Below are 53920 nucleotides of genomic sequence, written 5' to 3' on the forward strand. Positions count from 1 at the left end.
CGGGGGCGGCCTTGGGCTCGGACGGGGCCTCGGCCAGCTTGGTGGGCTCGGGGGCCGGGGCCAGGGCCTGCTTGCCGGCCAGGACGGCGGCGTTCTGGGTGAAGCGCTTGGCCAGCTGTTCGGTGACTTGCTTGGCCTCGGTCGGAGGCATCTGGGCCAGGATGGCGGCCAGGGTGCGTTCCTTCATCTTCGAGGCGATGGGCAGGCGGACACTGTCGTCGAGGACGCGGAACTGGGCGGCGGCGTCCTTGGCCTTCATGGCGGTGAAGACGGCGACCAGGCGGTTGACCTCCTGCTCCTGCTGGGCGTCGGCCTGGCCGAGCAGGGCCTTGATGTCGGCCCTCAGGGCGTCCAGCGACTTGAACTTGGCGTCCAGCTTGGTCTCGGCGGCGACCATCAGCTGCAGCTGGGTGTCGAAGCCTTCCTCGCGGGAGTCGAGCTGTTCGCGGCGGACACCGAGGTCCTGCAGCATGCGCAGCTCCGACGGCGACAGGCCGGCTTCCTTGGCCAGTTCAGCGGCCGTGGGGGCGCAGACGGCCGGCTTGGCGGCGGCGATCCTGGCGATGTCGCTCTGGCCTTCGGGGGCCTTGGCCGGGGCGCCTTCGGCCCAGGCTTTGGCGCCGCTCAGCATCTTGGGCAGGGTGTCGGCCCCGGCCATGAAGTTGACAGCCAGGACGCCGGCGATGGCGACCCCGGCGAGCGGGAGAATGCGGGGAATGCGGCTCACAGGCGGCCTCCGGGAATGGCGCGCAGGCGGCCCGAGGTTTGCTCGGGCTCGAACAGGTCGTCGTCGATACGGGCCCGGGAACGGGCGGTGGTCTGGGGCTCGAAGCGGGCCGGGGCGAGGCGCTCGCGGACCGGCGGCAGCGGGCGGTCGAGCCAGTCGTCGTCGCGGGCCGGCTCGGCGACAACGCCAGAGCGGCGGGGACGCTCGGTGACGGCGCGTTCCAGGACGGCAGTCAGCTCGTGAGCCTCGGCGATGCGGCCGGCCAGGCCCTCTTCGGCCTCCTGGCTGGCGTGGCGCAGGGCGACGAGGGCGCCTTGCGCGCGCAGGGCGGCGTTGTCGAGGTCGGCCACGGCCCTGGCGAAGTCGTCGTGGCCGCTGCGCAGGGTCTTGAGACGGCGCTCCAGGCGCCAGCCCATGATCAGGGCGCCGACCAGCAGGACGCCGAGCAGGATGTTCATGGAAAGCGCGACGATGCTCATCTCAGCCTCTTCTGGACCGCCTGTTTGGCGGCCGGGTCGAGCGGCGCCTCGCAGCGAATGGCGATGTGGTGGTTGCGGCGGCCCATGCGGCCACGGGTCAGCGGGATCTGGCCGGCCCTAAGCTCGACCAGGCTGTCGGCCGTGGCGTTGAGCATGAGGGTGTCGCCGACCTTGAGGTTCAGGACCTTGCTGAGCGGCGTCTGCTGCTCGTCGAGGACGGCGCGGACCTCCATCTGGGTGGTCCACAGCTCGGTGGCCAGGTGGCTTTCCCAGATGTTGTCGCGGCCGAACTTCTCACCCATGAACTGCTGCAGCAGCATCTTCCGGATGGGTTCGAGGGTGGCGTAGGGCAGCAGGAGCTCGATACGGCCGCCGCGGTCTTCCATGTCGATGCGCAGCTTGACCAGGATCGCCGCATTGGCGGGACGGGCGATGGCGGCGAAGCGCGGATTGGTTTCGAGGCGGTCGAGGACGAAGTTGACCGGGGTCAGGGGCTCGAAGGCGGCCTTGGCGTCGGCGAGGACGACCTCGACCATGCGCTGGACCAGCACCCGCTCGATGGTAGTGTAGGGGCGGCCCTCAATGCGCATGGCGGCGGTGCCGCGGCGCCCGCCGAGCAGCACGTCGACGATCGAGTAGATGAGGTTGGAGTCGACCGTCAGCAGGCCGTAGTTGTCCAGTTCCTCGGCCCGGAACACCGACAGGATGGCCGGCAGCGGGATGGAGTTGAGGTAGTCGCCGAAGCGGATGGACGAGATGTTGTCGAGGCTGACCTCGACGTTGTCGCTGGTGAAGTTGCGCAGGGAGGTGGTCATCAACCGCACCAGGCGGTCGAAGACGATCTCCAGCATCGGCAGGCGTTCGTAGGAGACCAGGGCCGAGTTGATGATGGCCCGGATGCCGGTCCGCTCGCTGCTCTCGTCGTCGGAGAGGTCGAAGCCCAGCAGGCTGTCGATTTCGTCCTGGTTGAGGATCCGCTCCGAGCCGATCAGCCCGTCGGTCTCGTTCTGCTCGACGTCCCAGTCAGGGGTCGCCGCGCCAGCGGCGCCATCGCCGTTGGTCGCGGCCCACTGGGCCAGGGCGTCCTGATCTTCGGTTTCGTCAGCCATGGGGTACGCGCAACTCAGCCTTGCGGCCTAGTTGATCAGCATCTCCTCGATCAGGACGGCGTTCACCTTTTGCGGGGCGACCAGCAGGTTGACCCGGCGCAGGATCTCCATGCGCAGCTGGTAGCTGCCCTGGCTGCCCGAGAGATCCTCGGGGCGCATCTCGCGCAGGAAGGTCTGGAACATGTCGTTCATGCGCGGCATGTCGGGAGTCAGTTCGTCGGCCATCTCCTCGTTGGGCAGTTCGAGGGTCAGCTTGAGCTTGAGGAAGGTCGGGCGGCCGTCGGCCGTCTGCATGTTCACGACGATGTCGGGCAGGGTGTAGAAGACCACGCCGTCGGGGCCTTCCTTGACGACCGGGGAGCCGGGCTCGGCCTTGCCGTCCTTGCCGCTGTGGCCGCCCTTGTCCTTCTTGGGCTTCTTCTCGGCCTTCTCGGCATGCTCGCCGGCCGGCTTGGGCTTGAGGAACATGAACCAGGCGCCGGCCCCGCCGCCGCCCAGCACCGCGAGCGCCGCGACGCCGGCGATGACCAGCACCATCAGCTTCGGCTTTTTCCTGGCCGGCGCCTCGCCGTCCTCGCCTTCAACGCCCTCCGGGGGCGCCTCAGCTTCCTTGGCCTTGTCCTTGGACACCGTGTCTCGAGCTCACATTTGCACCGCGCGTGAGTCCTTACTGGGGCCAGTTGGTTAAGGATGGGTTCTTAAGACCTGTGAACGGCGCCCGGCAGAATTCGCCGAGGCAGCGCCGTTAACCTTCTTATTTGCTGTTTTTATTGAACTTTTTGAGTTGGCACGAGGGTTGCAGGCATTCCGTCGATGGCGACGCTCGGTCGCGGCGGTTAACGGGAGCCTCAGTTGGACAACACGCTGTACGTCAGCCTGTCGCGCCAGATGACGCTGCGCCGCGAGATGGACATCATCGCCAACAACATCGCGAACGCCGACACCACCGGATACAAGTTCGAGAACCTGCTGGTCCGCACCGAACCGGCAAAGCCGGCCCGCATGGCCGACGGTCCCAACCCGGTGAAATTCGTCCTCGACGACGGCATCGCCCGCGATTTCACGCAAGGCTCGATGCGCACCACGGGCGCCACGTTCGACCTGGCCATCGAGGGCAAGGGCTTCTTCAAGGTCGACACCGCCGCCGGCGAGCGGTTCACCCGCGACGGCCGCTTCACCCTGTCGCCGGAAGGCAAGCTGACCACCCAGGAGGGTGACGCCGTGCAGGGCGAGGGCGGCGACATCATCCTCGATCCGGCCAAGGGCCCTGTGGCCATTGCCAAGGACGGCACGGTCAGCCAGGCCGGCGAGAAGGTCGGCAAGATCGGGGTCTTCCTGTTCGACGACCGCTCGGTCCTGGCCAAGGACCGCGGCAACCTGTTCACCAACACCTCCAACGCCCAGCCCGGCGCCGACACCGCCAGCCGCCTGCACCAGGGCATGCTGGAGGGCAGCAACGTCAATCCGATCCTCCAGATCACCCGGATGATCGAGGTCAGCCGCGCCTACGAGAGCGTGGTCAAGACCATGGAAAACACCGCCGATCTCTCGCGCCGCGCCGTCGAACGGCTCGGTCGCGTCGCTTAAGGAGTCCCCGTAGATGCAAGCCCTCCGCACCGCCGCCACCGGGATGTCGGCCCAGCAGCTGAACGTCGAGGTCATCTCGAACAACATCGCCAACATGAACACCGTTGGCTTCAAGCGTCAGCGGGCGGAGTTCCAGGACCTGCTCTACCAGTCGCTGGAGCGCGCCGGGACGCAGTCGTCGGACCAGGGCACGGTGGTGCCGACCGGCGTGCAGATCGGCGGCGGCGTCAAGGCCGGCAGCACCTACCGCATCACGACGCAGGGCACGGCGACGCGGACCGACAACCGCTACGACGTCGCCATCCAGGGCCGCGGCTTCCTGCAGGTGCTGATGCCCAGCGGCGAGACGGCCTACACCCGGGCCGGCAATCTGGCGCTCAACGACCAGGGCCAACTGGTCACCGAGGACGGCTACCTGGTGCAGCCGCAGGTGACCGTGCCGCAGGACGCCATCGACATCACGATCTCCAAGACCGGCCAGGTCCAGGCGACCAAGGAAGGCGTCGCGGCGCCCGAGGTCATCGGCCAGCTGGAACTGGCGACCTTCATCAACGAGGCCGGCCTCGAGGCCATGGGCGACAACCTGTTCATGCAGTCGGGCAGCTCGGGCGAGCCGATCACCGGCAACCCCGGCGCGACCGGCTTCGGCACCCTGCTGCAGGGCTACACCGAGGCTTCGAACGTCGACGCGGTCAGCGAAATCACCGCCCTGATCATCGCCCAGCGGGCCTATGAGATGAACTCCAAGGTCATCACCACGGCCGACGAGATGCTCCAGGCCGCCAACCAGGTGAAGTCGTAAAATGAGTGTCTTGGGCATGCGCGCTCTCCTCCTCGCGGCCGTAGCCGCGCTGGCCTTTGGCGCTCCGGCCCTAGCGGGTCAGGTTTCCCTGCGGGCGGACGTCTCGGACGCCGACGGCAAGGTGACCCTCGGCGACCTGTTCGACGGGGCGGGGAACGCTTCCAATATCCTGATCGCCAATCGCACCGGGCCCAGCGTCGTGCTCGACGCCCAGGCCGTGCAGGTCATGGCCCGCCGCGCCGGACTGCAGTGGGACAACCCGCAGGGCTTCCGCCGCATCGTCGTGCGCGGCGGTGGCGGTCCCGCCGTGGCCGGCCCGGTGGCGGCGCGCGGAAATGTCGATGTCCTGACCTATTCCCGCTCCCTGAGCGCCGGCGAGATCGTCCAGCCGACCGATCTGGTCTGGGCCAAGGCCGCCAGCGCCCCGGCCGACGCGCCGCGCGACGCCGACATGATCATCGGCCTGGCCGCCAAACGGCCGCTGCGCGAAGGCGCCGTGGTCAGCGGCCGCGATGTCTCCGCCCCGCAGGTCATCAAGGCCGGCGAGACGGTCACCGTCACCTGGTCCGACGGCATGGTCACCCTGACCATGCAGGCCAAGGCCATGAAGGCCGCCGCCACCGGCGAGACCTTCACCCTGCAGAACCCGACCTCGAAGAAGATCATCGAGGCCATCGCTACCGGCCCCGGCGAAGCCGCCGCCGGTCCGCAGGCACAGGCGCTGAAAGCGGCCTCCGCCAACCAGTTCGCCGCTCGCTAGAGGCACACCCACATGCGTAAGACCCTGCTGATCATCACCGCCCTCGTCCCGCTGGCCGCCTGCGCCTCGACGATCAACGACACCAAGGACGCGATTCTGGGCCCGCAGCTGGCGCCCGTCGGCTATCCTAGCCAGCTGGCGCCCTCGACCCAGACCTTCGTGGACGTGCGCCAGGAGCCGCCGCAGGCCGCGTCCGCCAACAGCCTGTGGCGCACCGGCGCCCGGGCCTTCTTCAACGACCAGCGGGCCGGCCGCATCGGCGACATCCTGACCGTCAACATCGACATCGACGACAGCGCCCAGACCCAGAACACCACCAGCGCGAGCCGCACCACCGGCATGAAGGCGGGCCTGCCCCACTTCTTCGGCCTGGAAGGCAGCCTCGGCCAGCTGTTCCCGGGTGGCTTTGACCCGGCCAACGCCATCGAGACCAACGTCAACACCGGCAGCACCGGCAACGGCGCCGTGGCCCGGGCCGAGAAGATCAACCTGACCATCGCCGCCGTCGTCACCGGCATCCTGCCCAACGGCAACCTGGTCATCCAGGGCGTGCAGGAGGTGAAGACCAACAACGAGGTCCGCCGCCTGACCATCTCGGGCATCGTGCGGCCGGCCGACATCAGCGCCGCCAACACGATCAAGCACACCCAGATCGCCGAAGCCCGCATCAGCTACGGCGGCCGCGGCGACCAGAGCCGGGTCCAGAAGACCCCGGCCGGCCAGGCGCTGATCGAGACCTTCACGCCGTTCTGACCATGGAAGACTGAATGATCGCCGGGGGGCGAAGAACAATCGGGACAAATTTGCCACGGCGGGATCCAACCCGCCGGGCGCCCGGCAAATTCTGCCGCCGGGGTGAACCGATCGCGCCCTCCCTGCGTTGGGGAAACTGAAGGGAGGCGCTCATCATGAACCGCATCGCCGCCATCACCGCTCTGACCACCTCGGTCCTGCTGCTGGGCAGCTGCATGCACGGCCAACCCTACGTGGCCGGCGACATGGGATGGTCGCTTCATGAAACGCCGGAGGAAGGCGCAAAGCTGGCCTATGGCTCGCCCAATTCCGACAACGTCGCCCTGATGATGAGCTGCCAGCCGGCGTCCGGCGATGTCCGGGTTTCGACCAGTTCGGTCCAAGCGGCCCCGGCCATCGTGCTGAAGTCGGGCAAGACCGAAACCGCCCTGCCCGCCACGGCCACGCCGAGCATGGGCGAAGGCCACTTCCTGGAAGCCGGCGCCAAGGCCAACGATCCGGTCCTGGCCAGCTTCGCCCGCACCGGAGACATCACCCTGATCCAGGGCAAGGACAGCATGAAGCTGTCGGCCAAGGGTGACCGGGCGCAGATCAACAGGTTCTTCGCTGCCTGCAAGGCGTGATAATCTGGGCGGCATGAAAGCCGCCCTGCCCCTGTTCGCCGCCCTCCTTCTGGCTACGCCTGTCGCCGCCCAGGACGAGCGCCGATGGACCTTCAGCGAGAGTGAGGAGGGCGTCCACCTGCAGTACGGCACGCCGGACAGCGACGATGTCCTGGCCACCTTCACCTGCCAGAAGGGCACGGACCAGGCCGAACTCTACCTGACCTTCGAACACCGCATCGCCACCGAAAGTCCGACCGCCGATGGCGACTGGCTGGATGCGCAGGGCAACAAGGCCCCCTGGCCCGTCCGCCTCAACCTCTCAGGCGCCGCCGTGAAGGCCGAGGCTTCGGCCGACGAGATGAACGGCGGCAGCTGGGTGACGTGGCTGGGCGACACCGCCGGCCTTCAGAGCATCGCCGTCGCCGGACAACTGAAGGCCGAGGCGTTCGGCGAGACCATCGCCCCGCCACCCTTCAAGAAGGCCGAGTTCCAGCGCTTCCTGAAGGGTTGCAAGGGCTAGACCCTTTCAGGTTTTGATGTACGCATCAAAACCTGATCAAAAGGGTCTAGAATCAAGCATTTAGAGCATGTCCGGGCGGGCGAACCGCATACACTTCGCCCTGACATGCTCTAGACGCCTACTGCCCTTGAGGCACCAGCCCCCAGGCCCCCTGACCCAGGATGCAGGTCGTGGCCTTGGGCGGGCACAGGCCCTGTGAGCGTTCGGCGTAGATCTGCTCGATGATCTCCGGGTTGGCCCGCAGGGCCTCGCCGCGCAGGCGGGTCGACTCGGCGATGCCGCGGGCCGTCTCGATGGCGGCCTCGGCGTTGGCCCGGGCCTCGGCGGCCTTCTGCTGGGCGGCAAGCGTGCGCTGCTCGGTCTGGGTGCGGGCCTCGACGGCGGCGGTGACGCTGGCCGGGTAGCGGATGGTGCCGACCCATTCCATCTGGCTGATCTCGACGCCCTCGGCCGCCCATTTGTTGCGCACGCGCTGGAAGGCCTTCTGGATGACGATCTGGCGGCCGGCGCCCATCAGTGAGCCCGTGCAGGGCGGCGCATTGGCGGCCGGCGTCGGGGTCACGCCCGAGCCCGTCGCCACCGGGTTGAGGTTGCAGGACACCGGCACCTGCTCGGTCTCCTTGGCGATGGCCGAGCGCACGTCGTTGCGGATCTGGCCGTCGAGCAGGTCGTCGAACGGTTGCCTCCAACGGGCGTAGAGATCGGCGGCCTTGTCGTCACGCACCCGGATGGTCAGGTTGACGTCGGCGGTCATCGGCAGGCCGGTCTGATCGGCGAAGGCGATCTCCTCGTTCTCCTTGCCGTCAGTGTTGGGCTCGCGGGTGTAGCTGTAGGTCCGCTGGCGGGTCGGATAGACGATGATGTCCTCGCCCAGCCCCTTCCAGTGCCAGCCGGGGCGCAGCTCGGTCAGCTGGACGCCGGGGTTCTCGCCGAACCTGGTGGTCTTGATGCCGGCCTCGCCGCTCTCGACCGTGGTGCTGCAGGCAGTCACCGTGCAGCCGGCCCCGGCCAGCAGGATGACCAGCGCCCCAATCATCAGAATGGTGCGGCCGATATTGCCGGCCCCGCCGCCGAACCTGTCACTGATCGCCATGGAAAATCCCCTCCAGAAAAGACTGGAGGTCAGGCTGACGGTTCAACAGCCGCCCGGCAAGCTTAGTTCTTGAAGGCTTCGCGCGCCTTGAAGTCGACCATGGCGTCGCGCACCCATTTGCAGGCGCGCGGTCCGCCGACCAGGGTCGATTCCTCGACCAGGCCCGCCAAGTCGGTCTGGACCAGCACGTCGCAGCGGGTCTTGTTCCAGACGAACATCATCTTCTTGCCGACGGTTTCCTTGCGGTCCGGCAGGCCGAGCGTGCGGTAGACCACCGCCACGTCCTGACCCTTCATGGAATCGAGCCCCTCGCGGATCGGCTCATAGACGCGGTTGCGGTGCAGGACGCAGCCGCTCATCGCCAGGCCGATGGCCACCACCGCCACCGCTCGCATTACCACAGACGTCTTCACGCTATTCCCCCTCAGGCCCGGCGACCGGCCGTGGCCACATTGTCCAGGCCAAGAGCGCTGAGCGCGCCGCCGGCGATGCCGGCCGCGTCGAGGCCGGCCTGGGCGTACATCAGATCGGGCTTGTCCTGGTCCTGGAAGACATCGGGCAGCGCCAGGGTGCGCACCTTCAGTCCCCGGTCCAACGCCCCGTGCGCCGCCAGCGCCTGCAGGACAAAGGCGCCAAAGCCCCCCATGGCGCCTTCCTCGATGGTGACCAAGGCCTCATGCTCGCGGGCCAGCCGCAGCATCAGGTCGACGTCCAGCGGCTTGGCGAAGCGCGCATCGACGACGGTGGCCGAGAGGCCACGGGCGGCCAACAGATCGGCGGCCTTCAGGGTCTCGGAGAGGCGAGTGCCGAACGACACCAGCGCCACGGCCGTGCCCTCGCGGATCACCCGGCCCTTGCCGATTTCCAGCGGTTCGTTGACCAGTGGCATTTCCAGGCCAAGGCCCTCGCCGCGCGGATAGCGGAAGGCGCTGGGCCTATCGTCGATGGCCGCCGCCGTGGCGACCATGCGGGCCAGCTCGACCTCGTCCGCCGCCGCCATCAGCACCATGCCGGGCAGCGCCCCCATGAAGCCGACGTCGAAGCTGCCGGCGTGGGTCGGCCCATCGGCGCCGACGAGACCGGCGCGGTCCATGGCGAAGCGCACGGGCAGCCGCTGGATGGCGACGTCATGCACCACCTGGTCGTAGCCGCGCTGCAGGAAGGTCGAATAGATGGCCGCGAAGGGTTTCATGCCATCGGCGGCGAGGCCGGCGGCGAAGGTCACCGCATGCTGCTCGGCGATGCCGACGTCGAAGCAGCGCTTGGGGAAGGCCTTCTGGAAGATATCGAGCCCGGTGCCGGACGGCATGGCGGCGGTCACCGCCATGATCCGGTCGTCCTTCTCGGCCTCCTTCACCAGGGCCTGGGCGAAGACCTTGGTGTAGCCGGGCGGGCCGCCGGCGGCCTTGGCCTGCTCACCCGTGACGACGTTGAACTTGACCACGCCATGGTACTTGTCGTCGGCGCTCTCGGCGGGGGCGTAGCCCTTGCCCTTCTGCGTCACGATGTGGACCAGCACCGGCCGGTTGATCTCCTTTACGTTCTGCAGGACGGGGATCAGCGCATCCAGGTCATGGCCGTCGATCGGCCCGACGTACTGGAAGCCCAGCTCCTCGAAGAAGGTGCCGCCGGTAACCATGCCGCGGGCGTATTCCTCGGCCTTGCGGGCCGCTTCCTGCAGGCTCTTGGGGAACACTCGGCTCATCGACTTGCCGAGGTTGCGCAGCTGCTGATAGCCGCCCGACGAGACCACCCGGGCCAGATAGGCGCTCATGCCGCCGACCGGCGGGGCGATGGACATGTCGTTGTCGTTGAGCACGACGATGATCTGGCCGGTGGTCTCGGCGGCGTTGTTCATCGCCTCATAGGCCATGCCGGCGCTCATCGAGCCGTCGCCGATCACGGCGACGACCTTGTTGTTGTCGCCCTTGGCGTCCCGCGCCGCGCAGAAGCCGAGCGCCGCCGAGATCGAGGTGGCGGCATGGGCCGCGCCGAAGGGGTCGTATTCGCTCTCGGCCCGCTTGGTGAAGCCCGACAGGCCGCCGCCCTGGCGCAGGGTGCGCATGCGGTCGCGGCGGCCGGTGAGGATCTTGTGCGGATAGGCCTGGTGGCCGACGTCCCAGATGACGATGTCGCGCGGCGTCTCGAACACATGATGCAACGCCACGGTCAGCTCGACCACGCCCAGCCCGGCCCCCAGATGTCCGCCCGTGACGGAGACTGAATCGATGGTCTCGGCCCGGACCTCATCGGCCAACTGTTTAAGCTGAGGGATGGTGAAGGAACGCGTGTCCGCCGGCGAGGCGACGGTGTCGAGCAACGGGGTGACAGGGGGCATTTACGAGCGCAGTCCATGACGGCGCGGTCTGTCGCGCGCCTCTAGGGAAACAAACTAGCGCCCGCGGCGTGCGCTGCAAACCAAAGGCTGATGGAATCTGGAGAATTCCGCGTGCAGACGGTGGCTAGAGCAGCCAGCCACCGGTGTCGGCCCGTACATCGCCGTTGATTGTCATCTGGTAGTCGGCCTTGCCGTCGCCGTTGACGTCGAGCCGCAGGGTCGAGGTGTCGTTGGCCGCCGTGTAGAACAGATAGAGCTGCCCCGCCGTCTTGGTCAGGCCGGTGAAGCTGACGCTGAAGGCCTGGTCGCCGGCCAGACTGCTGTTGGCGTCTATGGCGCTGAAGTCCATGCGGTCCGCGCCAATTTCGAAGTCGAGGACGGTGTCGATCTCGAGCACCGCCTGGCCGACGCTTTCCTGCAGCACACGGAAGGTGTCGACGCCGCCGCCACCGGTCAGTTGGTCGCGCCCGATGCCGCCGATCAGCGTATCGTCGCCCAGACCGCCGAACAGTTTGTCGGCGCCGGCCAGGCCGCTGAGCACATTGGCCCCGTCATTGCCCTTCAGCGTGTTGCCGTCGACGCTGCCGGTCCCGTTGAAGTCGCCGACGCCCTGCAGTTCCAGGGTCTCGAAGTTCTCCGGCAGGACGAAGCTCAGCGAAGCGCGGACCGTATCGATCCCCTGCCCCACCGCCTCGGAGACGATGTCGCCGCTGGTCCGCACGTAATAGACGTCGTTGCCCGCGCCGCCGGCCAGCGAATTGGTCCCGGTCCCACCGTCCAGGGTGTCGTTGCCGCCATTGCCGGTCAGGGTGTCGTCACCCGAACCGCCGTCCATCTGGTCCGCGCCGGAGCCGCCGGTCAGGGCGTCGGCGCCATCGCCGCCATAGAACTTGTTGGAACCGAGCGCGTCGAACAGCACGTCATTGGCGTCGCCGCCGTCGAGGGTGTCGTTGCCGGCTCCGCCGCTCAGCGAATCGTCGCCCGCCCCGCCGTATAGCTGGTCATTGCCGTCGCCGCCGACGATCTCATCGTTGCCGCCCAGCCCGCGCAGGACGTCCTTGCCGCCCAAGCCGACGATCAGGTCGGCCAGGGCGCCGCCGTTGAAGGTCTCGTTTGCGCCGGTGCCGAAGAAGTTCCGCACGTCGGCCTGGCCGAAGACGATGTAGCCCGCACCGGCGTTGCTGCCGTTGGTGTCGGCATAGGGGGCCCCGACGAAGAAGTCGTCCAGACCGTCGCCGTTGATGTCGCCCAGGGCGGCGAGGGCGAGCCCGCTGCGGTCGGTGGTCGCCTCGCCATTCAGCCGGAAGCCATTGGTCCCGTTGATGGACGCCAGGTTGAAGACCGCGCCGAAGCCCGAGGCCTTGCCGAAAATGACGTAGGAGGTCCCAGACTCACTTCCGTTCGGGTCGGCTCGTGAGGCCCCGATGATCAGGTCGTCGTAGCCGTCGCCATTGATGTCACCCGCGTACTGCAGTTCGCGACCACTGCTATCGCTGGCAGCAACGCCGCTTATGCGGAAGCCGTTTGTGCCGTCCAGCGCCGAGATATTGATCGAGGCCGTGAAGCCCGAGACCTTGCCGAACACGACGTAGGTATCGCCGGCCCCGCTCGCGTTGATGTCGGAGGCATAGGCTCCGACCACGATGTCGGCGTAGCCGTCGCCATTGATGTCGCCGGCGGTGGTGACCGAGCTGCCCAGCCGGTCGAAGGCAGCGCCGCCGACAAGGGCGAATCCATTGCTGCCATTCAAGCCCGTGACGCCGACGCTCGCCGGCATGCCGGCGCCGGTTCCGAAGAGAACATAGGCCGCGTTTGGCCCCGGTGCGCCGATCAACAGGTCGTCGTAGCCATCGCCGTTGACGTCTCCGACCATCGAGGCGTCGAAGCCGAGGTTTTCGCTGGCCGCGGGGCCGACCACGCGGAAGCCGTTGCTGCCGTTCAGATCGGCCAGATTGACGTCCGTGGGGAAGTTCGAGCCGCGGCCATACACAACCCAGACGGCGCCGGAGTTTGTCCCGTTGATATCGGCCGCATAGGCGGTCACGACGAGGTCGTCGTAGCCATCGCCATTGAAGTCGCCGCCGATGTCGACCGCCCAGCCGCCGAAGCTGTTGGCCTCCGGACCGACCAGCCGGAAGCCGTTGGTTCCATCGAAGTCCGCCAGGGTGAACTGGCCGCCCGTGGGCGTAGCCCCGCCATAGAGAACGAAGGTGTATCCGGAGAAGGCGCCGTTCGGCGCCCCTCCGACCCCCGAGACGATGAGGTCGGCCCGGCCATCGCCGTTGACATCGCCGCCGCCGGCGACCGACCAACCGAGGAAATAGCCCGCCTCGCCCTGGATGCTGAAGCCGTTGGAGCCATCGAGGTCAGCCAGGTCGAAGCCGTTGGTGAATCCCCCCGATTGCCCAAACACGACGTAGGCCGCGCCGGCATTGCCGCCGACCCCGCGGGCCGAAATCAGAAAATCGTCGATTCCGTCGCCGTTGTAGTCCCCGGCTGAGGCCGCCGACCATCCGAAGAAGTTGCTGGCCGCCAGACCGTCGACCCGGAAGCCGGTGTCCGGATCGATGGTCGCCAGGTTGATGATCGCCGGATAGCTCATGGTGGTCCCCCCAGTCGCCCGAAGGTCAGTTCCGGGCCATGCCGGACTCTACCCTACTCAATTTAGGCAACAAGGATGGTCTTCCAGGCGACGCAGATTTGCAAAATCAGGCGACGAATGGCCGGCGATGAGTTCGACGAAGGCTTTCTGGGAATCCGCCATCCCGGCCGCGTCAGTTCCGCCGCCCCAGTACAAAATCGACCGACTCACGCAGGACCGAGGCCCGTTCGCCGAAGCCGTCGAGGTGGGCCCGGGTCTGGGCGGCCAGCAGTTCGACCCGCTCCTTGGCCGCGTCCAGGCCCAGCAGGGTGACGTAGTTGGCCTTGCCCTTGGCCGCGTCCTTGCCGCCGGCCGCCTTGCCCAGCAGGTCCGGGTCGCCCTCGGCGTCGAGCACATCGTCGACAATCTGGTAGGCCAGCCCCAGGTCCTGGGCGAAGGCCATCAGGGCGTGGCGCTCACCTTCCTGCGCGTGGGCCATCACCAGCGGGATTTCGAAGGCGTAGGCGATCAGGGCGCCGGTCTTGAGCCGCTGCATGCGGGCCACCCCGCCGAGGTCCTCGCGGACGCCGAGGATGTCGATCATCTGGCCGCCGCACATGCCCTGCGCACCCGAAGCATGGGCCAGCTTGCGGACCAGTTCGGCCCGGACGTTGCCGTCCTGGTGGGTGTCGGGATGGGCCATGATCTCGAAAGCGGCGCTCTGCAGCGCGTCGCCGACCAGCACGGCGGTGGCCTGGTCGTACTCGATATGCACCGTCGGCCGCCCGCGCCGCATGTCGTCGTCGTCCATGCAGGGCAGGTCGTCATGCACCAGGCTGTAGGCGTGGATGCACTCCAGCGCGCAGGCGGCCCGCAGGACCGGCCGCTCGGGCAGGTCGAACATCTTGCCGGTCTCGAGCGCGAAGAAGGGCCGCAGCCGCTTGCCCGGCCCCAGGGCCGCATAGCGCATCGCCTCGGTCAGACGACCTTCGGGGCCATCGGCGCGCGGCAGCAGCGCGTCCAGCGCCACGGTGACGAGATCGGCCGCCTCGGCGATCCGGCGGTCGAGGCTCTGCGACATCAGCCGAACTCGGCCGGTTCGACGCCGGTCGGCGTCCCTTGGGCCAAAACCACCTTCTCGACGCGCAGGCGGGCGGCCTCCAGCTTCTTCTCGCAATGGGCCTTCAGCAGCGCGCCGCGCTCATAGACGCTGATCGATTCTTCCAGCGGCGCCTGGCCCGACTCGAGCGTCTGAACGATCCGCTCCAGCTCCTGCAGGGCGGCTTCGAACGATAGGGCCTCGATAGCGGCGGGGTCGGCGGCGTTGGTCATGTCGTCTTCCGAAGGGATGCGCCAACCTAGAGAGGCGCATCCCCCCGGGCAACGGGCCTTCGTGGTGAACGAAGGGCGGTCCGGTCAAATTTCCGGTGAGCGCCTATCCGTCCACCGACAGGCCCAGGGCGAACCGGCCACTGTAAAGCTGCTGCTCGCGGGTCCGCAGCGGGTGATAGCGGGCGCCCTGCAGGTCGCGGAAGCGCAGCTCCAGCCCCTTGGCCTTGTAGAAGCCCGAGCCGCCGGCCAGCTCCAGCGCTAGTTCGCCGACCTTCAGCGCCTGCTGGCCGACCAGCTGGCGCAGCGTCATCGACCGGTCGGTGGTCTCTTCGCCCGGCTGGCCGCGAGTGACCTCGACCATGGCGGTCCACAGGGCGTCGAGGCCCGCGTGGGCGGTCTGCAGTTCGCCGGTCGCCAGCACCATCAGCAGGTCGTCGGACTTCTTGCCGACCGAGGCGACGGCGATGTCCCGGGCCGCGTCGGCAACACCAGTGTAGACCGAGAAGATCAGCGGGAAGGCCAGCATGCTGATGCAATGGAACAGCGGATGCCAGGGCCCGGCCGGACGGCGGCCACTGACGGCCGCATCGGCGATGAAGGCGTCCTCGACCACCAGGTCGTGCGAGCCGGTGCCGCGCATGCCCAGCGTGTCCCAGGTTTCAACCAGCCGCACGCCCTCTCCCTTGATCGGCAGGGCGAAGTGCAGAACCGTCGGCCCGGCGTCCGGATCGTCATAGATGGCGCTGGTGCTCAAGAGGTCGCCGGTCATGGAACCGCTGGCGAAGGGCTTGCGCCCCGTGATGCGGAAACCGCCCTCGACCTTGCGGGCCTCGCCGCCGCCGGGCAGCCAGTCGGAGGCGCCGCTCGACACCAGCCGGGCGCCCTCAGCCACCTTTTTCAAGAGGCCCTCCGTCGGGGCCTTCTGGTGACGCCAGCGCCAGGCGGCGACGGCGACCAGGTGGGTGTGCATGGCCAGAGCCAGGGCGGTCGAGCCGCAGTGGCGGCCCAGCCCGCGGAGCATCCGGCACAGCTCGTCGGCCTCCAGACCGCCGCCGCCAAGCTCGGCCGGCACGGCCAGGGCGAAGAAGCCGCGGGCCTGCAGCAGATCGAAATTGCCGGCGACGAACCGGGCCTCGGGATCGCTGGCGGCGCCGGCGGCGGCCAGTTGCGGGCCCAGCGCCTGGAGATCATCGCGCCAATTGGCGTTGGCGACGGCGGGCGGGGCTTCCAGGGTCATGGTCTGCATGTCTCTCGTCCTTGAACGACGCTATAGTGATCAGACTTCGGCGAACATCGTCTCGTCTCTGGGAGGGTGATACCGTCCGGGCGGCCAGAGGGACCATGACCGCGCAACCGCGAAACATTGCCGATCCACCGAGCGGCGGCGTCGGCCAGGGCGCCGACGTACTGACCGAGGTGCTGCGGGCGGTGCGGCTGAACGGTTCGGTGTTCATGAGCGGCGTGTTCGCCACGCCGTTCGGCGTCATCAGCCCGAACCGCTGGAGCGAGACCGAGGCGATGGCCCATCTGCGCCACGCCAGTGTCTTTCACCTGATCACCGAGGGCGGCTGCTGGCTGCAGACCGCCGAGGGCGCCCGCTGCGAGCTTTCAGCCGGCGATGTCGTGCTCATGCCCTTCACGGCCGAGCACCGCTTCTGGTCGGGAGACCCGGCCGGCTTTGTCCACGCCGAGACCCTGGTCAGGCCCGGCCCGATCGAAGGGGTCGACACCATCCGCTATGGCGAGGGCGGCGAGCACACCCGGATCGTCTGCGGCTTCCTGGAGTCGGCAGAGATGCTGGCCGCGCCGCTGTTCCGCTCCCTGCCGCACCTCCTGATCGAGCGTACCGATGACGCCCTGACCGGCATGCTGGCCAGCACCGTCGGGGAAATCCTGCGCCAGCTCGACGCCGCCCAGCCGGGAGCGCAGCTGCTGCTCGGGCGGTTGATGGAGCTGTTGTTCGTCGAGGTGCTGCGTCGCCACGCCGCCCGGCTGCCGGTCGGGGCCACGGGCCTGCTGGCGGCGCTCAACGATCCGGTCGTCGGCCGCGCGCTGAAGGCCATCCACGCCGACCCCGCCCACCGCTGGACGGTCGAGGCCCTGGCGAAAGAGGCCGGCGCCTCGCGCACCGTGCTGGCCGAACGGTTCAACGCCGTCCTCGGCAAGCCGCCGATCGAATACCTGGCCGGCTGGCGGCTTCAGCTGGCCGCCGAGCATCTGCGGGAAACGGGCGACAGCCTCGCCCTGGTGGCCGAACGAGCAGGTTACGAGAGCGAGGCCGCCTTCAGCCGGGCCTTCAAGCGTACCATGGGCGTCAGTCCAGGGCGGTGGCGAAGCGCCGGCTGATCAGGCCCGGACGAACTTGCGCGCGCACCAGTAGCGGAAGCCCTGGTCCTCGACGCATTGCCAGCCCTGGCGGCGCAGGGCCGAGCCGACGCGCTGGTTGAAATAGCCATGGGCGACGATCAGCACGTCCTGGCCCTGGTCGGCCATGGCCGCCACCATGCGGGCGGCCTCGGCGGCGCGCTGTTCGGCCTGGCGGTGGGTCTCGACCTCGTCGTGCTTGTCGCTGAGCACCCAGTTGAGCCGCGCCAGGAAGCCCCAGATCTTGGGCGACAGCCTGAGCCAGGCCGGCCATTTGGGCGGCGGCAGCGGGGCCTCGACGAACAGCGGATCCTGCGCAAAGGCCTTGCCGCCGCAGATGGCGTTGGTGGTTTCGATCGAGCGCGGGCGGATCGAGGCGATGATCACATCGGCGCTCTGGGCCACCACCTTGAGGCCCTCGGGCGGGGTCTGGCCGGGCTTGATTCCCTTGACCTCATAGCCGGCCCACCAGGTGCGGTATTCATCGGCATTGAGCCGCACCCGGCGCGACTGCGCCGGTTCGCCATGGCGCACGAGCGTCACCGAACCGCCCTTACGGACGGCCGTGGCGGGTGCGATATCGGCGGTCAAAGCGTCTGCCATACTTACCGAAAACCGGGCCTTTGGGGTCGGTTCCCGCATGTCGGGGCCCCCCGGCGCACCGTCATGCGTCCTGCAACGCCTGCACATGCGCCAGGGCCGAACGCCCCAACGCCTCTAGGTCGTAACCGCCCTCGAGGGACGAGACAACCCGCCCCCGGGAGCGTCCGTTCGCCACGGCGACCACCGCGCGGGTGGCCCAGGCATAGTCCTCCGCCTCCAGAAGCTGCTGGGCCAGCGGATCGCGGGCATGGGCGTCAAAGCCGGCCGAGATGATCACAAGATCGGGGGCGAAGGCGTCGACCTGGCCCATCAACTGCTCGAAGGTGGCCCGCCACTGCTCGCGCGGGGCCATGGGCGCCACCGTGCCGTTGACGATGTTGCCAACCCCGGTCTCGGACGGATCGCCGGTGCCCGGATACAGCGGCGACTGGTGGATGGAGGCGAAGAACAGGGTCGGATCGGTCTCGAACACAGCTTGCGTGCCGTTGCCGTGGTGGACGTCGAAATCAACCACCGCCACCCGCGCCAGCCCCGCCGCCTGGGCCGCCCGCGCCGCGATAGCGACATTGGAGAAGACACAGAATCCCATGGCCGTCTCCGGCTCGGCGTGATGCCCCGGCGGCCGCACGGCGCAGAAGGCGCGCTGGGTTTCACCGCGCGCCACGGCCCGAACCGCCTCGACGGGCGCCCCGGCGGCGCGGCGGGCGGCGATGATGCTGCCGCGCGACAGGAAGGTGTCCTCGTCCAGCCGCACGATACCCTCGCGCGGCGCCGCCGCGAGCATGGCGTCGATGTAGCGTTGCGGATGCACCAGCCTTAGGTCCTGGATCGACGCTTGCGGCGCCTCCAGCCGGTTCAGGTCGAGCCCGGCATGGTCGTCCAGGGCATCGACCACGGCGGTCAGCCGCTCCGAGCGCTCCGCATGGCCTTCGCCTGGATGGTGATCGAGCATGTCGGGGTGGGTGTAACAGGCCAGGGTCATGGGGCGGAATCTCCGGCGCCCGGGCCGTCAAGGCAAGCGCCGCGACTGGCGCCGCCCCGCGATCTTCGGCATCGTGTTGGCCGCTGTATCAGGAAACACCCTTGCCCGCCCTGCTTCCCGTCATCGCCGTCCTGCTGCTGGCCGAGCCCCTGCTCGCCGCCACGCCCGAGGAAATCGCCGTCGCCCGCAAGGAGGCCGACACCCTGATCGCCTCGACGGCCACGCCCGGCCTGTTCGAGAACATCACCGACAGCCAGGCCCCGGCCGTCCGGCATCTGCGCAGCGGCCTGGTCTGCCGCTATCCGGCCGGCTCCTACAGCCGCAGCCTGCAGATTCATGACTACGGCAGCCTGGCCAAACACGGCGACAGTGTCGGCTGTCGCTACGCCGACGAGGGGCAGGTCTTCAGCCTCTACGTCGTGCGGCTGAAGTCGCCGATCACGCCGAGAAAGGATCTGGAGGAGAGCATCATCGTCGGTGGCCCGGACGAGCTTCCCTATCGCGGCGTGGTCCTGCCGATCCGCTTCATCGACGACGACCCGGCCGGGACCCTGACCGACGAGAGAACCTTCCGCGGGGACCGCGGCGACCAGATGTTCAAGAAGACCGTCGTTGGCCGGGTCGGAAACTGGAACTACCGGCTGTGGGCCGCAGGCCCCCTGCCCCAGGACCAAGCCGTCCAGCGCCAGGCCGGGGAAATCTGGGGCCGGCTCATGGTCCATATTGTCCACCGGCCGGGCCGCGACTAGACGGAACCCAGCATGAGCCAACCGACCATCCGCCGCGCCGGCCCGGCCGACGCCGACACCCTCTCGCGCCTGGGCGCCCGGACCTTCACCGAGACCTTCGGTCACCTCTATCCGGTCGAGGACCTGGCCGCCTTCCTCATCTACGCCTACGGCACAGAGCGCACCCGCGCCGACCTCGCCCACCCGGACAAGGCCAGCTGGCTGGTCGAGCTCGACGGCCAGGCCATCGGCTACGCCTCGGCCGGACCATGCGGCCTGCCCCATGAGGACGCCAAACCGGCCGACCGCGAACTCTACCGCTTCTACATCCTGGCGGCGCACCAGGGCGGCGGCATCGGCCGGCGGCTGCTGGACGTCGTCTTCGCCTGGATGGACCGGGACGGTCCGCGCACCCAGTGGATCGGTGTCTGGTCGGAAAATCACGGCGCCCAGAGGCTCTATGGCCGCCTCGGATTCGAGAAGGTCGGCGACTACATCTTCCCCGTTGGCCAGACGATGGACGAGGAATTCATCCTGCGGCGCGGCTGATCCCTGTTCGGGACGGTCCGGCGTGCTACATCCGCCGTCATGGGGCGCGCCTTCGACCATGACGTGATCATTGCCGGCGGCGGTCTGGCCGGTGGCCTGATCGCGCTTCGCCTGCGCGCCTTCCGTCCCAGCCTCGACATCCTGCTGCTGGAAGCCGGCCCGGTGCTCGGCGGCGTCCACACCTGGTCCTGTTTCGAGAGCGACCTGACGCCCGAGATCCGCGACTGGCTGCAGCCGATGATCAGCCACCGCTGGGCCGGCTACAGCGTGCGGTTTCCGGGCTACGAGCGGCGCCTGACCACCCCCTACCAGTCTATCGCCTCCAGCCGCTTCGCCGATCACCTTCAGCGCGAACTGGGCGCCGCGATCCGGCTGAACGCCCCGGTCGCCGATCTCGAAGCCAACATCGCCATGCTGGCCGACGGCACGACCCTGACCGCCCCACTGGTCATCGACGCGCGTGGGCCGCGTTCGGGTCCCCTGGTCCTTGGCTGGCAGAAGTTTCTCGGCCAGGAGGTCGAGCTCGCCGCGCCCCATGGCCTCGACGGCCCCATCGTCATGGACGCGACGGTGGACCAGCTCGACGGCTATCGCTTCCTCTACAGCCTGCCCCTGTCACCGACCCGGCTGCTGATCGAGGACACCCGCTACAGCGACGGCGAGGCGCTCGACAAGGACGCCCTGCGCGCCGACATCGCCGCCTACGCCCGGGCCCAGGGCTGGCAGATCGCCGCCCTGGTCCGCGAGGAAGACGGCGTCCTGCCCATTGCGCTGGGTGGCGACATCGCCGCCTGGTGGGACCGTTCGGGCAGCGCCGCCAGCGTCGGCCTGCGCGCCGCCCTGTTCCACCCGGTCACCGGGTACAGCCTGCCCGACGCCGCCCGCCTGGCCGACGAGATCGCCACCCTGCCGCGCCTCGACACCGCCAGCGTCCGCGCCGCCGTGCGCCATCGCTCGATGACCGCCTGGGAAGAGCGCGGTTTCTATCGCCTGCTCAATCGGATGCTGTTCCGCGCCTGCGCACCGGACCAGCGCTACCGGGTCCTCGCCCGCTTCTATCGCCTGCGCCAGCCGCTGGTCGAACGCTTCTACGCCGCCCGCGCCGGCCTGGCCGACAAGGCGCGCATCCTCACCGGCAAGCCGCCGGTGCCCATCGGCGCCGCCCTCAAGGTGATGGCCGAATCCTCCGTGCTCAAGGACCTGACCCGATGACCTCCAAGCGTATCGCCGTCATCGGATCGGGGTTCGGGGGGCTGGCACTGGCCGTTCGCCTGCAGTCGGCCGGCCATGCCGTCACCCTCTTTGAGGGCCGCGACAAGCCCGGCGGCCGGGCCTACGTCTGGAAAGAGCAGGGCCACACCTTCGACGCCGGCCCGACCGTCATCACCGACCCCGCCTGCCTGGAAGAACTGTTCGCCCTCTCCGGCCGCAAGCTGTCCGACTACGCCGAGCTGATCAGCGTCGATCCCTTCTACCGGCTGTGCTGGGAGGACGGGGACACCTTCGACTACGTCAACGACCAGGCCGAACTGGATCGGCAGATCGGGCTAAGAAACCCCGCCGATGTCGAGGGTTACAAGCGCTTCCTCAAGTACAGCGAAGAGCTGTTCCAGGAGGGTTACGTCAAGCTCGGCCACGTCCCCTTCCTCGACTTCAAGAGCATGATCGTGGCGGCCCCGCAGCTGATGAAGCTGCAGGCCTGGCGCAGCGTCTACGCCAAGGTCTGCGGCTTCGTGCAGGACGAGCACCTGCGCCAGGCCCTGTCCTTCCACACCCTGCTGGTCGGCGGCAGCCCCTTCGCCACCTCATCCATCTACGCCCTGATCCATGCCCTGGAGCGGCGCGGCGGCGTCTGGTTCCCGCGCGGCGGTACGGGCGCCCTTATCAGCGCCCTGGCCCGGCTGTTCGAGGACCTCGGCGGCCAATTGCGGCTCTCAACGCCGGTCCGCCAGATCACCACCGCCAACGGCAAGACCACCGGCGTGGTCACCGACGCCGGTCCCGAGACCTTCGACGCCGTCGCCTCCAACGCCGACATCGTCCACACCTACGACAAGCTGCTGAAGGACGACCCGCGCGGTCGCCAGGCCGCCACTGCTGTCAAACGCAAGCGCTTCAGCCCCAGCCTGTTCGTCGTCCACTTCGGCCTGAAAGCCCCGCAGCCGCAGCTGCGCCATCACACCATCTGCTTCGGCCACCGTTACAAGGGCCTGATCGACGAGATCTACGCAAAGAACAATCTTGCCAATGACTTCTCGCTCTATCTTCATTCGCCCTGTGCGACGGACCCGGGCATGGCGCCGGCCGGCGGCAGCACCCACTACGTCCTCTCTCCGGTGCCGCACCTGGGCACCGCCGACATCGACTGGGCCGTCGAGGGCCCGCGCTATGCCGACAGCATCCTGGATTACCTGGAGGCCCGCTACATCCCCAACCTGCGCCGCGACCTCACCGTCCAGCGCATCTTCAGCCCGGCCGATTTCAAGGGCGAGCTGAACGCCCACCTGGGCTCGGCCTTCAGCCTCGAACCCATCCTCACCCAGAGCGCCTTCTTCCGCACCCACAACCGGGATGACCGGATTCCCAACCTCTACTTCGTTGGCGCGGGGACCCATCCCGGCGCCGGGATTCCGGGCGTTGTGGGCTCAGCCAAGGCGACCGCCGGCCTGATGATCGAGGACCTGGCGTGAGCGATCTCGAAGCTGTCAGCCGGGAGGCCATCCAGCAGGGCAGCCAGAGCTTCGCCGCCGCCGCCGCCCTGTTCGACCCGGCCACCCGCGCCGACGCCGAGATGCTTTACGCCTGGTGCCGCCACTGCGATGACGTCATCGACGGCCAGACCCTCGGCCATGACCGGGTTGCCGTATCGCCCGAACAGATCCGCGCAACCCTCGAAGATCTATACGCAAAGACCCGCTCGTCCCTGGCCGGCGAGCCGCAATCGGACCCCGCCTTCGCCGCCTTCCAGCAGGTCGCCCTGCGGCGCGGCATCCCGGAAGCCTGGGCCATCGAACTGATCGACGGCTTTGCCATGGACGTCTCCGAGGTCCGCTACGCGACCTTTGAGGACACTCTGAAATACTGCTGGCACGTGGCCGGCGCCGTCGGCGTCATGATGGCCCTGGTCATGGGGGTGAAGCCCGACGACCTCGCCACCCTGCGCCGCGCCCAGGACCTGGGTCTCGCCTTCCAGCTCACTAACATCGCCCGCGATATCGTCGAGGACGCACAGAATGGCCGCGTCTACCTGCCCGACGTCTGGCTGACCGAAGCCGATGTGCCGCGCGAGGAACTGGCCGAACCCAAATACCGCCAGACCGTCGCCAACCTCGCGTTCAGCCTCGTTGAGGCCGCCGAGCCCTACTACGAGAGCGCCCGCTGGGGCCTGCGCGCCCTGCCCTTCCGCTCGGCCTGGGCCGTTGCGGCGGCGAACCGCGTCTACCGCCAGATCGGCGTCCGGGTCGTCGAGCGGGGGGCCGCCGCTTGGGACAGCCGGACCTCGACCAGCAAGGCGGACAAGATCGTCCTGGCGCTGCAGGGCCTGCTCATGACCCTGCGCGCCCACACCTTCGACCGCTGGCGCGAACCGCCGGTCCGCCCGCCGCTCTGGTCGCGGATCTAGGCCGCCGCCGCCCGGATCACCGCCATCAGCCTGGCCCGCGTCAGGCCGTCGGCGACCCCGTCGAAGCGGCTCTGCACCCAGTGGCGCTGGAAGGCCGTCACCACCTCGCGGGTGTTCTGGTCGAACTGCCCCGACGGCGCGCAGTCATAACCCAGCCGGGTCAGGCCGGCCTGCAAGGCGAACACGCCCACCCCTTCCGCACCTTCCGCCAGCGCGTCGCCCGGAGCCGGATCGGCCTCCGCCCACAGACCATGGCCGGCCTCGGCGATTCGTTTCCAGGGGAACAGTTCACCCGGGTCCTGCTTGCGGGCCGGGGCCAGGTCGGAGTGGCCGATGATACGGTTGTCGGGCACCTGCCAGCGGCCGCGGATGTCGGTCGTCAGGGCGATGACGGCGGCGATCTGCGCCTCGGGAAAAGGACGGTAGCCGAATTCATGGCCCGGATTGACGATCTCGATGCCGACCGAGACGGCGTTGCAGTTGGTCTCGCCCCGCCAGCTGCCGCGCCCCGCGTGCCAGGCCCGCCGTTCCTCGGCGACCAGGCTGAAGATGCGGCCGTCCTCCTCCACCAGATAGTGGCTGGAAACCCTGGCCTCGGGATCGCGCAGCCGGGCCAGGGCGGCCTCGCCGGTCTGCATGCCGGTGTAGTGCATGACGATCATGTCAGGCGGCGCGGTGCGGGCGTCGAAGTTGGGTGACGGGGCGGGAATGACTTCCAGCGTCATTGGGCGCGATTCCGAATGGCCATCAGCAAGGGCATCACATGATTGGGTCTCAGCGCCACGATCAAGACCCCCAGCAGGGCCAGCGCCGCGCCAATGCCCATGCGCAGGTCGAAGTAGTCCTTGGTGATCAAGACGCCCATGACGATGGTCGCCAGTGGCGTCATCAGGGTCAGCGGCGAGATCAGGGTCGCCTCATACTTCTGGATCAGGTGGTAGTAGACCGTGTGGGCGATGATCGAGACGATCAGCGCCGAATAGAGCACCGCCGCCAGGAAGGGCCAGCCTGCCTGCAATGCGACGGCGATCTGGTTGTGTTCGAAGACGGCGGTCATCCCGGCCAGCGGCCAGATTGCCGAGAACCCGACCCAGGCCTGGAATTGGAGGGGTTTGACCCCCTCCATCTGCTTCATCATCACCGCGCCCAGCGATCCCGCCAGGGCCGCACCGGCGATCAGCCACAGTCCGATGCTGAGCGACAGCCCGGCCGGATGCCACATGACCAGCACGGCGCCGGCCAGGGTCAGGGCCATGCCGAGGCCCCGCCGCCAGCGGACCTTCTCGCCCAGCATGATCATCGACAGCACCGTCGTCATCGGCACGCCGAGCTGGACGATGATCGAGGCGGCCGACGGGCTGGCGGTCTGGAAGCCGATGAAGATCAGCGCGAAGTTCAGGCCGCCGATCAGCTGGGCGATGATGATCATCCGCCACAGGGGCCGGGGCGCCGGCAACAGCCAGGGCAGGGTCAGGGCGGCGACGATGGCAAAACGGACGGCCGCATAGAACAGCGGCGGCACCATCATGTCGCTGACCACGATCTTGCTGACGATGTTGTTGGAGGCCCAGATCAGGCACATCGCCATCAGCAGGAAGAAGTCGCGAAGTCCCATGAACCGGGTCTAGCCCGGCGCCGCCACGGAAAGCCACCCTTGCACGGCGCCGGCGCCGAAATTCCTTCAGTCCTTGCGGCGCGTGAAGCGGAGCGCGGTGTGGGTGTCAGAGAAGGAACAGACCTTGTTGTCGACCAGGCCGTGGGCCTTGGCGCCGGCCATGACCTCGACGTCCTTGATCGTGGCGGCCTTGCCCTTGCGCGAGACGATCCACAGCGCCCCTTTCGGGGCCAGCATCGGAATCAGCTCCGGCACGCGGGCCATCTCCGCGAGGCTGTCGGCGCCCCACAGCAGGATGTCGAGTTCGCTGAACTCGTTCAAAGGCTGCGTTCGCTGAGCAAGCTCGGAAAGGATGTTGCCGTCGGCGACGTCCAGCACCGCCACCCGCATGCCCGGCTTGACGCCTAGCTTGTCGAGGCGGCCCGGCGGGTTGGCGATGGCCTCGGCCCAGCGCGCCGCGAAGGGCTCGCCGAGCGCGAACCGCTCGCCGCTGGCCAGCACCAGGTCGCCGCCCTCGGCCCGGACGCCGACCAGGGCCACGCCCTGCCAGACCAGCCGATGGTCGCCCCGGAAGATCAGCTTGGGCGCCTCCCACTGCAGCCGACCAACCTCCCGGCCGTCGGCGAAGGTGGCGGTGACGCCATCGACGTCCTTGCCCATCGCCTAGCCCTTCGCCGCCGCTTCGAACGCCCGCTGGCGGCAGTTGGCGGCGAAGGTCGCGCGCAGGTCGGCCGGCGGCGGGGCGAACGGCCCCAGGGTCTCGGCGCCATAGCTGGCCGAGATCGGCTTGCCGCTGGTCAGGGTGATGATCAGGCCGTCATCCATCGGCCCCTCGGCGACGACCGCGCCGGAGCCCGGGTCAGCCACCAGCACATGGGCCTCGCCGCCGGCGCCGAGGCTGAAGCGTTCCTCGCTGGCGATGACTTTCAAGGTCGGCGCCTGAGCCCCGACCTTGCCGTCGACGGTGCAGTAGAGCCGCAGGTCTTCCTTGCCGCCCGATGCGTGAATCATGGCCAGCCCGCCGCCCGTGATGTTGAGCGACCAGTCCGCGGGGGGCGGCGCGGCCTTCATCCACTTGCGGCACTGATCCACCAGTTCGTCGACGACATGGTCGAACGGCGCGTTGAAGGGACCCAGCGCGAGGTCGCCGGCCCTGGCCGAAATCGGCTGACCCGACGACAGCAGGTCCAGCACCGTCTGGGTGATCGCCGTCTCACCGGTCTGCAGGGAGACGGCGCGCCCGCCGGCGCTGAGCTCGACCGGCTTGCCCGCCGTCTCCGGCCGGGTCTCCAGGCGCACACGGAATTGGCCGTCCGACTTGCAGCTTATCGCCAGCTCGCTGGGCCTGCCCGACGCCACATTGAGCGCCAGATTGCCGGTGCTGCGCTTCAGCGTGATCTGGCCGCCGATCACATGCAGCGACCACGCCTTGCTGCGCGGCGCGCCATCCCCGGCCGTCCCGTTGCCGCATCCGGCAAGCAGCATCAGGCCTACGGCGGCGAGGGCCGTTCCCCAGCGCACCTACTGGCCCTTGAACACCGCCGGGCGCTTCTCGAGCAGGGCGGAGACGCCTTCCATGTGGTCCTCGGTCAGGTGGCTGATGGCCTGGGCGGCGGCGCTCATCTCCATCAGGGTGTCGTAGCTGGTCGACTGGCCGTGCTTCAGCAGGGACTTGCCGAGGCGCAAGGCATGCGGCGGCTGCTGGGCGATCTTCTCGGCCATGGCGACGGCCTCGTCGAGCACGGTCTCGGCCGGCACGACGCGGCTGACCAGACCCCAGCGTTCGGCGGTGGCCGCGTCGATGACGTCCCCGGTGAACAGCAGTTCGGACGCCCGGCTCATGCCGATGGTGCGCGGCAGCAGCCAGGCGCCGCCGTCGCCGGGGATCAGGCCAAGCTTGAGGAAGGTCACCCCGAACTTGGCGGTGTCGGCGGCGATGCGGATGTCGGTCATGCAGGCCACGTCGCAGCCCAGGCCGATGGCCGCGCCGTTGACCGCTGCGATCGACGGCACTTCCAGGCCGTAGATGGAGCGGACGATGCGGTGAATGTTGTTGCGGTAGCCTTCGCGGACGGCCACGCCGTTGCCGCCGAACGCGCCTTCGCGCGCCTTCATCGCCTTGACGTCGCCGCCGGCCGAGAAGGCCCTGCCGGCGCCGGTCAGCACCACGGCGCGGATGTTCTGGTCGGCGTTGATCGCCGCGCAGGCCGCCTGGACCTGATCGCCGTCACCGGCCGCGCCCAGCGCATTCATCGACTCCGGCCGGTTCAGGGTCAGGATGGCGATGTGGCCGCGCTTCTCGGTGGTGATCATGCTCATGGCGGTGTCCCTCGATGTTGTGATCACTCCATAGCCGCCCCGCCTTGCGCCGCCAATCCGCCTGAGCCATGCCGACCGGAGTAGCTGATGGAGAACCTGTCCCCATGACCCTGCGCCTCGTCGGCGATGTCGGCGGCACCAACTGCCGGTTCGCCATCTTCGACATCCAGGACGCCGCCACGGAGGTGGCCGCCCCGCGGACATTCAAGGTCGCCGATCATGCGACCCTGGAAGACTCCGTCGACCGCTACCTGCGGGAGACCGACTGCAAGCCGACCCAGGCGGTCATCGCCGTCGCCGGGACGGTCAAGGACGGCCAGGCCGAACTGACCAACGCCCCCTGGGACATGTCGGAAGCTCATCTGCGCCACCACGGGTTCAAGGCCGCCCGCCTGCTCAACGACTATGAAGCGGTGGCCCTGTCGGTCGACCTGCTGACCGACGAGGATCTCGGCGACATCGGCGGTGTCGCCGCCGCGCCGAAAAGCACCATCGCCATCGTCGGGGCCGGCACCGGCCTCGGGGTCGGGGCCCTGGTTCGCGACAGCCTGGGTGACGCTGTCGCCGTCACCGAGGGCGGCCACATCGCCTTTGCCCCGACCGACGAGGTCGAGATCGAGGTTCTGCGCATCCTGACCGCCCGATTCGGCCGCGTTTCCCTCGAGCGCATTCTGTCAGGCCCGGGGCTGGTCAACCTCTACGAAGCCCTGGCCCAGGTCAGCGGCCACAAGGCCGACCATCTCAAGCCTGAAGACATCCAGGCCCGCGCCGACCAGGGGGACGCCCTCGCCGACCAGACACTCAAGCGCTTCTGCCGCATCTACGGCGCGGCGGCGGGCGACTTCGCCCTGGCCTTCGGGGCCTTCGGCGGCGTCTATCTGGGCGGCGGAATCGCCGGCAAGATGATGCCGCGCCTGCGGGCCGGGGAATTCCGTGAGGGTTTCGAGGACAAGGGCCGCTTCCGCGACTACTGCGCCGCCATCCCGACCAAGGCCATCCTGCAGCCCTATGCCGCCCTGCTCGGGGCGGCGGCGGCGCGGATCAACGCGTAGAGGAAGTTGGTAGGCCGGGTGGGGGTCGAACCCACGACCATTCGATTAAAAGTCGAATGCTCTACCACTGAGCTACCGGCCCGCTTGAAGACACCGAAAGAGGGGGTCCGAAGCGGCGCGGACCATAGTGGCGCCCGTTCGACGGAGCAAGCGCTTGCGGGACGGTTTCTGAAGGATATGAATTGAGCCTATGCGCGCTCTCCTCGCTCTGCCCCTGATCGTCCTGCTGGCGGCCTGCGCCACCACCCCGCCGCCGGCGCCCGGACGGGTGCGGACCACCGATCAGGTCAACAAGGGGAGCCTGGCTGGCGCTGCCTCCTCGCCGCTTCGCGACATCAATCTGCTGCGCACCAAGATTCCACAGGTGCTGCTCGATGCCCTCGCCGATCCCTACGCCAAGCCCTATCCGATGAGCTGCAAGGAGATCGCGGCGGTGCTGATTCCGCTCGACGAGGCCCTGGGCCCCGACATGGACCAGCCCAAGCCGACCAAGGCCGACCGGGGCCTGATCGCCGACAGCCGCGAGTTCGTCACCGACGAGGCCATGCGCGAGATCGTCGGAGCTGCGCAGGACATCATCCCCTACCGCGGCTGGGTGCGGAAACTCACCGGCGCCGAGCGGCACGACAAGCTGGTGAGGTCTGCGATCACCGCCGGCGGCATCCGGCGCGGCTACCTGAAGGGCATCGGCCTGGCCAAGGGCTGCAAGCCGCCGGCCGCCCCGACACCCTACACCGGCCCGCCGATCAAGCTGCGGGATCCTTCAACGCCTCAGTACCCGATCAAGAAGTAGGCTTGCTCTGGCGCGCCGCGAAGTCGCGGCGGAACTGGTCGAGCCGGCCCTCGGCTATGGCGGCGCGCAGGGCGGCGGTCAGGGTCTGGAAGAAGGCGATGTTGTGCCAGCTGAGCAGCACCTGGCCGAGGATTTCGTCGGCCTTGACCAGGTGGTGCAGGTAGGCGCGCGAATAGGCCGTGCCGGCCGGGCCGGCGATGTCCGGATCGATGGGGTTGTCGTCCTCGGCGAAGCGGGCGTTCTTCAGGTTGATCGGCCCGTCCCAGGTCCAGGCCTGGCCATGGCGGCCCGAACGGGTCGGCAGGACACAGTCGAACATGTCGACGCCGCGCGCCACCGCCTCGACGATGTCGATCGGCTTGCCGACACCCATCAGGTAGCGCGGCCGGTCGGCGGGCAGCAGGCCGGGGGCGTAGTCGAGGACCTCGCACATGGCGGCATGGCCCTCACCGACCGCCAGGCCGCCGATGGCGTAGCCATCGAAGCCGGTTTCGATCAGGCGCTCGGAGCTTTCGCGGCGAAGGTGTTCAAAGGTGCTGCCCTGCTGGATGCCGAACAGGGCCTGGGTGTCGCGCGTCCCGAAGGCCGTCTTGCTGCGCTGGCCCCAGCGGGCCGACAGCTGCATGGCGGCGCGGGCGCGGTCTTCCTCCGCCGGCCAGCTGACGCATTCGTCCAGCTGCATCACGATGTCGCTGCCCAGCAGGTCGGCCTGGATCTCGATGGAGCGTTCCGGCGACAGGACGTGTTTGGAGCCGTCGATGTGGCTGGCGAAGGTGACGGCGTCCTCCTTCACCTTGGCGATGTTCGACAGGCTCATCACCTGGAAGCCACCGCTGTCGGTGAGGATGGGTTTGTCCCAGCGCATGAACCTGTGCAGCCCGCCCAACCGCTGCACCCGCTCGGCCGTCGGCCGCAGCATCAGGTGGTAGGTGTTGCCGAGGATGATGTCGGCGCCCGACTCCTTCACCTGGTCGACGGTCAGGGCTTTCACCGTGGCGGCGGTGCCGACCGGCATGAAGGCGGGGGTGCGGATGTCGCCGCGCGGGGTCTTCAGCACGCCGGTGCGGGCCGCGCCGTCGGTGGCGCTGATTTCAAAGGGGAAGGTCATCAGGCGGCGCGCATTAGCAGGGATGAGTCGCCGTAGGAATAGAACCGGTAACCCGTCCCGATGGCGTGGGCGTAGGCGGCCTTCATCGTCGCCTGGCCGGCGAAGGCGCTGACCAGCATGAACAGGGTCGATCTGGGCAGATGGAAGTTGGTCATCAGGACGTCGGCGGCGCGGAAGCGGTAGCCCGGCGTGATGAAGATGGCGGTCTCGTCGGCGAAGGGGTGGAGGACGCCGTCCTCGGTCGCGGCGCTCTCCAGCAGGCGCAGCGAGGTGGTGCCGACACAGACGATACGGCCCCCTTTGGCGCGGACGGCGTTGAGGGCGGCGGCGGTTTCCGGCGACACGACGCCGAACTCGGGGTGCATCCTGTGTTCGGCGACCACGTCGGTCTTAACCGGCAGGAAGGTGCCGGCCCCGACGTGCAGGGTGACGAAGTGGCTGGAGACGCCGCGCTCCGCGATAGCCTTGAGAAGGTCGGGGGTGAAATGCAGACCCGCGGTCGGGGCGGCGACCGAACCGTCCTCGCGGGCGTAGACGGTCTGGTAGTCGGTGCGGTCCTGCTCGTCCTCGGGCCGCTTGGCGGCGATGTAGGGCGGCAGGGGCATCTCGCCGACGCCGGCTACGGCGAGGTCGAGGTCGACGCCGCTGAGCTCGAAGGCCAGGGTCAGTTCACCGCCCTCCCCTTTCTCGACGACGTCGGCTGCGAGGGTGGTCAGGGCGCAAGCCCGGTCATGTTTGTCGCCGAACAGGATGCGGTCCCCGACCTTCAGCCGCTTGCCGGGGCGAGCGAAGGCCGTCCAGCGGTTGGGCGAGAGGCGGCGGTGCAGGATGGCCTCTACGCGGACCTCGGTCTCCTCGCGGCGGCGCACCCCGAACAGGCGGGCGGGGATGACGCGGGTGTCGTTGAAGACCAGGGCGTCGCCAGGCCGCAGCAACGAGGGCAGGTCACCGACCGTCATGTCCTCAAGGCCCCCCTCTTGTCCTTGGGCCGGCGGGCGCACGACCAGCAACTTCGCCGACTCGCGAGGGCTGGCCGGGCGAAGGGCAATGAGGTCTTCGGGCAGGTCGAAGTCGAAGTCACTGACGAGCATGGCGCGGCGGATGCGGCTTTGGGGCCGCAACGTCAAGGCTTGCGGATGGACACTGACCCGTTCCGAGGCGCATGATCCCTTGTCGGACTGGGGTTTGCGAGAGCAACGATGCGTATCATCACCTTGGCGCTGTGCGCCGCGACGGCCCTGGGCCTGAGCGCCTGTAACCGCCAGGAGAACAAGCCGGCTCCCGCGCCGGCGCCCGCCGCCACGCCGGCGCCCGCCCCGGCCCATGCGCCCGACGCCGGCCGGCCGAAGGTCAGCGGCTTTGCCCACACCGGAAATTTCGACAACGCCGGCTACTACATGCCGGCCCGCGACATCAAAGTCGGCCACTGGCAGCTGAAGTCCATCGGCGTCGGCGCGATGAGCGATTTCGCGGCCTGGGAACAGGGTGACCGCACCTCGACCTTCGGCCCCATCCTGCTGCAGTTCGACGACACCACCAGCCCGCTGAGCACCAACGAGATGGGCGGCGAGGGCCATGAGGTCAGCGTCCGGGTGTTGCCGACCGGCTATGCCACGGACGGCAAGTCCATCCGCTTCGCCGGGAGCGATCCCAAGCTTGGCCAGATCACCTTCGAGGGCGCCTTCGATGCGGCCGCCATGGCCGAGGCAAAGGCCCAGGGGGCCAGCGACGCCACGGTGCTGACCGGCGTGCTGCAGGTCGGCGACACCCGCATCGAGAACGCCCGCTTCACCTTCTTCGCCGGCGAATGATTTCAACAGGGGAACCATAGTCCAATGAAAACAACCCACATTGCGGCCGCGGCCGCCCTGGTTGTCGGCCTCGGCGGAGCGGCGGCCTTCGCCCAGGGCGGCGGCGGGTGGAACAGCGGCGGGACCTACGATCCCGTTCCGGACGGCAGCTATCAGCGCAGCTGCCGCGACATCACCGTCCAGTACGGCACCCTCACGGCCCGCTGCCTCGACAACCGCCAGAACCTGCAGACCACTTCGATCCAGGTGCGCAGCTGCAACAGCCGCATCGCCAACTACAACGGCTATCTGCGCTGCGAGGGCTGGAGCGGCGGCGGCGGCGGCGGACCGGGCGGTGGTGGCGGCGGTGGCGGCTGGGGCGGCGGTCCCGGAGGTCCCGGCGGCGGTGGCGGCGGTGGCGGCGGCGGCGGCGGCTGGAATGGCGGCAACGGCCCGGTCGGCCTGATCGTCTTCGAAAATCCCGACTACCGCGGTTCCAGCCTCCAGATCCGCGGCAGCGTGCCGGACATGTACGGCTCCGGCCTCGACGACATGATCACCTCGGTGCGGGTCGTCTCGGGCCGTTGGGAAATGTGCTCGGCGCCGAACTTCGGCGGCGAGTGCAAGGTGGTCACCGCCGATACGCCGAACCTGAAGGTCTACAATCTGAACGACCGGGTCAGCTCGATCCGCAAGCTGCGTTAGTTTCAATAGGGGGGGCGCGATGCTATCGGCCAGACCATGACCGCTGTGCTTCGCGCCCTCGCCTTCCTTGTTCGTCTCGCCGGTTTCGGCCTCGCCGCCGGCGCCGCCCTGGCCGTGTCCCTGGCCCAGGGCGGACGGTTCAGCGACCGGCTGGACATCCTGACCCATTTCACCCCGATCTTCCTGATGCTCGGCATCGCCGGCCTGATCGTCTGGGTGATCGGCGGCGGGCGCAGCCTGGTGCGCGCCACCCCCATCGCCGCCGCCGTGGCGGTGCTGAGCTCCGGCGCCCTGATGCTGCCCGAACTGACGCGATCCAAGGGTGAGAAGGCGCCGGCCGAGGGCGAGACCCTCAAGCTGGTCCAGTTCAACCTCTGGGAAAACAACAGCGACGCCGAGGGCTCGGCCCGCTGGGTGCTGGCCGAAGACCCCGACATCATCACCATCGTCGAGGGCTATGAGATCACCGGCGGCGTCGCCCGGCTGCTGCGCGAACGCTATCCCTATGCGGTGACCTGCGCCGACCCGCAGCCCTGTTCGACCATGATCCTGTCGAAGAAGAAGCCGGTTTGGCAGCAGGGGCTGAGCACGGCCGTCTCCAACGCCAATCTGTCCGCCGCGCAGGCCCGGTTCGCCGGCGACAAGGGCGAATTCGACGTCTTCGCCATCCACTACACCTGGCCGATCCCGGCCGGACCCCAGCAGCAGCAGACCAAGCGGCTGGAGGCGGTGCTGGACACGGTCAACCGCGACAACGCCATCATCGGCGGCGACTTCAACTCCACCCCCTGGTCGTTCAGCCTGCGCCGCTATGACAAGGCCTTCGGCCTGGAGCGCCGCACGCGCGGGCAGGCCACCTGGCCGGCCGCCCCGATCACCCGCTACCAGATCATGCCTCCGTTCCCCCTGCTGGCCATCGACCAGGTCTACGCCGGCAAGGCGTGGAAGACGGTCAGCGTGAAGCGGGGTCCGAAGCTGGGTTCGGACCACTATCCGGTGGTGGTGGTCCTGAAGCGCTAGGCTTCGAGGCCGGCGATCTCACGGGCGATATTGGCCCGGGCCTTGTCTTCGAGCCGGGCGCGGAAAGCCGGATCGGCGTAGAGCACCGGCGCCTCGAGGAAATGCCGCATGACGCGGGCCCGACCGGCGCGGAAGGCTGCCTCCGGCACATGGCCGTATTCGTGGCGCACCCCGGCGGCGTAGGCGTCGTAGGCGTCCGGATCGCCGCCCAGCACCGACAGGTCGATCGACACCATCAGGGCGCCCAGCCGATCGCCCTCGGCGAGGCTGTGGCCCTTGGTCAGCAGGATCAGGCGGGCGACCTCATCGACCTCATCAGGGCTGGCGCCCAGGGCCGGCAGGTCGCGGCGGGCCAGCTCAGCGCTGGCTTCCTCGTTGTCGGAACGGGTCGGGTCGTAGATGGCGTCGTGCCACCACAGGGCCCAGGTGAGAAGGCGGCGATCCTGGTCGTTGAGACCAGGAACCGCCGCCAGCTCGTTCAGGCAGGCCTCGATATGGGCGCGGCTGTGGTACCGCCGGTGCGGTTCCGCATAGAGCGCCTCGAGGCCCGGGGTCATCTAGCCTTCAGCGCCGACGCGGGCGGTGATGATCTTGCCGGGGCTGCGCGGCGGTTCGCCCTTGGGCAGGGCGTCGACCGCGTCCATGCCGTCGGTGACTTCACCCCAGACCGTGTACTGGCCGTCGAGGAAGGTGGCGTCGTCGAAGCAGATGAAGAACTGGCTGTTGGCCGAGTGCGGGAACGACGAACGGGCCATCGAGCAGACGCCGCGGACGTGCGGGGCCTTGCTGAACTCGGCCTGCAGGTCGGGCTTCTTGGAGCCGCCCATGCCGGTGCCGGTCGGGTCGCCGCCCTGGGCCATGAAGCCCGGGATGACGCGGTGGAAGACGACGCCGTCGTAGAAGCCTTCGTTGGCCAGTTCCGTGATCCGCTCGACGTGGCCGGGGGCCAGGTCCGGGCGCAGGCGGATCGTCACCTTGCCGGTGTCGAGGGTGAGGATCAGGGTGTTGTCGTCAGCCATGGGGGGCTCCTTGAGGTTTTGGGGCCTTCTAAGCGTTCGCGGGCGGCCCGGCTAGCCATGGCGGGAACGGGAGTCGGCTGGGGCCTGTTCCCGGTCGGTCAGGCCATAGTCGCGGGACACTGCCGCGATCCGCAGGCGGTAGCCGGCGAACAGGCCCGCCCTGCCGGCGTCCTGGGCCGCGCGATGGGCCTCAAGATTGCGCCAAGCGGCGATGGCCGCCTCGTCCCGCCAGAAGGACAGGGACAGCAACTTGCCGGGGTCGGCCAGGCTCTGGAACCGTTCGATCGAAAGGAAGCCATCTATGCCGTCCAACAGCGGCGCCAGGGCGGCGGCCCGGTCCAGATAGGCCTGGCGGCCGTCGATCGTCGGGATGACCTCGAAGATGACGGCGATCATGGCTCGACCTGGCGCAGGAAGGTGCGCTCCTCGGAGAGAATGAAGCGCTGGTCTTGGGCCATGGCGAAATTGGCGGCCCCGGCCGGGTCGGTCTTGAGACAGGCGCGATAGGCTTCGTAAGCCGCCAGGCTGTCGAAGCGGATCAGGGCATGGGCGACGTTGTTCGTGCCCTCGTGCGGCATGAAGTAGCCAATGAGGTCGCCGCCGCAGGCCGGGATGATGCTCAGCCAGTTTCGGGAGTAGGCCTCGAAAGCGGCGGCCTGGAACGGATCGATGACGTAACGGATGTGGCAGGTGACGGACATCTGGTCTCTCCTCTTTCCCGGGGTTGATAGCAGCTTGAGAGACAGAGACGTTACGGTTACGGTCGAACTATGAAAGTCGGTCCGGACATCGCCGCCGTCGCCGCCCTGCTGGGCGATCCGGCCCGCGCCAACATGCTGACCGCTTTGCTGGCCGGTCCGGCCCTGACCGCCGGGGAGCTGGCGCGGCACGCCGGGGTGACGCCGCAGACGGCCAGTTCTCACCTGGCCAAACTGACCGAAGGCGGCCTCCTGAAGACCCAGAAGCAGGGCCGCCACAGCTACTACGCACTCGCCGGCTCCGACGTCGCGCAAGTGCTGGAAGGCCTGATGGGCCTGGCCAGCCGGGCCGGACGCCAGCGCATCCGCACCGGCCCACGCGAGCCGGCCCTGCGCGAGGCGCGGGTCTGCTACGACCATCTGGCCGGCGATCTGGGGGTCGCCATGCTGGAGGCCATGATCGCTGATGGCCGCATCGCCGAGGATGGCGAGGCTTTGACCCTGACCCACGCCGGCGCCGTCTTCGCCGAGGAGCTTGGTGTTGAACCCGCCGCCCTGAAACCCGGCCGGCGGCCGGTCTGCAAGGCCTGCCTCGACTGGAGCGTCAGGCGGCGCCACCTGGCCGGCGGCCTGGGCGCCGGCCTGCTCGACCGGTTCTATGCGCTCGGCTGGGCGCGGCGGGAGCCCGACAGCCGGGTGGTGACCTTCACCACCGGTGGTCGCCGCGCCTTCAACGAGGCCTTCGCCCTCAGGGCGTGATCTGTACCGGCAGCTCGACGTCGCAGACCGAGAAGTCGGCGCCCTTCTGCTTGCGGACGCGTTTGATCTCGCCGGCGAACCAGGGGCTCTTGGGGTCGATGATCTGGATCTTCGGCCGCTCGGCTTCGGGGATGTCGGCCAGCACCCGGACCTTCTGCATGACGTCCTGCGGGGCCTCGACCGGTTCGCCGGTCTTGATCGAGCGGATCACATCAAGCCCGCTGATCACCCGGCCGAAGGCGGTGTAGCGCTTGTCGAGCGAGGGATAGGCGTAGCGCATCAGGAAGAACTGGCTGTTGGCGCTGTCGACCTCCTCGCCGCGGGCCATGCCGACCACGCCGGGGCAGTAGGTGCCCCAGGCCGACACCTTCTTGTCTCCGGTCATGGTGGTGTAGCTCGAGTGCTGGCTGACCACCGGCAGGGAGAGCAGGAAGCCGACCTCCGTCCCCTGCGGCGCGGCGACGGGGACGAAACCGCCGGCGACGTCGCGGCGCCAAGTGAACTCGGCCTTGAGGTCGGCCATGCCTTCAGCCGAGCCTTCACCGGTGTTGGTCGGGTCGCCGGTCTGGGCCATGAAGCGATCGATGACGCGGAAGAAGGTGCGGCCGTCGTAAGTCCCCTTGTGCGCCAGCTCCGTCAGGCGGGCGACGTGCCCCGGGGCGACCTCGGGGACCAGCTCGACGATGACCCGGCCCTTGTTGGTGTCGATGACCAGCACATTGGCCGGATCGGGCGTGCGCCAGTCGGTGGCCTTGGGCTTGGAGGCGGCGTTTGCGGTGGAGGTGGCGGCGAGCGCCGCCACGGCGGTCAAAACGATCAGGCGGCGCATAGGCCCCTCCCCCAAAGCTGTTGTCAGCCGACCTTAACCGGAATCACGACGTCGCAAATGGTCAGCGGCGACTTCGAGGCCGCGCGCTGGGCCTCGACAAGGGTCTTGAAGCCCGGCGAGCGGGTGTCGACGATCTGGATCTTGGGCCGCTCCTTCTCCGGGATGTCGGAGAGCAGGCGGACGGTCTTCATGATGTCGCGCGGCGGAACGACGGGATCGTCCTCGGTGCCGGCCTTGATCTTCTCGACGGCGTCCTGGCCGCTGATTACCCGCCCCCAGGCCGTGTATTGGCTGTTGAGGCTGGGATAGGTCGAGCGCATCAGGAAGAACTGGCTGTTGGCGCTGTCGGGGTTCTGGCCCCGGGCGGCGCCGGCGGCGCCCTTGCAGAACAGGCCCCAGCCGCCGACCTTGCCGTCCTTGCTGGCGATGGCCTGCATCCCCGGCGCGGTGCGCACCGGCATGACGCCGTAGAAGCCGACCTCGGTAACGCCGGTGTCGCCGCCGGCCGGCAGCCGTTCGAACAGCACGAAGGGGTCCTTCAGGCCGCGACGGAACTCGAACTCGGCCGTCAGGTCGGGCAGCTCGGAACTGCCGGTGCCCTTGTTCTCGGGATCGCCGGTCTGGGCCATGAAGCCGTTGATGACGCGGAAGAACTCCAGTCCGTCGTAGAAGTGGCGCTTGGCCAGCACCCGCATGCGCTCGACGTGGGCCGGCGCCAGCTGCGGCGACATCTCGACGATCACCCGGCCCTGGCTGGTCTCGATGACCAGGATGTCGTCGGGATTGGGCGTGCGCCAGTCGGTCGGCGCCAGCGTCGGCGTGGCGGCCAGAGCAGCGGCGGGAACAGCGGTGAGGGCCAGCAGGGCGGCGATCAGGGCGGATTTCATGGAACCGGCGGTAACGGGGGGTTGAGGCAATCGCAAGGCGGAATTTGAGCGCCTTATCGAAGCGGCGGACCATTGTAGCGCTGGCGGCGACCCACGGAAAAAGGCGGCGCCCAGGTCGGGGATCGGCGAAAGGCCAGGAAACCTTGCGGGCGTGGGGTTTGGCGTTGGTCGAGGGGCTGGGAGCGTGGGTCGCGGCGTTGGTCCGGGCGTGGCCGGGGCGCGGGGTTTGTGGGTCAGAATCAGGGCGTGAGGACCTACGGCGAGGAGGACGCCACCCGCAAGCGTCCGAAAGCCGCCAGAATTTTACCCGGTGAAAATTATCAGTCCTTCGGCAGGCTGTAGGCGCCGATGCTGCTGGTCCGCAGCCGCCAGCGGTAATCCTTGTCCTGGCCCCAGGTCTGTTCGACCGGAGCGACCTCGGTCGTATCTCCGCGGTAGCGGATCAGGCGGGCGCGCACCCGGACCTCTGACCGTTTCGAAACGACCTCGATGACCTGAAGATTCACCCCCTCGCCCAGGGCGTTCGACCAGGCGGCGACAGTCGCCTCGCGGCCGGCGAAGGTTTGCCCGCCCATCTGCAAGGTGGCGTCCTGGGCGAACACAGACGCGAACTGTCCCGCCGGAAGATAGGCAGGGTGACGGAGGAAGGTGTCGCCAAGCTGGTTGCGAACGAAGGCGGCATAGCTGATGGGATCGCCGCTGAGCTGGGCGCAGGCCTCGATGCGTTGGGGATGGCCGCGATAGTCGTCGGCGGACAACAGGCCGCAGCCTTCCAACAGTTCGAAACCGACCCGCGACATCTCCGCCGCGCCGTCGAACAGGCCATCGTCGTCGCAGGCGTTGCGCACGCGGCGATACACCGACTTGCTGTCGAAGACCTCCGTCACCGCCACCCAGGCATGAAGGCAGATGTTCAGCGGCTCGCCCTTCTTCGGTTCGGGCCGGGTGACGCGTTCCGGGGAGACCATCACCTGGCCTGCGTAGAAGTCGGCTAGCTGGATGCCCCAGGCCCCGAGGCCCGTGCGGAACACCCGAGGCTCGGCGGACGGCCGCAGGGCGCGGGTCTCGACCTCGACCGGCCCGTCGCCCTTGCGGGCGATGGTGACCATCGGCAGGTCGTGGCTGTAGCCATCGACCAGATAGACGCGGACGCCGGCCCAACCTTCCTTGGCCAATGTCTCGACCGGCGGGGCCCCGAAGGATTCACGGATGTCCCTGCGCACCTCGGCGTCACACAGGTTGCGGCCATAGTCGTCCAGGCAGTCTCGGTCGAACGTCGGCGGCTCGGCGGCGGTCAGCAAGGCCAGGGCGATGAGGGCGGCGCTCATGTCGTCAGTCCTTGAATTCCTTGCGGCTGTAGGCGCCGACGGTCCAGCTGACGATCCGCCAGTTGAAATCGCTGTCCCGCCGCCAGGTCTGCTCGAAGGGGGCCCAGACGTAGTAGGCCAGGCCTTCGGGCATGTAGAAGACGCCGCCGCTCACCTGAGCGTTCACATCCTGAACGGCGACCTTCGTAAGCTCTACGCCGAGGCCGCTGCGCAGCCTGTCTTCGCCGACAAACCAGTCTCTGACCGCGTCAGAACCCGCGCGAACGGACCCGTCCGCCAGGGTGAGGCGAACGTCGGGTTCGAACAGCTGCTCGATCCGCGCCGCCTTGCCGGAATGGTGAAACCCGACGTGGTAGAACTGGAAGAAGAGCAGAGCCGCCGAACGGCGCTCCTCGCCAGCCAGGATGCTGCAATCGAGAAGACGGCCGAAGAGGCCGTTCGCGCTGACGTCCGCGAGGTCGTTGCATCCCTCGATGTTGTTGCTGGCCAACTGGATCAGGTCGTCGGCGGCGCTGAAGGTCGTGTCCTCGGGACAGGATTTCCGTTCCCGCCGCGTAACCTGACCGCCGTCGATGACCTCAATCGCCGCGCGCCCGGAGTCCATACAGATGATTTCATAGCCCTCCTCGTCCTCCGAGCCGGGCACGGGCGGCGGTTTGGGCCACTCGAATCCGGTCTTGGACTGGGCTATCGGCGAGGTGCGGGCCTCGTCCATGGCCACCTGGACAACGCGCCAGTCCCAGCCTCCGACACGGCCGGTCATCTCCCGAATTCCGCGTTGCTCAGTTTTGGTCCAGGCGAAGACCCGCGGCGCCGTCTCCCCCTTGCGCAGCACGGCGACCGCCGGCTGATGACGGCCATAGGCGTTGGTGAAGAACACCCGGATGCCGGTGTAGCCCTCCGCAGCGAGCGCCTCCGCCGTGGGCAGCCCATAGACGCGATAGGCTTCGCTGACCTCGATATCGTCGTCGCTGATCGGCGTGGCGGCAGGTTCGGCGGCGGCCAGCGCAAGGGCTGCAGCGACCGCCGCGCCGATCATCCCCGGCCGACCTTGGCCATCAGTTCCTTTTCGATGCCGGGGGGCACGAACTTGTGGATGTCGCCGCCGAGCTTGGCGATTTCCTTGACCAGGCGGCTGGCGACGGCTTGGTGGCGGGGGTCGGCCATCAGGAACACGGTCTCGATCTCGCGGTCGAGTTGCTGGTTCATGGCGGTCATCTGGAATTCGTATTCGAAGTCGGCGACGGCGCGCAGGCCACGGACGATGATGCCGGCGCCGACCTCACGGGCGAAGTGCATCAAGAGGCCCTCGAAGGGGCGGATCTCGATCTCGGCGAACTGCTTGAGGTGTTCGGTTTCGCGGCGGACGGTGGCGACCCGCTCCTCGAGGGTGAACATCGGCCCCTTGGAGAGGTTGATGGCGACGCCGATGACCAGCTTGTCCACCAGCTTCACGGCCCGGCCCATGATGTCCAGATGACCGTTGGTCATCGGATCAAAGGTTCCCGGATAGAGCCCGACTCTCGCCATCACCGCCCCGTCTTGCGCAAGATCGCCAGCCCTTGCTGGGCTGGCGGTTGCTCGACTTCTTAGCTGGCCGAAGGCGTCTCGTCGCCCTCGAATTCACCCTCCGGGGAGTCTTCGTCGCCGCCAGCCTCAGCCAGGCGCTCGACGCCGACGACATGCTCGTCCTTGCTGGTGCGGAAGACGATGACGCCCTGGGTGTTGCGGGCGGCGATGCGGATCTGGGCGACGGGGCAGCGGATCAGCTGGCCCTGGTCGGTGACCAGCAGGATTTCGTCCGACTGCTCGACCGGGAAGGCGGCGACCAGGCGGCCGCCCTTGCGGGTCAGGTCCTGGGCCATCAGGCCCTGGCCGCCCCGGCCCGTGCGGCGGAAGTCGTAGGCGCTGGAGCGCTTGCCGATGCCTTCCGTCGACATGGTCAGGATGACCTCCTCGGCCGCGCCGAGCTCGGCGAAGCGCTCGACGCTGAGGGCGGTGTCGGACACCGCTTCCTCTTCGTCCTCGGCGGCGACTTCAGGCTCTTCGCCCTCCTCTCCGCTCTGCGCCCGCAGGAGCGCCCGCGACTGCTTGAGGTAGGCGGCGCGCTCGTCCGGCGTGGCCGGGACGTTGCGCAGGATGGCCATGGAGATGACCGTGTCGTCGCCCAGCAGCCGGATGCCGCGCACGCCCATGGAATCGCGGCTGGAGAAGACGCGGACGTCGTCGGCCTCGAAGCGGATGGCGCGGCCGTTGGCCGTGGTCAGCAGGACGTCGCTGTCGCTGGTGCAGAGGCCGACGCCGACGATGGCGTCCGCGCCCCCGAGGGACTCGGGGTCCAGCTTCATGGCGATCTTGCCGTTGCGGTTGATCTGCACGAAGTCGCTGAGCTTGTTGCGGCGGACGGTGCCGCTGCGGGTGGCGAACATGACGTCCAGGGTGTCCCAGGTCGCCTCGTCCTCGGGCAGGGTCAGGATCGAGGTGATGGTCTCGCCCTGCTCGATGGGCAGCAGGTTGACGAAGGCCTTGCCGCGCGAGGTGGGCGTGCCCAGCGGCAGCCTCCAGACCTTGAGCTTGTAGACCTTGCCGCCCGAGCTGAAGAACAGCATCGGGGCGTGGGTCGAGGCCGAGAAGACGCGGGTGACCGCATCGTCGTCCTTGGTCGCCATGCCGCCGCGGCCCTTGCCGCCGTGGCGCTGCGAGCGATAGGTCGAGAGCGCGGTGCGCTTCACATAGCCGCCGTGGGTGACGGTGATGACCATCTCCTCGCGGGGGATCAGGTCCTCGTCCTCGATCTCTCCGTCGCCATCGATGATGGTGGTGCGGCGGGGAACGGCGAACTTCTCGCGGATCTCGACCAGTTCCTCGCGGACGACGCGCATGATGTTGGCGCGGTCGGACAGCAGTTCCAGCAGCTTGGCGATGGCGCCGGCCAGGTTGCTGGCTTCGTTGAAGATTTCGTCGCGGCCAAGGCCGGTCAGGCGCGACAGGGTCAGGGCCAGAATGCCGCGCGCCTGTTCGTCGGTCAGGCGGATGGTGTCGCCCTCGACCTTGGTGCGCGGGTCCTGGATCAGGTCGACCAGGGGCATCATGTCGCCGGTCGGCCAGGCCTTGGCGACCAGGCGTTCGCGGGCCTCGGCCGGGTCGACCGAGCTGCGGATGATGGCGATGACCTCGTCGATGTTGGCCACGGCGATGGCCAGGCCGACCAGGGTGTGGCCGCGGTCACGGGCCTTGGACAGTTCGAACTTGGCCCGGCGGACGACGACTTCCTCGCGGAAGTCGACGAAGCAGACGAGCAGTTCGCGCAGGCCCATCTGCAGCGGCCGGCCCCGGTTGAGGGCCAGCATGTTGACGCCGAAGCTGGTCTGGACGCTGGTGAAGCGGTGCAGCTGGTTGAGCACCACCTCGGGGGTGGCGTCGCGCTTCAGCTCGATGACGACGCGCATGCCCTGGCGGTCGCTTTCGTCGCGCATCTCGCCGATGCCTTCGATGCGTTTGTCGCGCACCATCTCGGCGATGCGTTCGATCAGGGCGGCCTTGTTCACCTGGTAGGGCAGCGAGGTGAAGACGATGGCCTCGCGGTCCTTGCGGATGGTCTCGACGGACGAGGCGCCGCGCATGATGACGCTGCCACGGCCGCTGAGCAGGGCCTGGCGGGCGCCGGAACGGCCGACGATCTCGCCACCGGTCGGGAAGTCGGGCCCGGGGACGATCTCGAGCAGCTGTTCGGCCGAGATGTTCGGGTCGTCAATCATCGCCAGGCAGGCGTCGACGATTTCACCGAGGTTGTGCGGCGGGACGTTGGTGGCCATGCCGACGGCGATGCCGCCCGAGCCGTTGACCAGCAGGTTGGGAATGCGCGACGGCAGGACGACAGGCTCTTTTTCCTTGCCGTCGTAGTTGTCCTTGAAGTCGACCGTGTCCTTGTCGAGGTCGGCGAGGATGGCCTCGGCGGCCCGCGTCATGCGGCACTCGGTGTAGCGCATCTGGGCCGGCGGATCGTTGTCGACCGAGCCGAAGTTGCCCTGGCCGTCGATCAGCATCAGACCCATCGAGAACGGCTGGGCCATGCGGACCAGGGCGTCGTAGATCGATTGGTCGCCGTGAGGGTGATACTTGCCCATGACGTCGCCGACGACGCGGGCGCACTTCACATAGGGCTTGTCGTGGGTGTGGCCCTGTTCGTTCATGCTGAACAGGACGCGGCGGTGCACGGGTTTCAGGCCATCGCGCGCGTCCGGCAGGGCGCGGCTGACGATGACGCTCATCGCATAGTCGAGGTAGGATTTGCGGAGCTCGTCCTCGATGGCGATGGGGCTGACGGCGCCCCGCCGGCTGTCATCGGGCGGCGTGTGATTTTCGTCGGTCAAGGAAGGGAATAATCCGTAGGAAACAGCCGTTGGAATCGGCTCGGAACGTGTAGGCTTTAGTTAGCATTTGATGACCGGCGGCGCCACCCGCGCGGGCCGGTTTAAAGTCCCCAGGAGTGCTGAAAATGCGTGGTTTTCTGTTCGTTTGCGCCGCCGTTGGCGCGCTGGTCGCCCTGCCCGCCCAGGCCCAGACCAAGACGGCCCTGATGGTCGCCACCCTGGAGGGCGCCGACGGCAAGAATATCGGTGGCGTGACGCTGACCGAGGCCCCCCGGGGCGTGCTGATCGAGATCGAGGTCAAGGGCCTGGCCCCGGGCTGGCACGGGCTGCATCTGCATGAAACCGGCGACTGCGGGACACCGGACTTCAAGTCGGCCGGCGGCCATGTGCACGACGCCGGCAAGGCGGTTCATGGCCTGCTCAACCCGATGGCCAACGAGGCGGGCGACCTGCCCAACATCTATGTGGGGGCCGATGGGACCGGCCAGGCGCAGGTCTTCAGTCCCTGGACCTCGCTGACCGGCGAAGATGGCCGGGTGAAGCTTCTGGACGACGACGGGTCGGCCCTGGTTGTCCACCTCAGCCCCGACGACCACAGGACCCAGCCGATCGGCGGAGCAGGCGCGCGGGTGGCCTGCGCGGTGCTGCAGTCGCCGGCCAACTTCTTCAAACGGCGGTAGGCGGCCTCAGGTGGCGGTGGAGGCCTGCTGGGCCGCGCGCCGTTCGGACAACGCCACCAGCGCCACCCCGACCATGGTCGCCAGGCCGCCGCCGACCAGCTGCGGGGTGACCTTGTCGCCCATGAAGCCGACGCCGATGGTGCAGCTGACCAGCGGGGTGAGCAGGAACCAGGGGGTGACGCGGCCCGCCTCGCGGCGCTGGACCAGCCAGAACAGCAGGGCCGTGGCCCCAACCGTCGAGAACAGGGCGGCGTAGACCACCAGCCCCCAGATGAAGGGGGTGGCGGTGGTCGCCTTCTGCACCACGGTCGGCTCGAAGGCGAAGGAGGCGGCCAGCAGCACGGGGGCGGCGGCCAGGGATGTGAGGCCCTGCATCTTCAAGGGGCGTATGCTGGGGGCCTTGCGCATCAGCACGGTGGCGATGGCCCAGAGGCCGCTGGCGACGACGCCGATGGCGATGCCGGCCAGGTCCGCGGCGCCATGCGGGTCCAGGCTCATCCAGGCGACGCCGCCGAAGGCGATCAGCATGCCGGCGACCGCCGCCCGGGGCATGGTCTCGCCCAGCATCAGCCAGGCGGCCAGGGCCGTCATCGGGATCCACAGCTGCAGCGCCACGACGATGGGGCTGAGGTTATGGACCATGGCGAAGGCGATATAGACGAGGCCGAAGTGCAGCGGCCCGGCCAGCAGCACCAGCGGCAGCATCTGGCGCCACGGCGGCCAGGGCCGCCCCATGAAGGGCAGCAGGAACAAGAGCGCCACCAGGAACCGCGCCCCGCCCATGAACAGCGGCGGCAAGGCCTCGGTGGCCACCTTGGCGGCGGCGTTGTTCAAGCCCCAGACCAGGATGATGCCGAAGATCGCCGCCCATTCGGCGCCGGTGAAGGGAGTGCGGGGGGAGGACACGGGGTCTGGTTAGACAGCAGGGGCGAGCGATGCAACGCCGCTCGCGCACAGATCGCGTGGAGGTTCGGCGCCGGGGCCGCTCAATCCCACCAGAAATACCACCAGTCGCTGGCCATCAGGTCGGCGGCGAAGGCCGAGACCGTCCCGTGACCCTGGTCGATGGCGTCGTTGCAGTAGAGGTAGAGATCGCGGGCGAGCGCCAAGGCTTCCTCGCGGGTGGCCGGACGGCGTTGGACGCGCAGTTCGACAACATCATTGGTGCAGAGGACCAGTTCGGCCCCGTAGCGTTCGTGCAGGGACCGCAGGACAGCGACCTGATGTTCCGCCGGCGGGCAAGCGTTCCAGCCGCCGAAGCGCAGGTAAGCCATGGCCTCGGCGGAGACAGTGGTCGGCAGCAGGGCGATGAAGAGGTCGCGGGGACTACCGTCCTGGTCCTTGTCGATACCCCGCAGGCCATCATAGGGCTCGATTGCGGGCGGCCATTCGCCCAAATCCGGACCGCCGTCCTCCTGCTCCATCTCCTTGAGCATCTCGGCGTTGGTGACAGGCCGGCCGGCCGTTTCCAGATCGGCGCCAGCCTCGACCGCGTCGGTGTCGATGACCCTGTAAGCAACCTCGTCCGGCGGCAGTTTGCGCAGACTTTCGAGCGCCTCCGCGTCCTCCTTGTCGCGTTGGGCCTTCAGGTCGGCCGGGAAGCGAAGACTTGCCGCCGCAGCCAGGATGTCAGCCGGCGACCGGGTCTCGTAGCTCATGGCCTCAGCCACATCGGCGAGGCTCTCGGCGCCGCCCAGAATGACCGGCCAGCCCTTGCCCTCGGCGCGCAACCGTTCCCAGGCGGCGCGCACGTCGCCGCCCGCAACCCTGATTACCGGAAAGGGAAAGGCAGATGCATCGACCGCGCCGGCCTCGGCCTGACGCGCCAGGGCCGGACGCACCCCGACCGTGGCCAACAGGCCGCCGATCAGCCCAAGAACGCTCCGACGCTGCACCGGCTTGGCCTAGAACGGGATCTCGTCGTCGAGGTCGGCGCTGAAGTCTTCGCGCGGGCCGGAGGGCTGGTTGCGCGAGCCCCCGCCGAAGCCGCCGCCACCGCCGCTGGAATAGCCGCTGTCGCCGTAGTCGCGGTCACCGCTGCCGCCGCCGCCGTCACGGCCGCCGAGCATGGTCAGTTCGCCGCGGAACTTCTGCAGCACGATCTCGGTCGAGTACTTCTCGACGCCCTGGGCGTCGGTCCATTTGCGGGTCTGCAGGGCGCCTTCGACGTAAACGCTGGAGCCCTTCTTGAGGTACTGCTCAGCCACCTTGGTGATGTTGTCGTTGAAGATGACGACGCGGTGCCACTCGGTCTTTTCCTTCTTCTCGCCGCTCTGGCGATCGCGCCAGGATTCCGAGGTGGCGATGGTCAGATTGCAGACCTTGTCACCGGAATTGAGGGTGCGGATTTCCGGGTCCTTGCCCAGATTGCCGATCAGAATGACTTTGTTGACGCTGCCCGCCATGGGGGTTCTCCATCTCGCCCGGCGACCGTCCGCGCCGGAATCTGTGGGCGACCCTAGCTCCCGTTAACGATTGGGGCAAGGAAAATAGTTCTGCTTTTGTTCTTGTTCGGCGAGGTTGTCCACAACAGACTTCCGCTCGCCGTTCGATGAACCGATTTAGCTGCTGGGCATCGCCCCGGGCTGGACCAGGGTCACGCCGTCGCCGGCCCGCTCGAGCAGCAGGAACTGGCCGCCGTTCCACTTGGGCCGGCTGAAGATGCCGCGCGGGTTCACGATCAGGAAGGTGCCCTGGTAGGCGCCGACAATCTCGCGGTTCGACCCGCCCAGCCGCAGGAAGTCGACGCGCATCTTTTCCAGTTCGGCGGCGCAGTACTCGATCTGCTTAACGTTGGTCTTGACCACGTTGTACTTGAACGTCTTGCCGTCCTTGGTCACCGCATGAAAGCAGACGCCCCGGTCGTAGGGCGCTTCCGGGACTTCCTCGCAGGCCGCCAAACCGACAGCGGCGATGGACAGAGCGGCAAGGGCGGCGACGGGCTTCAGCATAATTACAACCTTAAACTCGGGCGACCGCTGGTCAACCCACAGGCTCGATGGCGCAGCTCTTGTCCTGGCGGGCCAGGGTGCGGAAGCGGCGGTTGTCGTCGCTGATCTCGACCTTGTTCGGCACCAGACGCAGGGTCTGCTGGCCCCAGCGGCCGTAGGTGGCGCGGCCGGCCCGTTCGCACTGGCCGGCGTAGAGCCGCTGGACGCAGGCGTTGAGGCTCATGTTTTCCAGCTTGGTCCAGTTCCCGTCGGCGTAGCGCCAGCAGGCGCTGCCGTCGGCGACCGGCGTCGGCGCCGGCGCGGGGGCTGGACCGGAGGTGGTCGGCGGCGGAGCCTGGGCGATAACCGGCGGGGTTTGATCGGCCGGCGGCAGGGGGGCGACGATCGAGCCCGTGGCGCCGGTGGCCGCCAGGGCGCCGGTCTCGTCGACGCCGACGTCGAGGGCGCCGGTGGCCACGCCATTGCGCTTGGCGCATTCGGCCAGGGTGATCTCGCCGACAAACTGGCCCTCGACGAAGCAGCGGATCGGGCGGGCGGCGTCGAGCTTTGTCTCGTCGTCGCGGCCGTTCTCGACGATCAGACCGCCCTGGCTGGCGGGCGGCGGCTCGTCAGTCTTCTTCGTGCCACCGAGGATGCCGAAGGCGATGATGACGCCCAGCACGATGGCGATCAGGGCGCCGAGCCCAAGGACCACGCGGCGATCTTTCAGGAATTCCATGGCTTCAAGCGCTATCGCGTCATTGCGACGGTTTCAAGCGCATGACCCTTTTGCGGCGAACCCTAACCGCCGCCCGTCAGGCGGTTGAGCGCGGCTGTGTAGTTGGAAATCTGGTTGCTCAGGTAGGCCGGAACCGGACCGCCGGCGTTGCTGCCGCTGGTCAGCGACGGCGGCTTGGCGGCGTTCTCCAGGTCCTTGTAGGCCGAGCGGATGGCGCTCATCGCCTTGGACAGCACCAGCTGGGCGTTGCGGACCGCGTCCTCGTCCTTGAGGCTGATGTCATTGGCCAGCGCCAGACCATAGATGTTGCCCTTGCCGTCGGCGGCCACGGTCTTGCCGTTGACCACCTCGGTCTTGCGCACCACGCCCTCGGCCAGGCCGAGCGCGTCCAGCATGTTCTTGCCGCTCTTGCCGGGCAGGATTTCGACCGTCGCGTTGTCATTGGCCGGGGTGATCTTGATGCGGCGGAATTCGCCGTCGCTGATCACCTCGACCTTGGCGCGGTAGCCCCCTGCCCGCTTGATCTTGGCGGCCAGGGTTTCCAGCGTATCGTCGGCGGCCAGGGTTACCGTGGTCAAAGCCCCGCCCTCGCGCGTGCGGATCTGGAAGGTGTCGCCGGCCCGGGCGGCGGTCGCCGAGACGATCTTCGCGCTGTCGGTGTACTGCAGGGCGCCCTTGGGCAGACCAAAGGCATCCAGCACCGAGGCGCCGGAGGCGTCGACGGCGATCGAGGTCGGGGTGACGTAGCCGTCCTTGCCGGTGATCCGCTGGGCCGAGCTGGCCTGGCCGCTGAACGGGTCCAGCTCGACGATATAGCCGTCCTTGCTGGCGATGGGGGTCGAGCCGCCGGGCAGGTTGTCGCCGGCCACGCCGGTCAGCCAGACCTTGCCGTTCGCCACGGCCATGCCGGTGACGGTGTCGTCCTTGGTCCCGCCATAGTAGGCGAGCGCGTCGGCGCTGGTGCTGGAAAGGTCTGTCGATAGCCGGGCGGCAAAGCCGTCCATGCCGCCCGCATGGGCGCTGGCCGGGGTTCCGACGGCCAGAGCCGCGTTGCGGGTCGAACCGCCGACGTAGAGCTGACCGCCGTCGAGCTTGATGCCGGCCAGGGTCCCGCCTTCCAGGTCGCCGAGATCGCGCGTGGCGCCGGTCGTGACGGTGGCGCCGCTGACCGTGTAGCTTCGCAGGACCGCGTGCTTGTCTTCCATGCCGGCGACGATGACCTGCGAGCCGTTGACCACCAGGCCCTCGACCGCCTCGTCGGCCGCCGTGCCGAACTGCTGGGTGAACTGGGTGACCGGAATGCCCGTGGCGCTGGTCGTGATGCCCGACAGATAACCGTCCCAACCGCCGCTGGCCCCCGCCGCGCCCGGCATGGTGGACTTGGTCTTGCCGCCGACGAAGACCGTGGCGCCGTCATCGCTGAAGGCTACGGCGGTCGCCTCGTCGGCCTGCAGGGCCCCGCGCCGCTGGGTCCAGACTTCATCGCCTTTGGCGTCGTAGAGGGTGACGAAGCTGTCGCTCAGGGATGAGGTCGGCCCGGAGTTAATCGGGCCGTTGGCCGTGCCCTGCATCTCTCCGGTCACCGAGCCGGCGATGGCCACCTTGCCGTCCGCCGAGACGGTCAGGGCGTTGGCCTTGACCGTACCGACCGCGCCCAGGGTCCGGGTGTAGAGTAGCTGGCCCGAGGAATCGTATTTCAGCAGGGCGATGTCGCCCGTGCCCTTGATCGCCTGGCCATCGATGTCGCCGTTGACCTCGGCCAGCATATAGACCGAGCCGTCGGGGCCGACCTGGCTGTCCTTGATGCCGGTGACGCTCTTTTCGAAGCCGTTGGAGAAGACCTTCGTCCCCACCCCGCCCGGGGTGGTGGCGGCGGCGGTCTTGACCAGGCTGGAGGCGTAGACCGCGTCGTCGGTGGTCTTGTCCTTGTCCGGATCGGGATTGCCCGCCGTGGTCGCGACATAGACGGCCGGCGTCGCCGCATTGGCGCTGAAGGTCACCTGTTCGGCGCTGTCGCCGACCACCTTGAAGGCGAACTTGTCGCTGGTCGCCGGCAAGGTGACCTTGGTTCCGCCGGTGGTGATGACCTTGGGCTCGCCCGCCGTGCGGCTGACCTGGAAGCGGGTGACGATACCGGCCTCGGAAAGCTTGGAGTTGATGAAGGTGGCGACACTGCTCATCGAGCGCGTGCCGCTCATCTCGGAGAGGTCGATGGTGATGTTCTGGGTGGTGTTCAGCTTCTTCACCGCGATGGTGAAGCTGGCCGCGCCGGCGAACTTGGACACCGCCTCGGTGGCGTTGCCCTCGTGCACGGTGGCGGTCGTGTAGGTGTAGTTCGCCCGAGGAACGCCGACCTTGGTCTTGTCGCTGAGCATCGCCTCGCCGCGGGTCAGGCGGATGTCCTCCAGCTTGACGCTGTCGGCATAGGCGACGGTCTGGGCCAGACCCTTGGCGAACAGCTTCTCGATCTTGCCCTTCTCGGCGTCGGTGACGCCGCGGACGCTCATTCGTTCGGCCAGGCCGGTCAGGGCATTGAGACCCTGGAACAGCGAGAACAGCTTCCTGTAGTCGGCGCTGGCCCCGGCCAGGTCCAGGACGGCGGCGTTCTCGTCGATGAACTTGCGGCCCTGCATGACCGACTCGACCAGGGCGCTGGCGCGCGGCGCGACCGAGTTGGTCGCCCAGGGGGCGGTCGGGGCGTACTTGGTTTTGCCCGCGAAGGAAGAGCCCGTCGCCAGAGTGCTCTGGCCGGTTCGCGCCTGGTAGAAGCCCAGGAGGAGTGACGAGTCGATGCTGGTCACGACGGTTCCCTGACGTGCGGACACACGTCTTCGCGGGCATTATCGCGTGAGTGGGGTTTACGGGGTGTTAGGACCCGTCAACGAAAGCCCCCCTCGACCTCAGTTGTCGGATGGCCAAGCTCCTCGAGCATGTGGCCGACGATGATCTCAAGCGTGTCTTCCGGGCTGGTCTGCCCCGATTCCGCCAACGCATGGCCCAGGTGGCGGGCGAGATCCGAGAGGATCATGCCCCAGGCCCGCGCTTCGTCCATGCCCTGATCGCGATACATGCCGACTTTCAGGGCACAGTGAAGGCCATGTTCGGCGATCCAGACCCGAGCCATTTCGACGGACTCGCGGTCACGATCGGCGGCGGGCGGAGGGGCGAGCACGGTTGGCATGTCAGGCCGCTATCATCCGGCCGTCGACCAGCACCGCCCTCGCCTTCTCCCGGCGGGCCTGCCAGTCGGCGGAAAGGATGCCCAGCAGCACGACGTCGCGGCGCTGGCCGTTCTTCAGGGCGTGGCCGCGCAGGTAGCCTTCGCGGACGAAGCCGGTGGCGGTCATCAGTTTCAGGGCGCCGTCGTTGTCGGCCATGACCTCGGCCCAGACCTTGTCGAGGCCCATCTCGCAGAAGGCCTTGTCGAGGCCCAGCACCTGGGCGGCGCGGCCGACGCCGCGACCGCGGCTGTCCGGGTCGCCGACGAACCAGTTCCAGGCGGCGCGCTGGTGGTGACTGGCCAGGCCCGTGAGGGTCATGAGGCCGGCCGGCTTGCCGTCGCGGGTGATCATCCAGCCACGGCCGTCATGGCCGGCCAGCAGATCAACGAACCAGCGCTGGTGGGCGCCGCGATCGGGCACGGCGGCGTCGGACATCCAGCGATCGACCGACGGCTCCTGGCGCCAGCGGTAGAGCTGTTCCTCGTCGCCGGGCTCCAGGTCGCGAAGGTCGATCATGCGGCCCGTCTAGCTGAGGTTTAGCCGCCCTGGAACAGGCTGAGCACGATCTGCGGCGCCTGGTTGGCGATCGACAGGGCCTGGGCGCCCAGCTGCTGCTGGACCTGCAGCGCCTGCAGGCGGGCCGATTCCTTGGCCAGATCCGCATCGACCAGGTTGCCGATGCCGCTGTTGAGCACGTCGGTCAGTTTGGAGATGAAGGTGTTGTGGGCTTCGATCTGCTTGGCCTGGGCGCCGATGTCGCCGAGCGCCTGGTTGACGTTGGCGATCGAGGCGTTGAGCTGGGTCAGGATGCCGGTGGCCAGGGTGGCCGTCGTGATCGAGGCGCCGGCCGCGACCGTCAGGATCGAGCCGCCCAGCGACAGGTTCTTCACCGACAGGGTGATGTAGGCGTTGGCGTCCGCATTCGCCAGGAAGCGGATGTTGTTGGTCAGCGAGCCATTGAGCAGGTTGGCGCCGTCGAAGTTGGCGTTGGTCAGGGCCTGGGTGATCTGCTTCAGGGTGGCCTTGAAGTCGCTGTCGAGCGCCTGGCGCGAGGCGGTGTCGATGGACGGGTCCATCGCCGCCACGACCTTTTCCTTCAGGACGTTAAGCAGGTCCGAGACCGTCTCGCCGGCGGTGAGCGCCACGTCGGAGACCGAGGTTGCCCGGTCGAGGCTCATCTTGACCGCCGACAGGGCGCCGATGTCGGCGCGCTGGGCCTGAGCGATGCCCCAGACCGAGGCGTTGTCCTTGGCCCCCTGGACCTTCAGGCCGGTGCTGATCCGACCCTGGACGCCTTCCATGGCGTCATTGGTCTTGTTGAGATTCTGCAGGGCAATCAGGGCGGCCTGATTGGTGTGCACGCCGATGGTCATGGACCGTCTCTCCGGTGCGCCTTCCGGCGCTGACGGTCGCCGATTCGACCGCCTGTTCCCGTTCAGGCTAGCGGTCCAACCGTTGGCGTATGGTTAACGGCGCAGAAACCATGATCGCCGCCGTCGCGGCGCGACGTCGGAGAGAAAAGGGCGGCCCGGCCAGCAAGAAGCCGGGTGGAGGAAAGTTGTCGGTCAGTCCCGGGTGTCGACCACCAGGCCCGGATTGTAGTCCTCGGAGCTCATCGCCTTGAGGACGCTTTCGCGGGGCAGCTGTTGAACGATTTCGCCGGTGCGGCGGTCGAGGGTCTTGTAGACAAAGGCGCCGGTGGCGGCGTCTTCCTCGATCACCAGACGGAGATCGGCGTTCTGACTCTTCGGAGTCGGGGCGACGGTCTCGACGGCGGGTTGAACCGGTTGGGCGATCATCGCCGCAATGGGTTCAGGGACAGTCCGGATATTGGCTATGCTGTTGCTCATGTCTCCCACAGCGCCGGGGCTTGTCGCGCCGGCGTCTCCTGCCAATGCCCTCTCGCCGGTCGGCGAAGGGTTACGCGCATGAAGAGGGGCGGACGCATCAGCGCCCGCCCCAGTTCACTGTGCCGTTAGCGGAACAGACCCAGCAGCGACGAAGCCGAGGAGTTGGCGATCGACAGAGCCTGCACACCGAGCTGTTGCTTGGTTTGCAGCGCTTGCAGTCGGGCGCTTTCCTTGGCCAGGTCGGCGTCGACGAGGTTACCCACGCCGGCGTCCAGGCTGTCCTGCAGCTTGCCGATGAAGCCGAGGTGCGTTTCCAGCGACTTCGAACCCGTGCCGAGCTTGGCCAGGGCCGCGCCGGTGTTGGTGATCGAAGCGGTCACCAGAGCCAGAGCCGAGGCGGCAGTGGTCGCGGTGGAGAACGACGTGGTCGCCGTCACCGTGACGTTGGCGCCGCCGAGCGCCAGGGACTGGGCCGCCACCGTCAGCTTGGAAGAGCCGTCGGCGTTGGCGAGCGCGGCGATGGTGGTGCCGCTGGCCTTGATCATGTTGGCGCCGTTGAAGTCGGCGTTCGAAACGGCCTTGCCGATTTGGTCGCGCAGGGCCTTGAAGTCTTCGTTCAGAGCAGTGCGGCTGGCGGTATCCAGCGAAGTGTCAGCGGCCGCGAGGGCCTT

60 protein-coding genes and 1 tRNA gene (2 of these 61 running past the window's edge) are annotated in these 53920 nt (G+C 68.2%); 19 read left to right on the forward strand and 42 right to left on the reverse strand.

The annotated features are described in order from the left end of the window. The 4 genes in view from AC2YG9_RS13765 to AC2YG9_RS13780 are tightly spaced (at most 27 nt apart) and all read right to left on the reverse strand, a layout consistent with a single transcriptional unit that may run on beyond the window. Positions 1–727: the 5' portion of a MotE family protein gene (locus AC2YG9_RS13765; protein WP_487298539.1), read on the reverse strand. It extends 131 nt beyond the left edge of the window; 727 of the gene's 858 nt are visible here — the first part of the coding sequence; its start codon is at positions 725–727; its stop codon lies beyond the left edge, outside the window. Then, the gene (locus AC2YG9_RS13770) at positions 724–1206 is read right to left on the reverse strand and encodes a DUF6468 domain-containing protein (RefSeq protein ID WP_487298540.1); all 483 of its coding nucleotides are present in this window, start codon (positions 1204–1206) and stop codon (positions 724–726) included. The genes AC2YG9_RS13765 and AC2YG9_RS13770 overlap by 4 nt, the downstream gene beginning before the upstream one ends. Continuing rightward, positions 1203–2315: a flagellar motor switch protein FliM gene (gene fliM, locus AC2YG9_RS13775; protein WP_487298541.1), complete on the reverse strand. Its 1113-nt coding sequence runs from the start codon at positions 2313–2315 to the stop codon at positions 1203–1205. The genes AC2YG9_RS13770 and fliM overlap by 4 nt, the downstream gene beginning before the upstream one ends. Before the next feature lie 27 nt (positions 2316–2342). Further along, complete coding sequence (locus tag AC2YG9_RS13780) at positions 2343–2945, reverse strand: flagellar basal body-associated FliL family protein (RefSeq protein ID WP_487298542.1); 603 nt, start codon at positions 2943–2945, stop codon at positions 2343–2345. A 222-nt stretch (positions 2946–3167) separates the two neighbouring features. Here AC2YG9_RS13780 and flgF point away from each other — a divergent pair, with 222 nt between their 5' ends. The 6 genes from flgF to AC2YG9_RS13810 all read left to right on the forward strand — a co-directional run bounded on the left by flgF (position 3168) and on the right by AC2YG9_RS13810 (position 7342). Beyond that, entirely contained in the window at positions 3168–3902 is a 735-nt protein-coding gene (gene flgF, locus AC2YG9_RS13785) for a flagellar basal-body rod protein FlgF (RefSeq protein ID WP_487298543.1), read from the forward strand. 13 nt (positions 3903–3915) lie between these two features. Next, a complete protein-coding gene (gene flgG / locus AC2YG9_RS13790) occupies positions 3916–4704 on the forward strand; it encodes a flagellar basal-body rod protein FlgG (protein WP_487298544.1) in 789 nt (262 codons plus the stop codon). A gap of 16 nt (positions 4705–4720) precedes the next feature. Beyond that, positions 4721–5464 (forward strand): flagellar basal body P-ring formation chaperone FlgA, encoded by a 744-nt coding sequence (gene flgA, locus AC2YG9_RS13795; protein ID WP_487298545.1) that lies wholly within the window; start codon positions 4721–4723, stop codon positions 5462–5464. 12 nt (positions 5465–5476) lie between these two features. Next, entirely contained in the window at positions 5477–6217 is a 741-nt protein-coding gene (gene flgH, locus AC2YG9_RS13800) for a flagellar basal body L-ring protein FlgH (protein ID WP_487298546.1), read from the forward strand. A gap of 155 nt (positions 6218–6372) precedes the next feature. After that, a complete protein-coding gene (locus AC2YG9_RS13805) occupies positions 6373–6840 on the forward strand; it encodes a hypothetical protein (RefSeq protein ID WP_487298547.1) in 468 nt (155 codons plus the stop codon). Between the two features lie 13 nt (positions 6841–6853). Then, positions 6854–7342 (forward strand): hypothetical protein, encoded by a 489-nt coding sequence (locus AC2YG9_RS13810; RefSeq protein WP_487298548.1) that lies wholly within the window; start codon positions 6854–6856, stop codon positions 7340–7342. 118 nt (positions 7343–7460) lie between these two features. On the opposite strand, the gene AC2YG9_RS13815 is transcribed toward AC2YG9_RS13810, so the two are convergent. The 7 genes from AC2YG9_RS13815 to AC2YG9_RS13845 all read right to left on the reverse strand — a co-directional run bounded on the left by AC2YG9_RS13815 (position 7461) and on the right by AC2YG9_RS13845 (position 15932). Beyond that, positions 7461–8435 carry an SPFH domain-containing protein gene (locus tag AC2YG9_RS13815; protein WP_487298549.1) on the reverse strand — a complete coding sequence of 325 codons (975 nt, stop codon included), beginning with the start codon at positions 8433–8435 and terminating at the stop codon, positions 7461–7463. Between the two features lie 62 nt (positions 8436–8497). Beyond that, the gene (locus AC2YG9_RS13820; protein WP_487298550.1) at positions 8498–8848 is read right to left on the reverse strand and encodes a hypothetical protein; all 351 of its coding nucleotides are present in this window, start codon (positions 8846–8848) and stop codon (positions 8498–8500) included. An 11-nt stretch (positions 8849–8859) separates the two neighbouring features. Further along, entirely contained in the window at positions 8860–10773 is a 1914-nt protein-coding gene (gene dxs / locus AC2YG9_RS13825; protein ID WP_487298551.1) for a 1-deoxy-D-xylulose-5-phosphate synthase, read from the reverse strand. A 124-nt stretch (positions 10774–10897) separates the two neighbouring features. Next, positions 10898–13375: a hypothetical protein gene (locus AC2YG9_RS13830; protein ID WP_487298552.1), complete on the reverse strand. Its 2478-nt coding sequence runs from the start codon at positions 13373–13375 to the stop codon at positions 10898–10900. A 172-nt stretch (positions 13376–13547) separates the two neighbouring features. Then, positions 13548–14435: a polyprenyl synthetase family protein gene (locus tag AC2YG9_RS13835; RefSeq protein ID WP_487298553.1), complete on the reverse strand. Its 888-nt coding sequence runs from the start codon at positions 14433–14435 to the stop codon at positions 13548–13550. Further along, complete coding sequence (locus AC2YG9_RS13840) at positions 14435–14686, reverse strand: exodeoxyribonuclease VII small subunit (protein ID WP_271068364.1); 252 nt, start codon at positions 14684–14686, stop codon at positions 14435–14437. The genes AC2YG9_RS13835 and AC2YG9_RS13840 overlap by 1 nt, the downstream gene beginning before the upstream one ends. A 103-nt stretch (positions 14687–14789) precedes the next feature. Then, complete coding sequence (locus tag AC2YG9_RS13845) at positions 14790–15932, reverse strand: acyl-CoA dehydrogenase family protein (protein ID WP_487298554.1); 1143 nt, start codon at positions 15930–15932, stop codon at positions 14790–14792. Positions 15933–16027: 95 nt separating this feature from the next. Here AC2YG9_RS13845 and AC2YG9_RS13850 point away from each other — a divergent pair, with 95 nt between their 5' ends. Further along, the gene (locus AC2YG9_RS13850) at positions 16028–17032 is read left to right on the forward strand and encodes a helix-turn-helix domain-containing protein (RefSeq protein WP_487298555.1); all 1005 of its coding nucleotides are present in this window, start codon (positions 16028–16030) and stop codon (positions 17030–17032) included. Here the strand turns inward: AC2YG9_RS13850 and AC2YG9_RS13855 are convergent, their stop codons facing one another. Together AC2YG9_RS13855 and AC2YG9_RS13860 are read right to left on the reverse strand one after the other, a co-directional pair. Next, entirely contained in the window at positions 17033–17641 is a 609-nt protein-coding gene (locus tag AC2YG9_RS13855) for a histidine phosphatase family protein (protein WP_487298556.1), read from the reverse strand. A 73-nt stretch (positions 17642–17714) separates the two neighbouring features. Further along, positions 17715–18635: a histone deacetylase family protein gene (locus AC2YG9_RS13860; protein WP_487298557.1), complete on the reverse strand. Its 921-nt coding sequence runs from the start codon at positions 18633–18635 to the stop codon at positions 17715–17717. Between the two features lie 101 nt (positions 18636–18736). On the opposite strand from AC2YG9_RS13860, the gene AC2YG9_RS13865 reads away from it, so the two are divergent. Genes AC2YG9_RS13865 through AC2YG9_RS13885 form a run of 5 tightly spaced genes read left to right on the forward strand, consistent with a single transcriptional unit; the run spans position 18737 to position 23534 of the window. Continuing rightward, a complete protein-coding gene (locus AC2YG9_RS13865; RefSeq protein WP_487298558.1) occupies positions 18737–19384 on the forward strand; it encodes a hypothetical protein in 648 nt (215 codons plus the stop codon). Positions 19385–19396: 12 nt separating this feature from the next. Beyond that, positions 19397–19912: an N-acetyltransferase family protein gene (locus AC2YG9_RS13870; RefSeq protein WP_487298559.1), complete on the forward strand. Its 516-nt coding sequence runs from the start codon at positions 19397–19399 to the stop codon at positions 19910–19912. Positions 19913–19951: 39 nt separating this feature from the next. Continuing rightward, on the forward strand, positions 19952–21124 hold the full coding sequence (gene crtY / locus AC2YG9_RS13875; RefSeq protein ID WP_487298560.1) for a lycopene beta-cyclase CrtY: 1173 nt from the start codon (positions 19952–19954) through the stop codon (positions 21122–21124). Further along, on the forward strand, positions 21121–22602 hold the full coding sequence (locus AC2YG9_RS13880; protein ID WP_487298561.1) for a phytoene desaturase: 1482 nt from the start codon (positions 21121–21123) through the stop codon (positions 22600–22602). Before crtY ends, AC2YG9_RS13880 begins: the two co-directional genes overlap by 4 nt. Further along, positions 22599–23534, forward strand: a complete 936-nt coding sequence (locus AC2YG9_RS13885; protein ID WP_487298562.1) for a phytoene/squalene synthase family protein — start codon at positions 22599–22601, stop codon at positions 23532–23534. The genes AC2YG9_RS13880 and AC2YG9_RS13885 overlap by 4 nt, the downstream gene beginning before the upstream one ends. On the opposite strand, the gene AC2YG9_RS13890 is transcribed toward AC2YG9_RS13885, so the two are convergent. The 5 genes from AC2YG9_RS13890 to AC2YG9_RS13910 all read right to left on the reverse strand — a co-directional run bounded on the left by AC2YG9_RS13890 (position 23531) and on the right by AC2YG9_RS13910 (position 27468). After that, complete coding sequence (locus tag AC2YG9_RS13890) at positions 23531–24259, reverse strand: peptidoglycan recognition protein family protein (RefSeq protein WP_487298563.1); 729 nt, start codon at positions 24257–24259, stop codon at positions 23531–23533. The genes AC2YG9_RS13885 and AC2YG9_RS13890 overlap by 4 nt on opposite strands. Next, a complete protein-coding gene (locus tag AC2YG9_RS13895) occupies positions 24256–25149 on the reverse strand; it encodes a DMT family transporter (RefSeq protein WP_487298564.1) in 894 nt (297 codons plus the stop codon). The genes AC2YG9_RS13890 and AC2YG9_RS13895 overlap by 4 nt, the downstream gene beginning before the upstream one ends. Before the next feature lie 66 nt (positions 25150–25215). Continuing rightward, positions 25216–25809 (reverse strand): DUF3052 domain-containing protein, encoded by a 594-nt coding sequence (locus tag AC2YG9_RS13900; RefSeq protein ID WP_487298565.1) that lies wholly within the window; start codon positions 25807–25809, stop codon positions 25216–25218. Between the two features lie 3 nt (positions 25810–25812). Then, positions 25813–26670, reverse strand: coding sequence for a hypothetical protein (locus AC2YG9_RS13905; protein ID WP_487298566.1), 858 nt, complete (start codon positions 26668–26670; stop codon positions 25813–25815). Next, positions 26671–27468 carry a crotonase/enoyl-CoA hydratase family protein gene (locus tag AC2YG9_RS13910; RefSeq protein WP_487298567.1) on the reverse strand — a complete coding sequence of 266 codons (798 nt, stop codon included), beginning with the start codon at positions 27466–27468 and terminating at the stop codon, positions 26671–26673. Positions 27469–27572: 104 nt separating this feature from the next. On the opposite strand from AC2YG9_RS13910, the gene glk reads away from it, so the two are divergent. Beyond that, positions 27573–28520 carry a glucokinase gene (gene glk / locus AC2YG9_RS13915; RefSeq protein WP_487298568.1) on the forward strand — a complete coding sequence of 316 codons (948 nt, stop codon included), beginning with the start codon at positions 27573–27575 and terminating at the stop codon, positions 28518–28520. A gap of 7 nt (positions 28521–28527) precedes the next feature. On the opposite strand, the gene AC2YG9_RS13920 is transcribed toward glk, so the two are convergent. Further along, positions 28528–28602, reverse strand: a tRNA-Lys gene (locus tag AC2YG9_RS13920). Between the two features lie 108 nt (positions 28603–28710). Here AC2YG9_RS13920 and AC2YG9_RS13925 point away from each other — a divergent pair. Further along, complete coding sequence (locus AC2YG9_RS13925) at positions 28711–29313, forward strand: hypothetical protein (RefSeq protein WP_487298569.1); 603 nt, start codon at positions 28711–28713, stop codon at positions 29311–29313. Here the strand turns inward: AC2YG9_RS13925 and tgt are convergent. Together tgt and queA are read right to left on the reverse strand one after the other, a co-directional pair. After that, entirely contained in the window at positions 29303–30424 is a 1122-nt protein-coding gene (gene tgt, locus AC2YG9_RS13930) for a tRNA guanosine(34) transglycosylase Tgt (protein WP_487298604.1), read from the reverse strand. The genes AC2YG9_RS13925 and tgt overlap by 11 nt on opposite strands. After that, complete coding sequence (gene queA / locus AC2YG9_RS13935) at positions 30421–31512, reverse strand: tRNA preQ1(34) S-adenosylmethionine ribosyltransferase-isomerase QueA (protein ID WP_487298605.1); 1092 nt, start codon at positions 31510–31512, stop codon at positions 30421–30423. The genes tgt and queA overlap by 4 nt, the downstream gene beginning before the upstream one ends. Positions 31513–31620: 108 nt before the next feature. Between queA and AC2YG9_RS13940 the strand changes: the two genes are divergently transcribed. From AC2YG9_RS13940 to AC2YG9_RS13950, 3 genes are read left to right on the forward strand one after another with little or no spacing between them, the layout of a single operon-like run. Further along, entirely contained in the window at positions 31621–32232 is a 612-nt protein-coding gene (locus tag AC2YG9_RS13940; RefSeq protein WP_487298570.1) for a hypothetical protein, read from the forward strand. Positions 32233–32256: 24 nt separating this feature from the next. Then, on the forward strand, positions 32257–32916 hold the full coding sequence (locus AC2YG9_RS13945; protein WP_487298571.1) for a beta/gamma crystallin-related protein: 660 nt from the start codon (positions 32257–32259) through the stop codon (positions 32914–32916). Positions 32917–32952: 36 nt separating this feature from the next. Continuing rightward, positions 32953–33936 (forward strand): endonuclease/exonuclease/phosphatase family protein, encoded by a 984-nt coding sequence (locus tag AC2YG9_RS13950; protein ID WP_487298572.1) that lies wholly within the window; start codon positions 32953–32955, stop codon positions 33934–33936. On the opposite strand, the gene AC2YG9_RS13955 is transcribed toward AC2YG9_RS13950, so the two are convergent. From AC2YG9_RS13955 to AC2YG9_RS13970, 4 genes are read right to left on the reverse strand one after another with little or no spacing between them, the layout of a single operon-like run. Then, positions 33933–34493, reverse strand: a complete 561-nt coding sequence (locus tag AC2YG9_RS13955) for an HD domain-containing protein (protein ID WP_487298573.1) — start codon at positions 34491–34493, stop codon at positions 33933–33935. The genes AC2YG9_RS13950 and AC2YG9_RS13955 overlap by 4 nt on opposite strands. Beyond that, positions 34494–34955 (reverse strand): peptidylprolyl isomerase, encoded by a 462-nt coding sequence (locus tag AC2YG9_RS13960; RefSeq protein ID WP_487298574.1) that lies wholly within the window; start codon positions 34953–34955, stop codon positions 34494–34496. Between the two features lie 51 nt (positions 34956–35006). Next, positions 35007–35351, reverse strand: coding sequence for an antibiotic biosynthesis monooxygenase family protein (locus AC2YG9_RS13965; RefSeq protein ID WP_487298575.1), 345 nt, complete (start codon positions 35349–35351; stop codon positions 35007–35009). Then, positions 35348–35656: an NIPSNAP family protein gene (locus AC2YG9_RS13970; protein ID WP_487298576.1), complete on the reverse strand. Its 309-nt coding sequence runs from the start codon at positions 35654–35656 to the stop codon at positions 35348–35350. Before AC2YG9_RS13970 ends, AC2YG9_RS13965 begins: the two co-directional genes overlap by 4 nt. 69 nt (positions 35657–35725) lie before the next feature. Between AC2YG9_RS13970 and AC2YG9_RS13975 the strand changes: the two genes are divergently transcribed. Beyond that, on the forward strand, positions 35726–36412 hold the full coding sequence (locus AC2YG9_RS13975; protein WP_487298577.1) for an ArsR/SmtB family transcription factor: 687 nt from the start codon (positions 35726–35728) through the stop codon (positions 36410–36412). On the opposite strand, the gene AC2YG9_RS13980 is transcribed toward AC2YG9_RS13975, so the two are convergent. The 6 genes from AC2YG9_RS13980 to gyrA form a co-directional block, all read right to left on the reverse strand. Then, entirely contained in the window at positions 36402–37241 is an 840-nt protein-coding gene (locus AC2YG9_RS13980) for a peptidylprolyl isomerase (RefSeq protein ID WP_487298578.1), read from the reverse strand. The genes AC2YG9_RS13975 and AC2YG9_RS13980 overlap by 11 nt on opposite strands. A 23-nt stretch (positions 37242–37264) precedes the next feature. Next, a complete protein-coding gene (locus tag AC2YG9_RS13985) occupies positions 37265–38128 on the reverse strand; it encodes a peptidylprolyl isomerase (protein WP_487298579.1) in 864 nt (287 codons plus the stop codon). Positions 38129–38448: 320 nt separating this feature from the next. Continuing rightward, a complete protein-coding gene (locus tag AC2YG9_RS13990) occupies positions 38449–39456 on the reverse strand; it encodes a nuclear transport factor 2 family protein (protein WP_487298580.1) in 1008 nt (335 codons plus the stop codon). 4 nt (positions 39457–39460) lie between these two features. After that, positions 39461–40495 (reverse strand): Cif family virulence factor, encoded by a 1035-nt coding sequence (locus AC2YG9_RS13995; protein WP_487298581.1) that lies wholly within the window; start codon positions 40493–40495, stop codon positions 39461–39463. Further along, positions 40492–40986 carry a pantetheine-phosphate adenylyltransferase gene (gene coaD / locus AC2YG9_RS14000; protein WP_487298582.1) on the reverse strand — a complete coding sequence of 165 codons (495 nt, stop codon included), beginning with the start codon at positions 40984–40986 and terminating at the stop codon, positions 40492–40494. Before coaD ends, AC2YG9_RS13995 begins: the two co-directional genes overlap by 4 nt. A gap of 59 nt (positions 40987–41045) precedes the next feature. Next, the gene (gene gyrA, locus AC2YG9_RS14005) at positions 41046–43829 is read right to left on the reverse strand and encodes a DNA gyrase subunit A (RefSeq protein WP_487298583.1); all 2784 of its coding nucleotides are present in this window, start codon (positions 43827–43829) and stop codon (positions 41046–41048) included. A gap of 125 nt (positions 43830–43954) precedes the next feature. On the opposite strand from gyrA, the gene AC2YG9_RS14010 reads away from it, so the two are divergent. Continuing rightward, positions 43955–44509: a superoxide dismutase family protein gene (locus AC2YG9_RS14010; RefSeq protein ID WP_487298584.1), complete on the forward strand. Its 555-nt coding sequence runs from the start codon at positions 43955–43957 to the stop codon at positions 44507–44509. A 6-nt stretch (positions 44510–44515) separates the two neighbouring features. On the opposite strand, the gene AC2YG9_RS14015 is transcribed toward AC2YG9_RS14010, so the two are convergent. From AC2YG9_RS14015 to AC2YG9_RS14065, 11 genes are all read right to left on the reverse strand, one after another. Further along, complete coding sequence (locus tag AC2YG9_RS14015) at positions 44516–45415, reverse strand: DMT family transporter (RefSeq protein ID WP_487298585.1); 900 nt, start codon at positions 45413–45415, stop codon at positions 44516–44518. 80 nt (positions 45416–45495) lie between these two features. After that, complete coding sequence (locus AC2YG9_RS14020) at positions 45496–46404, reverse strand: DUF4253 domain-containing protein (RefSeq protein ID WP_487298586.1); 909 nt, start codon at positions 46402–46404, stop codon at positions 45496–45498. 9 nt (positions 46405–46413) lie between these two features. Next, entirely contained in the window at positions 46414–46914 is a 501-nt protein-coding gene (gene ssb / locus AC2YG9_RS14025) for a single-stranded DNA-binding protein (RefSeq protein WP_487298587.1), read from the reverse strand. A 156-nt stretch (positions 46915–47070) separates the two neighbouring features. Continuing rightward, complete coding sequence (locus AC2YG9_RS14030) at positions 47071–47460, reverse strand: hypothetical protein (RefSeq protein WP_487298588.1); 390 nt, start codon at positions 47458–47460, stop codon at positions 47071–47073. A 31-nt stretch (positions 47461–47491) separates the two neighbouring features. Next, complete coding sequence (locus AC2YG9_RS14035) at positions 47492–48178, reverse strand: hypothetical protein (RefSeq protein ID WP_487298589.1); 687 nt, start codon at positions 48176–48178, stop codon at positions 47492–47494. A 62-nt stretch (positions 48179–48240) separates the two neighbouring features. Then, the gene (locus tag AC2YG9_RS14040) at positions 48241–50979 is read right to left on the reverse strand and encodes a hypothetical protein (protein ID WP_487298590.1); all 2739 of its coding nucleotides are present in this window, start codon (positions 50977–50979) and stop codon (positions 48241–48243) included. Positions 50980–51056: 77 nt separating this feature from the next. After that, the gene (locus AC2YG9_RS14045; RefSeq protein WP_487298591.1) at positions 51057–51359 is read right to left on the reverse strand and encodes a DUF5076 domain-containing protein; all 303 of its coding nucleotides are present in this window, start codon (positions 51357–51359) and stop codon (positions 51057–51059) included. Between the two features lies 1 nt (position 51360). Next, complete coding sequence (pseH, locus tag AC2YG9_RS14050) at positions 51361–51915, reverse strand: UDP-4-amino-4,6-dideoxy-N-acetyl-beta-L-altrosamine N-acetyltransferase (RefSeq protein ID WP_487298592.1); 555 nt, start codon at positions 51913–51915, stop codon at positions 51361–51363. Positions 51916–51935: 20 nt separating this feature from the next. Next, the gene (locus AC2YG9_RS14055; RefSeq protein ID WP_487298593.1) at positions 51936–52772 is read right to left on the reverse strand and encodes a flagellin; all 837 of its coding nucleotides are present in this window, start codon (positions 52770–52772) and stop codon (positions 51936–51938) included. A 192-nt stretch (positions 52773–52964) separates the two neighbouring features. Further along, positions 52965–53249: a flagellar protein FlaG gene (locus tag AC2YG9_RS14060; RefSeq protein WP_487298594.1), complete on the reverse strand. Its 285-nt coding sequence runs from the start codon at positions 53247–53249 to the stop codon at positions 52965–52967. 125 nt (positions 53250–53374) lie between these two features. Beyond that, positions 53375–53920, reverse strand: the 3' portion of a protein-coding gene (locus AC2YG9_RS14065) for a flagellin (protein ID WP_487298595.1). It continues 285 nt past the right edge of the window; 546 of the gene's 831 nt are visible here — the last part of the coding sequence; the start codon falls outside the window, past its right edge — the gene reads right to left on this strand; its stop codon occupies positions 53375–53377.

The organism is Caulobacter sp. SRI_014, from assembly GCF_057586315.1.

Excerpts from the sequence above, each read along its gene's own strand:
- AC2YG9_RS13940 (WP_487298570.1), top strand. The coding sequence starts at position 31,621 with ATGCGTATCATCACCTTGGCGCTGTGCGCCGCGACGGCCCTGGGCCTG.
- AC2YG9_RS13815 (WP_487298549.1), bottom strand. The coding sequence starts at position 8,435 with ATGGCGATCAGTGACAGGTTCGGCGGCGGGGCCGGCAATATCGGCCGC.
- dxs (WP_487298551.1), bottom strand. The coding sequence starts at position 10,773 with ATGCCCCCTGTCACCCCGTTGCTCGACACCGTCGCCTCGCCGGCGGAC.
- AC2YG9_RS13950 (WP_487298572.1), top strand. The coding sequence starts at position 32,953 with ATGACCGCTGTGCTTCGCGCCCTCGCCTTCCTTGTTCGTCTCGCCGGT.
- crtY (WP_487298560.1), top strand. The coding sequence starts at position 19,952 with ATGGGGCGCGCCTTCGACCATGACGTGATCATTGCCGGCGGCGGTCTG.
- AC2YG9_RS13890 (WP_487298563.1), bottom strand. The coding sequence starts at position 24,259 with ATGACGCTGGAAGTCATTCCCGCCCCGTCACCCAACTTCGACGCCCGC.
- AC2YG9_RS13845 (WP_487298554.1), bottom strand. The coding sequence starts at position 15,932 with ATGCAGACCATGACCCTGGAAGCCCCGCCCGCCGTCGCCAACGCCAAT.
- AC2YG9_RS13975 (WP_487298577.1), top strand. The coding sequence starts at position 35,726 with ATGAAAGTCGGTCCGGACATCGCCGCCGTCGCCGCCCTGCTGGGCGAT.
- AC2YG9_RS13900 (WP_487298565.1), bottom strand. The coding sequence starts at position 25,809 with ATGGGCAAGGACGTCGATGGCGTCACCGCCACCTTCGCCGACGGCCGG.
- AC2YG9_RS13995 (WP_487298581.1), bottom strand. The coding sequence starts at position 40,495 with ATGATCGGCGCGGCGGTCGCTGCAGCCCTTGCGCTGGCCGCCGCCGAA.
- AC2YG9_RS14045 (WP_487298591.1), bottom strand. The coding sequence starts at position 51,359 with ATGCCAACCGTGCTCGCCCCTCCGCCCGCCGCCGATCGTGACCGCGAG.
- AC2YG9_RS13870 (WP_487298559.1), top strand. The coding sequence starts at position 19,397 with ATGAGCCAACCGACCATCCGCCGCGCCGGCCCGGCCGACGCCGACACC.
- coaD (WP_487298582.1), bottom strand. The coding sequence starts at position 40,986 with ATGGCGAGAGTCGGGCTCTATCCGGGAACCTTTGATCCGATGACCAAC.
- queA (WP_487298605.1), bottom strand. The coding sequence starts at position 31,512 with ATGCTCGTCAGTGACTTCGACTTCGACCTGCCCGAAGACCTCATTGCC.
- ssb (WP_487298587.1), bottom strand. The coding sequence starts at position 46,914 with ATGGCGGGCAGCGTCAACAAAGTCATTCTGATCGGCAATCTGGGCAAG.
- AC2YG9_RS13840 (WP_271068364.1), bottom strand. The coding sequence starts at position 14,686 with ATGACCAACGCCGCCGACCCCGCCGCTATCGAGGCCCTATCGTTCGAA.
- glk (WP_487298568.1), top strand. The coding sequence starts at position 27,573 with ATGACCCTGCGCCTCGTCGGCGATGTCGGCGGCACCAACTGCCGGTTC.
- AC2YG9_RS13770 (WP_487298540.1), bottom strand. The coding sequence starts at position 1,206 with ATGAGCATCGTCGCGCTTTCCATGAACATCCTGCTCGGCGTCCTGCTG.
- AC2YG9_RS13980 (WP_487298578.1), bottom strand. The coding sequence starts at position 37,241 with ATGCGCCGCCTGATCGTTTTGACCGCCGTGGCGGCGCTCGCCGCCACC.
- AC2YG9_RS13835 (WP_487298553.1), bottom strand. The coding sequence starts at position 14,435 with ATGTCGCAGAGCCTCGACCGCCGGATCGCCGAGGCGGCCGATCTCGTC.
- AC2YG9_RS13895 (WP_487298564.1), bottom strand. The coding sequence starts at position 25,149 with ATGGGACTTCGCGACTTCTTCCTGCTGATGGCGATGTGCCTGATCTGG.
- AC2YG9_RS13990 (WP_487298580.1), bottom strand. The coding sequence starts at position 39,456 with ATGAGCGCCGCCCTCATCGCCCTGGCCTTGCTGACCGCCGCCGAGCCG.
- AC2YG9_RS14010 (WP_487298584.1), top strand. The coding sequence starts at position 43,955 with ATGCGTGGTTTTCTGTTCGTTTGCGCCGCCGTTGGCGCGCTGGTCGCC.
- AC2YG9_RS13960 (WP_487298574.1), bottom strand. The coding sequence starts at position 34,955 with ATGGCTGACGACAACACCCTGATCCTCACCCTCGACACCGGCAAGGTG.
- AC2YG9_RS13830 (WP_487298552.1), bottom strand. The coding sequence starts at position 13,375 with ATGAGCTATCCGGCGATCATCAACCTGGCGACCATCGATCCGGACACC.
- AC2YG9_RS14030 (WP_487298588.1), bottom strand. The coding sequence starts at position 47,460 with ATGCTGAAGCCCGTCGCCGCCCTTGCCGCTCTGTCCATCGCCGCTGTC.
- AC2YG9_RS13945 (WP_487298571.1), top strand. The coding sequence starts at position 32,257 with ATGAAAACAACCCACATTGCGGCCGCGGCCGCCCTGGTTGTCGGCCTC.
- AC2YG9_RS13860 (WP_487298557.1), bottom strand. The coding sequence starts at position 18,635 with ATGACCCTGGCCTGTTACACCCACCCCGACATGCTCGATCACCATCCA.
- pseH (WP_487298592.1), bottom strand. The coding sequence starts at position 51,915 with ATGATCGACCTTCGCGACCTGGAGCCCGGCGACGAGGAACAGCTCTAC.
- fliM (WP_487298541.1), bottom strand. The coding sequence starts at position 2,315 with ATGGCTGACGAAACCGAAGATCAGGACGCCCTGGCCCAGTGGGCCGCG.
- AC2YG9_RS14035 (WP_487298589.1), bottom strand. The coding sequence starts at position 48,178 with ATGGAATTCCTGAAAGATCGCCGCGTGGTCCTTGGGCTCGGCGCCCTG.
- AC2YG9_RS13925 (WP_487298569.1), top strand. The coding sequence starts at position 28,711 with ATGCGCGCTCTCCTCGCTCTGCCCCTGATCGTCCTGCTGGCGGCCTGC.
- flgG (WP_487298544.1), top strand. The coding sequence starts at position 3,916 with ATGCAAGCCCTCCGCACCGCCGCCACCGGGATGTCGGCCCAGCAGCTG.
- flgH (WP_487298546.1), top strand. The coding sequence starts at position 5,477 with ATGCGTAAGACCCTGCTGATCATCACCGCCCTCGTCCCGCTGGCCGCC.
- AC2YG9_RS13955 (WP_487298573.1), bottom strand. The coding sequence starts at position 34,493 with ATGACCCCGGGCCTCGAGGCGCTCTATGCGGAACCGCACCGGCGGTAC.
- AC2YG9_RS13965 (WP_487298575.1), bottom strand. The coding sequence starts at position 35,351 with ATGATCGCCGTCATCTTCGAGGTCATCCCGACGATCGACGGCCGCCAG.
- AC2YG9_RS13985 (WP_487298579.1), bottom strand. The coding sequence starts at position 38,128 with ATGAAATCCGCCCTGATCGCCGCCCTGCTGGCCCTCACCGCTGTTCCC.
- AC2YG9_RS13910 (WP_487298567.1), bottom strand. The coding sequence starts at position 27,468 with ATGAGCATGATCACCACCGAGAAGCGCGGCCACATCGCCATCCTGACC.
- AC2YG9_RS14055 (WP_487298593.1), bottom strand. The coding sequence starts at position 52,772 with ATGACCATCGGCGTGCACACCAATCAGGCCGCCCTGATTGCCCTGCAG.
- AC2YG9_RS13970 (WP_487298576.1), bottom strand. The coding sequence starts at position 35,656 with ATGTCCGTCACCTGCCACATCCGTTACGTCATCGATCCGTTCCAGGCC.
- AC2YG9_RS13880 (WP_487298561.1), top strand. The coding sequence starts at position 21,121 with ATGACCTCCAAGCGTATCGCCGTCATCGGATCGGGGTTCGGGGGGCTG.
- AC2YG9_RS14060 (WP_487298594.1), bottom strand. The coding sequence starts at position 53,249 with ATGAGCAACAGCATAGCCAATATCCGGACTGTCCCTGAACCCATTGCG.
- AC2YG9_RS13810 (WP_487298548.1), top strand. The coding sequence starts at position 6,854 with ATGAAAGCCGCCCTGCCCCTGTTCGCCGCCCTCCTTCTGGCTACGCCT.
- AC2YG9_RS13805 (WP_487298547.1), top strand. The coding sequence starts at position 6,373 with ATGAACCGCATCGCCGCCATCACCGCTCTGACCACCTCGGTCCTGCTG.
- AC2YG9_RS13850 (WP_487298555.1), top strand. The coding sequence starts at position 16,028 with ATGACCGCGCAACCGCGAAACATTGCCGATCCACCGAGCGGCGGCGTC.
- flgA (WP_487298545.1), top strand. The coding sequence starts at position 4,721 with ATGCGCGCTCTCCTCCTCGCGGCCGTAGCCGCGCTGGCCTTTGGCGCT.